At 65.0% G+C, this 55,779-nt stretch carries 52 protein-coding genes and 1 tRNA gene (1 of these 53 only partly in view); 24 read left to right on the plus strand and 29 right to left on the minus strand.

The genetic code is table 11. The features are described 5' to 3' along the window. Positions 1-227: 227 nt before the first annotated feature. A complete protein-coding gene (locus tag ACP7BY_RS18905; RefSeq protein ID WP_126848632.1) occupies positions 228-2,582 on the minus strand; it encodes a TonB-dependent receptor in 2,355 nt (784 codons plus the stop codon). A 122-nt stretch (positions 2,583-2,704) separates the two neighbouring features. Between ACP7BY_RS18905 and ACP7BY_RS18910 the strand changes: the two genes are divergently transcribed. Further along, entirely contained in the window at positions 2,705-3,394 is a 690-nt protein-coding gene (locus ACP7BY_RS18910; RefSeq protein ID WP_249340889.1) for a TetR/AcrR family transcriptional regulator, read from the plus strand. 128 nt (positions 3,395-3,522) lie between these two features. On the opposite strand, the gene ACP7BY_RS18915 is transcribed toward ACP7BY_RS18910, so the two are convergent. The 6 genes from ACP7BY_RS18915 to ACP7BY_RS18940 all read right to left on the minus strand — a co-directional run bounded on the left by ACP7BY_RS18915 (position 3,523) and on the right by ACP7BY_RS18940 (position 7,986). Continuing rightward, positions 3,523-4,974 (minus strand): ammonium transporter, encoded by a 1,452-nt coding sequence (locus ACP7BY_RS18915; RefSeq protein WP_033967543.1) that lies wholly within the window; start codon positions 4,972-4,974, stop codon positions 3,523-3,525. Positions 4,975-4,997: 23 nt separating this feature from the next. Next, the gene (locus tag ACP7BY_RS18920) at positions 4,998-5,336 is read right to left on the minus strand and encodes a P-II family nitrogen regulator (protein ID WP_010405890.1); all 339 of its coding nucleotides are present in this window, start codon (positions 5,334-5,336) and stop codon (positions 4,998-5,000) included. Between the two features lie 139 nt (positions 5,337-5,475). Beyond that, on the minus strand, positions 5,476-5,685 hold the full coding sequence (locus tag ACP7BY_RS18925; RefSeq protein ID WP_033967542.1) for a DUF2007 domain-containing protein: 210 nt from the start codon (positions 5,683-5,685) through the stop codon (positions 5,476-5,478). Positions 5,686-5,692: 7 nt separating this feature from the next. Further along, complete coding sequence (locus ACP7BY_RS18930) at positions 5,693-6,259, minus strand: pyridoxamine 5'-phosphate oxidase family protein (protein WP_033967540.1); 567 nt, start codon at positions 6,257-6,259, stop codon at positions 5,693-5,695. Between the two features lie 44 nt (positions 6,260-6,303). Beyond that, on the minus strand, positions 6,304-7,734 hold the full coding sequence (tldD, locus tag ACP7BY_RS18935) for a metalloprotease TldD (RefSeq protein ID WP_033967538.1): 1,431 nt from the start codon (positions 7,732-7,734) through the stop codon (positions 6,304-6,306). 18 nt (positions 7,735-7,752) lie between these two features. Next, positions 7,753-7,986: a zinc-finger domain-containing protein gene (locus ACP7BY_RS18940; RefSeq protein ID WP_033967581.1), complete on the minus strand. Its 234-nt coding sequence runs from the start codon at positions 7,984-7,986 to the stop codon at positions 7,753-7,755. 92 nt (positions 7,987-8,078) lie between these two features. Here ACP7BY_RS18940 and ACP7BY_RS18945 point away from each other — a divergent pair, with 92 nt between their 5' ends. The 5 genes from ACP7BY_RS18945 to ACP7BY_RS18965 all read left to right on the plus strand — a co-directional run bounded on the left by ACP7BY_RS18945 (position 8,079) and on the right by ACP7BY_RS18965 (position 16,294). After that, a complete protein-coding gene (locus tag ACP7BY_RS18945) occupies positions 8,079-9,005 on the plus strand; it encodes an ABC transporter ATP-binding protein (RefSeq protein ID WP_033967537.1) in 927 nt (308 codons plus the stop codon). 96 nt (positions 9,006-9,101) lie between these two features. Beyond that, a complete protein-coding gene (nadB, locus tag ACP7BY_RS18950) occupies positions 9,102-10,700 on the plus strand; it encodes an L-aspartate oxidase (RefSeq protein WP_033967535.1) in 1,599 nt (532 codons plus the stop codon). Positions 10,701-10,911: 211 nt separating this feature from the next. Then, positions 10,912-11,970 carry a class A beta-lactamase gene (bla, locus tag ACP7BY_RS18955; RefSeq protein WP_137903146.1) on the plus strand — a complete coding sequence of 353 codons (1,059 nt, stop codon included), beginning with the start codon at positions 10,912-10,914 and terminating at the stop codon, positions 11,968-11,970. Positions 11,971-12,023: 53 nt separating this feature from the next. Then, positions 12,024-14,777, plus strand: coding sequence for a DNA polymerase I (polA, locus tag ACP7BY_RS18960; RefSeq protein ID WP_033967534.1), 2,754 nt, complete (start codon positions 12,024-12,026; stop codon positions 14,775-14,777). After that, the gene (locus ACP7BY_RS18965; RefSeq protein WP_081988883.1) at positions 14,774-16,294 is read left to right on the plus strand and encodes a lipopolysaccharide biosynthesis protein; all 1,521 of its coding nucleotides are present in this window, start codon (positions 14,774-14,776) and stop codon (positions 16,292-16,294) included. The genes polA and ACP7BY_RS18965 overlap by 4 nt, the downstream gene beginning before the upstream one ends. Before the next feature lie 22 nt (positions 16,295-16,316). On the opposite strand, the gene purH is transcribed toward ACP7BY_RS18965, so the two are convergent. The 4 genes from purH to ACP7BY_RS18985 all read right to left on the minus strand — a co-directional run bounded on the left by purH (position 16,317) and on the right by ACP7BY_RS18985 (position 21,694). Beyond that, on the minus strand, positions 16,317-17,882 hold the full coding sequence (gene purH, locus ACP7BY_RS18970) for a bifunctional phosphoribosylaminoimidazolecarboxamide formyltransferase/IMP cyclohydrolase (RefSeq protein WP_033967533.1): 1,566 nt from the start codon (positions 17,880-17,882) through the stop codon (positions 16,317-16,319). A 67-nt stretch (positions 17,883-17,949) separates the two neighbouring features. After that, a complete protein-coding gene (locus ACP7BY_RS18975; protein WP_171010589.1) occupies positions 17,950-19,710 on the minus strand; it encodes a heparinase II/III family protein in 1,761 nt (586 codons plus the stop codon). Then, complete coding sequence (gene rpe, locus ACP7BY_RS18980) at positions 19,711-20,373, minus strand: ribulose-phosphate 3-epimerase (RefSeq protein WP_033967531.1); 663 nt, start codon at positions 20,371-20,373, stop codon at positions 19,711-19,713. Between the two features lie 46 nt (positions 20,374-20,419). Next, positions 20,420-21,694 carry an RsmB/NOP family class I SAM-dependent RNA methyltransferase gene (locus ACP7BY_RS18985; RefSeq protein WP_137903152.1) on the minus strand — a complete coding sequence of 425 codons (1,275 nt, stop codon included), beginning with the start codon at positions 21,692-21,694 and terminating at the stop codon, positions 20,420-20,422. 127 nt (positions 21,695-21,821) lie between these two features. Here ACP7BY_RS18985 and ACP7BY_RS18990 point away from each other — a divergent pair, with 127 nt between their 5' ends. After that, on the plus strand, positions 21,822-22,001 hold the full coding sequence (locus ACP7BY_RS18990) for a DUF1674 domain-containing protein (RefSeq protein ID WP_033967577.1): 180 nt from the start codon (positions 21,822-21,824) through the stop codon (positions 21,999-22,001). A gap of 6 nt (positions 22,002-22,007) precedes the next feature. Here the strand turns inward: ACP7BY_RS18990 and ACP7BY_RS18995 are convergent, their stop codons facing one another. Both ACP7BY_RS18995 and tsaD read right to left on the minus strand, forming a co-directional pair. Continuing rightward, positions 22,008-22,979 carry an NAD(P)H-dependent glycerol-3-phosphate dehydrogenase gene (locus tag ACP7BY_RS18995; RefSeq protein WP_033967529.1) on the minus strand — a complete coding sequence of 324 codons (972 nt, stop codon included), beginning with the start codon at positions 22,977-22,979 and terminating at the stop codon, positions 22,008-22,010. Beyond that, positions 22,976-24,007 (minus strand): tRNA (adenosine(37)-N6)-threonylcarbamoyltransferase complex transferase subunit TsaD, encoded by a 1,032-nt coding sequence (tsaD, locus tag ACP7BY_RS19000; protein ID WP_137903145.1) that lies wholly within the window; start codon positions 24,005-24,007, stop codon positions 22,976-22,978. Before tsaD ends, ACP7BY_RS18995 begins: the two co-directional genes overlap by 4 nt. A gap of 84 nt (positions 24,008-24,091) precedes the next feature. Between tsaD and hemC the strand changes: the two genes are divergently transcribed. The 3 genes from hemC to ACP7BY_RS19015 are packed head-to-tail and all read left to right on the plus strand — an operon-like array spanning position 24,092 to position 26,770. Next, positions 24,092-25,012 (plus strand): hydroxymethylbilane synthase, encoded by a 921-nt coding sequence (hemC, locus tag ACP7BY_RS19005; protein WP_137903144.1) that lies wholly within the window; start codon positions 24,092-24,094, stop codon positions 25,010-25,012. Beyond that, positions 25,009-25,692 carry a uroporphyrinogen-III synthase gene (locus ACP7BY_RS19010; protein WP_033967528.1) on the plus strand — a complete coding sequence of 228 codons (684 nt, stop codon included), beginning with the start codon at positions 25,009-25,011 and terminating at the stop codon, positions 25,690-25,692. Before hemC ends, ACP7BY_RS19010 begins: the two co-directional genes overlap by 4 nt. Before the next feature lie 31 nt (positions 25,693-25,723). Next, complete coding sequence (locus ACP7BY_RS19015) at positions 25,724-26,770, plus strand: hypothetical protein (protein ID WP_249340888.1); 1,047 nt, start codon at positions 25,724-25,726, stop codon at positions 26,768-26,770. Here the strand turns inward: ACP7BY_RS19015 and ACP7BY_RS19020 are convergent. Continuing rightward, the gene (locus ACP7BY_RS19020; RefSeq protein ID WP_137903143.1) at positions 26,767-27,564 is read right to left on the minus strand and encodes a DUF72 domain-containing protein; all 798 of its coding nucleotides are present in this window, start codon (positions 27,562-27,564) and stop codon (positions 26,767-26,769) included. The two genes, ACP7BY_RS19015 and ACP7BY_RS19020, sit on opposite strands and share 4 nt — an antisense overlap. Positions 27,565-27,720: 156 nt before the next feature. Next, positions 27,721-28,557, minus strand: coding sequence for a helix-turn-helix transcriptional regulator (locus tag ACP7BY_RS19025; RefSeq protein WP_033967527.1), 837 nt, complete (start codon positions 28,555-28,557; stop codon positions 27,721-27,723). Positions 28,558-28,653: 96 nt separating this feature from the next. Between ACP7BY_RS19025 and ACP7BY_RS19030 the strand changes: the two genes are divergently transcribed. Further along, positions 28,654-29,550, plus strand: a complete 897-nt coding sequence (locus ACP7BY_RS19030; RefSeq protein WP_137903142.1) for an SDR family oxidoreductase — start codon at positions 28,654-28,656, stop codon at positions 29,548-29,550. 123 nt (positions 29,551-29,673) lie between these two features. Here ACP7BY_RS19030 and ACP7BY_RS19035 read toward each other — a convergent pair whose 3' ends face one another. Together ACP7BY_RS19035 and ACP7BY_RS19040 are read right to left on the minus strand one after the other, a co-directional pair. Next, complete coding sequence (locus ACP7BY_RS19035) at positions 29,674-31,995, minus strand: GH92 family glycosyl hydrolase (RefSeq protein ID WP_033967526.1); 2,322 nt, start codon at positions 31,993-31,995, stop codon at positions 29,674-29,676. Positions 31,996-32,283: 288 nt separating this feature from the next. Further along, positions 32,284-32,358: transfer RNA gene (locus ACP7BY_RS19040), tRNA-Gly, on the minus strand. Between the two features lie 200 nt (positions 32,359-32,558). On the opposite strand from ACP7BY_RS19040, the gene ACP7BY_RS19045 reads away from it, so the two are divergent. From ACP7BY_RS19045 to ACP7BY_RS19055, 3 genes are read left to right on the plus strand one after another with little or no spacing between them, the layout of a single operon-like run. After that, complete coding sequence (locus tag ACP7BY_RS19045) at positions 32,559-33,455, plus strand: tetratricopeptide repeat protein (RefSeq protein ID WP_033967525.1); 897 nt, start codon at positions 32,559-32,561, stop codon at positions 33,453-33,455. Then, a complete protein-coding gene (locus ACP7BY_RS19050) occupies positions 33,452-34,090 on the plus strand; it encodes an LON peptidase substrate-binding domain-containing protein (protein ID WP_033967523.1) in 639 nt (212 codons plus the stop codon). The genes ACP7BY_RS19045 and ACP7BY_RS19050 overlap by 4 nt, the downstream gene beginning before the upstream one ends. 11 nt (positions 34,091-34,101) lie before the next feature. After that, positions 34,102-34,299, plus strand: a complete 198-nt coding sequence (locus ACP7BY_RS19055) for a hypothetical protein (RefSeq protein ID WP_033967521.1) — start codon at positions 34,102-34,104, stop codon at positions 34,297-34,299. A gap of 70 nt (positions 34,300-34,369) precedes the next feature. Here ACP7BY_RS19055 and ACP7BY_RS19060 read toward each other — a convergent pair whose 3' ends face one another. Further along, positions 34,370-35,587 carry a UbiH/UbiF/VisC/COQ6 family ubiquinone biosynthesis hydroxylase gene (locus tag ACP7BY_RS19060; protein ID WP_033967519.1) on the minus strand — a complete coding sequence of 406 codons (1,218 nt, stop codon included), beginning with the start codon at positions 35,585-35,587 and terminating at the stop codon, positions 34,370-34,372. A 126-nt stretch (positions 35,588-35,713) separates the two neighbouring features. Between ACP7BY_RS19060 and ACP7BY_RS19065 the strand changes: the two genes are divergently transcribed. From ACP7BY_RS19065 to ribA, 4 genes are all read left to right on the plus strand, one after another. After that, positions 35,714-38,017 (plus strand): FtsK/SpoIIIE family DNA translocase, encoded by a 2,304-nt coding sequence (locus ACP7BY_RS19065; RefSeq protein WP_137903141.1) that lies wholly within the window; start codon positions 35,714-35,716, stop codon positions 38,015-38,017. Between the two features lie 62 nt (positions 38,018-38,079). Then, on the plus strand, positions 38,080-38,691 hold the full coding sequence (locus ACP7BY_RS19070; RefSeq protein ID WP_033967518.1) for a LolA family protein: 612 nt from the start codon (positions 38,080-38,082) through the stop codon (positions 38,689-38,691). Between the two features lie 211 nt (positions 38,692-38,902). Next, positions 38,903-39,697, plus strand: a complete 795-nt coding sequence (locus tag ACP7BY_RS19075; protein ID WP_033967575.1) for an exodeoxyribonuclease III — start codon at positions 38,903-38,905, stop codon at positions 39,695-39,697. Beyond that, positions 39,694-40,755 (plus strand): GTP cyclohydrolase II, encoded by a 1,062-nt coding sequence (gene ribA / locus ACP7BY_RS19080; RefSeq protein ID WP_033967517.1) that lies wholly within the window; start codon positions 39,694-39,696, stop codon positions 40,753-40,755. Before ACP7BY_RS19075 ends, ribA begins: the two co-directional genes overlap by 4 nt. On the opposite strand, the gene ACP7BY_RS19085 is transcribed toward ribA, so the two are convergent. Next, entirely contained in the window at positions 40,752-41,414 is a 663-nt protein-coding gene (locus ACP7BY_RS19085) for an HAD family hydrolase (RefSeq protein WP_033967516.1), read from the minus strand. The two genes, ribA and ACP7BY_RS19085, sit on opposite strands and share 4 nt — an antisense overlap. Further along, a complete protein-coding gene (locus tag ACP7BY_RS19090; protein ID WP_137903140.1) occupies positions 41,411-42,091 on the minus strand; it encodes a YggS family pyridoxal phosphate-dependent enzyme in 681 nt (226 codons plus the stop codon). Before ACP7BY_RS19090 ends, ACP7BY_RS19085 begins: the two co-directional genes overlap by 4 nt. A 22-nt stretch (positions 42,092-42,113) precedes the next feature. On the opposite strand from ACP7BY_RS19090, the gene ACP7BY_RS19095 reads away from it, so the two are divergent. Continuing rightward, complete coding sequence (locus tag ACP7BY_RS19095) at positions 42,114-42,629, plus strand: thiamine phosphate synthase (protein ID WP_033967515.1); 516 nt, start codon at positions 42,114-42,116, stop codon at positions 42,627-42,629. On the opposite strand, the gene ACP7BY_RS19100 is transcribed toward ACP7BY_RS19095, so the two are convergent. After that, positions 42,626-43,051: a porin gene (locus ACP7BY_RS19100; RefSeq protein ID WP_310065918.1), complete on the minus strand. Its 426-nt coding sequence runs from the start codon at positions 43,049-43,051 to the stop codon at positions 42,626-42,628. The two genes, ACP7BY_RS19095 and ACP7BY_RS19100, sit on opposite strands and share 4 nt — an antisense overlap. A gap of 531 nt (positions 43,052-43,582) precedes the next feature. Here ACP7BY_RS19100 and ACP7BY_RS19105 point away from each other — a divergent pair. From ACP7BY_RS19105 to ACP7BY_RS19120, 4 genes are read left to right on the plus strand one after another with little or no spacing between them, the layout of a single operon-like run. Further along, a complete protein-coding gene (locus tag ACP7BY_RS19105; protein ID WP_010405938.1) occupies positions 43,583-44,032 on the plus strand; it encodes a DUF3576 domain-containing protein in 450 nt (149 codons plus the stop codon). 13 nt (positions 44,033-44,045) lie between these two features. Then, entirely contained in the window at positions 44,046-46,601 is a 2,556-nt protein-coding gene (gene leuS, locus ACP7BY_RS19110; protein ID WP_033967513.1) for a leucine--tRNA ligase, read from the plus strand. Then, positions 46,598-47,095 carry an LPS assembly lipoprotein LptE gene (gene lptE, locus ACP7BY_RS19115; RefSeq protein ID WP_033967511.1) on the plus strand — a complete coding sequence of 166 codons (498 nt, stop codon included), beginning with the start codon at positions 46,598-46,600 and terminating at the stop codon, positions 47,093-47,095. Before leuS ends, lptE begins: the two co-directional genes overlap by 4 nt. A gap of 21 nt (positions 47,096-47,116) precedes the next feature. Next, positions 47,117-48,139, plus strand: coding sequence for a DNA polymerase III subunit delta (locus ACP7BY_RS19120; protein ID WP_137903139.1), 1,023 nt, complete (start codon positions 47,117-47,119; stop codon positions 48,137-48,139). A 10-nt stretch (positions 48,140-48,149) separates the two neighbouring features. Here the strand turns inward: ACP7BY_RS19120 and ACP7BY_RS19125 are convergent, their stop codons facing one another. From ACP7BY_RS19125 to ACP7BY_RS19150, 6 genes are all read right to left on the minus strand, one after another. Further along, a complete protein-coding gene (locus tag ACP7BY_RS19125) occupies positions 48,150-49,061 on the minus strand; it encodes a ParB/RepB/Spo0J family partition protein (protein ID WP_033967507.1) in 912 nt (303 codons plus the stop codon). Continuing rightward, positions 49,058-49,849 carry a ParA family protein gene (locus ACP7BY_RS19130; protein WP_033967503.1) on the minus strand — a complete coding sequence of 264 codons (792 nt, stop codon included), beginning with the start codon at positions 49,847-49,849 and terminating at the stop codon, positions 49,058-49,060. Before ACP7BY_RS19130 ends, ACP7BY_RS19125 begins: the two co-directional genes overlap by 4 nt. Next, positions 49,846-50,463, minus strand: coding sequence for a 16S rRNA (guanine(527)-N(7))-methyltransferase RsmG (gene rsmG, locus ACP7BY_RS19135; RefSeq protein ID WP_126849188.1), 618 nt, complete (start codon positions 50,461-50,463; stop codon positions 49,846-49,848). The genes ACP7BY_RS19130 and rsmG overlap by 4 nt, the downstream gene beginning before the upstream one ends. Continuing rightward, positions 50,460-52,304, minus strand: a complete 1,845-nt coding sequence (gene mnmG, locus ACP7BY_RS19140; protein ID WP_033967502.1) for a tRNA uridine-5-carboxymethylaminomethyl(34) synthesis enzyme MnmG — start codon at positions 52,302-52,304, stop codon at positions 50,460-50,462. The genes rsmG and mnmG overlap by 4 nt, the downstream gene beginning before the upstream one ends. Positions 52,305-52,374: 70 nt before the next feature. Next, positions 52,375-53,658: a tRNA uridine-5-carboxymethylaminomethyl(34) synthesis GTPase MnmE gene (mnmE, locus tag ACP7BY_RS19145; protein WP_171010588.1), complete on the minus strand. Its 1,284-nt coding sequence runs from the start codon at positions 53,656-53,658 to the stop codon at positions 52,375-52,377. A gap of 13 nt (positions 53,659-53,671) precedes the next feature. Continuing rightward, the gene (locus ACP7BY_RS19150) at positions 53,672-53,896 is read right to left on the minus strand and encodes a DUF6489 family protein (RefSeq protein WP_033967574.1); all 225 of its coding nucleotides are present in this window, start codon (positions 53,894-53,896) and stop codon (positions 53,672-53,674) included. A 48-nt stretch (positions 53,897-53,944) separates the two neighbouring features. Between ACP7BY_RS19150 and ACP7BY_RS19155 the strand changes: the two genes are divergently transcribed. Beyond that, complete coding sequence (locus tag ACP7BY_RS19155; protein WP_033967501.1) at positions 53,945-54,427, plus strand: methylated-DNA--[protein]-cysteine S-methyltransferase; 483 nt, start codon at positions 53,945-53,947, stop codon at positions 54,425-54,427. Here ACP7BY_RS19155 and ACP7BY_RS19160 read toward each other — a convergent pair. Both ACP7BY_RS19160 and rho read right to left on the minus strand, forming a co-directional pair. Further along, positions 54,424-55,053, minus strand: coding sequence for a YjbE family putative metal transport protein (locus tag ACP7BY_RS19160; protein ID WP_033967500.1), 630 nt, complete (start codon positions 55,051-55,053; stop codon positions 54,424-54,426). The two genes, ACP7BY_RS19155 and ACP7BY_RS19160, sit on opposite strands and share 4 nt — an antisense overlap. 109 nt (positions 55,054-55,162) lie before the next feature. Then, positions 55,163-55,779, minus strand: the end of a protein-coding gene (rho, locus tag ACP7BY_RS19165) for a transcription termination factor Rho (RefSeq protein ID WP_010405952.1). It continues 640 nt past the right edge of the window; the window shows 617 of its 1,257 coding nt (coding positions 641-1,257); its start codon lies beyond the right edge, outside the window; it ends in the stop codon at positions 55,163-55,165.

Below are 55,779 nucleotides of genomic sequence, written 5' to 3' on the forward strand. Positions count from 1 at the left end.
TTGGGCCCTCGGCGCTGACGGAGGCCATGGGCATGCTCAACCACCATTTCGCAGCAGCCGCCTGATCGGCGCAGAGCGACAGCCTACCTCTGACTGCCGCCAATCTTTGCAACAGAGCCGTTTGCCGGGCGGGGGGTGTCGGTGGTCATGTTGCCTGCCCTCAATCGTAAAAAGGGCCGGGCACCCCGCGTCGAGTGCCCGGCCCACCTGTTTGTAACCGCCGCGATTCAGAATTTCGCGGTAATCGTACCGAACACCTGGCGCGGATTGCCGTAAAAGGCGGTGGCGATGCCTTCCTTGCCCAGCGTCGGAACATAAGGGCCATTCGGAACCGGCACGTTCGCGAGATTGATCGGATTCCCAGCCAGATCGGTGCGGATATATTGATAGCCCGAGGTCTTATAGTGCTTGTCGGTGATGTTCTTGGCATGGACGCCGATCGAATAGCGCCCCTTGCCAAAGGTATAGGTCAAATGCGCGTCCCACAGCGCATAGCCCGGCTGGTCGAGGAACGGGCTGGCGGTTTCGAACTGATGCGTCAGGCTGCGATACGACACCGTGGTGGAGGCGTTAACCTTGCCCGGCCCGGCCGGAACCGTGGCACCGAGCGTACCCGATAGCGTCCAGTCCGGCGTGTTCTGGAACACGCGAACATTGGCGACGTCGGTCCCGGTCGGCCCGATGAAGGTTTTGTACTTGGCATCGATATAACCCAGCGTCCCGGCAAGCGTCACGTTCGACCCCGCCCCTGCGAAATCCCGCGCGAGAATCGCGTTCGATTCGAGTTCGACGCCCTTGATCGTCGCCTTGGCGGCGTTGGTGGTGATGCCGCAGAAGGACTGCACGCCACCGATGATGCAGCCGACCGACCCCGGCACCTGCACGTTGCTGTAATCCGAATAGAAGCCGTCGAGCGCGAAGGTCAGGCGCTTTTCGAACAGTGCGCCCTTCCAGCCGATTTCATAGCTCTTCACCACTTCGGGCTTGAACAACAGATAGTTGTAGATTTCCTGATAGCTGCGCACGCCATCCTGATTGACGTCTGGTGCCGAGGTACCAGAACCGCGCGGATCGAAACCGCCGCCTTTGAAGCCTTCCGAGTAAGACGCATACAGCAGATGGTCGGCGGTCGGCTTGAAGCTCAGCGAAGCGCGCGGGGTGAAGCGCTTGAAGTTGGCGGTGCCACGGAAGTCCGTCGATGGTGCGCCGACCAGCGTCGGGCTGCCGCCAAATTCCGAGGTCACGCCGAAATAGCTGGCCTTGAAGACATAGGACTGGCGCTGGTCCCAGGTGTAGCGCCCGCCCAGCGACAGGCTCCATTGCGGCGTGAAATCATAGGTGAAATCGCCGAAGATCGAGCTGGTTTCGGTCCGCACGTCGCCAGCGGTATAGGCGTCAAAATTGGGGAGCGTCGTCGACAGCAGCACGTCGAAACCGGTCGAAGCCTTGGCCCCCAGATAATAGAAGCCGACCAGGCCGTTGAGCTTGTCGCTCTTGTAAGCGAGTTGAAATTCCTGGCTGGTCTGTTCGTTGCGATACACGGCGGGCACATCGACATCGACCGCGGGCAGCGCGTCAAAGTCGATCGGTGTAAAGGAACGATCCTTGCGGAACGCACTGATGCTCTTCAGCGTCAGATGGTCGGTCAGTTCGCCCGTCGCGACCAGCGAAAGCCCGCCCGCCTGGATGTTCTGGCGCGGGTTGTTGAGCCCGGCGCGGGTGTCGAAGGGGTTGGATTGCACCGGCGTCGCGGTCAGCAAGCTGGTGATCAGTCGCGATCCGTTGCGAGCGTTCGATTTATCCTCGGTGTAATCGCCGGTCAGCCGCAGCGACATCCGCCCGTCGGGCGACGCAAACTCGATCGTGCCGCGCCCGGCCCAGACGTTCTTGTTGTAATTGTCGATGTTGAGGTTGGTGTTGCGCCCGAAGCCGTCACGCGTCAGCCGCGCGCCCGACACGCCAATCTTGAACAGCGATCCGACCGGCGTCGACAGGCTGACGATGCCGTCGGCCTGGTTGAACGACCCATAGCTCGCCTTGAAACTCGCCTCGGGCACATCGGCCAGGCGCTTGGTAACGTATTTGACCGCGCCGCCAATGGTGTTGCGGCCATAGAGCGTACCCTGCGGCCCGCGCAGCACTTCGATTCGATCGACTTCGTACACATCCAGAACCGCCGCCTGCGGCCGGTTGAGATAGACATCGTCGAGATAGATGCCGATCCCCGCCTCGAAGCCGGGGACCGGATCCTGCTGGCCAACGCCGCGGATGAAGGCGGCGAGCGTGGAATTGGTGCCGCGCGCATCCTTCAGCGTGGTGTTGGGGGTAACGTTCTGGATATCGGTCAGATCGACCACACCCGTCTTTTCGAGTCGGTCGGCGCTGAAGGCGGTCACCGCGATCGGCACATCCAGCAAGGTCTCCGCGCGGCGGCGCGCGGTGACGACGATGTCGCTGTTCTCGGCGACCGCTTCCGGTTCTGCTGGCGTCGGGGTGGTCTGGGCCATGGCAGGCGCGGCGACCATGGCAGCAAGCGCGACGCTGGCATTGAGCAACAGGCGCACGGAATTCAGGCGTGTCATCGGTTTTCCCCTCCTGCGGCGCATCCACATGGCCCGATATGCATCCGGGTTGTGCGCCTGTGCTTCTCGCTTTACTGAAACATGAACCAGGTTTCAACTTGGGATTTGGGGAGGACCATACGATGGCAGCCAAACGTGGCGTGGTGGCAACAGCCGACGCGGCGCAAGCGGGCGATCTGGCCGCGCGCGGCGACGCTGTGCGCCTCGACGACTCGGCAAGCGCCGGCAAGGCACCGCGCACCGAGCGCGGGCGCAAGACGTTGCGCGCCATCCTCGATGCGGCGGCGATCGAATTCGGCGAGCGTGGGTTCCACGAAGCCTCGGTCAGCGGCATCACGCGTCGGGCCGGTGTCGCGCTGGGCAGTTTCTACACCTATTTCGATTCGAAGGACGCCGTATTCCGCGCGCTGGTGCGCGACATGTCGGATCAGGTCCGCGACCGCGTCGCCCCGGCGATTCGCGCAGCACCCGACCAGATCGCGGCGGAACGTGCCGGGCTGCTCGAATTCATCGCCTTTGTGCGCGGGCACAAGGAAATTTACCGCATCATCGACGAAGCCGAATTCGTCGATCCCGAATCCTTCCACCTGCATTATGCGACGACCGCCGAGCGTATCGCGGCACGGCTGAAGGCAGCGGCGGCGCGCGGCGAGATCCGTAGCGACGTGTCCGAAGTCCACGCCTGGGCGGTGATGGGTATGAACGTGTTCCTGGGGTTGCGCTACGGCGTGTGGACCGATGACCTCGCCCCCGAGGCGGTCGCCGACGTGATTGCCGATATGCTGGTCAACGGCCTGGCCGCGCAGCCTTAGCCACCTTCGCCCCTGTCCGGGCCTTCACAAAGAAAAAGGGCCGGTGCGTTGCCGCACCGGCCTTAGGTCGTCCGCAGGAGGAACATGGTTTGGCTGCCGGGCTCCCCCGAACCCGGCAGCCAATCTCTTCAATAGTGGTAAGCGCGTTCGCCATGTTCGGCGATGTCGAGGCCTTCCTGCTCGACATCGGCGCTGACACGCATGCCCCAGGTCTTGTCGATCAGGACGAACAGCACCGCTGCACCGACGCCCGACCAGACCAGCGTCAGACCGACGGCCCAGCATTGGGTGATGACTTGGCCGAGCATGTCATAGCTGCCAGCGACCATGGTGCCGGGCTTGGTCGCGTAGTCGGCGATGCCCTGGCCACCGAGTTTGGGCGAAACCAGGATCCCGGTCGCGATCGCGCCGGTGATGCCGCCGACACAGTGCACGCCGAACACGTCGAGCGAGTCGTCATATTTGAACCACGACTTCACCTTGGCGACGAAGAAGAAGCAGAGCGGCGAGACGATCAGGCCGAGCACGACCGACCCCATCGGCCCGGCATAACCCGAGGCCGGGGTGACCGCGACGAGCCCCGCCACGACACCCGAGGCAGCCCCCAGCAGCGACGGCTTGCCGCGCACGATCTGTTCGACCAGCAGCCAGGACAGGCCAGCAGCGGCGGTGGCGACGAAGGTGTTGATGAAGGCAACCGAGGTGACGCCATTGGCTTCGAGGTTGGAACCGGCGTTGAACCCGAACCAGCCGACCCACAGCAAGCTGGCACCGATCATGGTCATGGTCAGCGAGTGCGGCGGCATCGGCTCCTTGGGGTACCCCAGACGCTTGCCGAGCAGGATGCACATCACCAGACCGGTGATACCGGCGTTGATGTGGACGACGGTGCCGCCAGCGAAATCGAGCGCGCCCCACTGGAACAGCTTGCCCGCATCGGCATTCTGCGCGGTCAGTGCGGCTGCGCCCTTAAGCGCCGCCGAAGCAATCGCGTCCGGCCCGCCCCAATACCACACCATGTGTGCGATCGGGAAATAGACCAGCGTCACCCACAAAGCGGTGAACAGCATCAGCGGCGAGAATTTCACCCGCTCCGCCACGCTGCCAATGAACAAGGCCGGCGTGATGCAGGCAAAGGTCATCTGGAAGCAGATATAGGCATATTCAGGGACATAGACCCCGTTGGAGAAGGTCGCTGCCTGGCTGTTCGCGTCGACGCCCATCAGGAACGCCTTGGAGAAGCCGCCGAAATAAGCGCTGCCGCCGGTAAAGGTGACCGAATAGCCGTAGGTGACCCAGATCACTGCGACCATGCACACGATCATCAGCACCTGCGTGAGGACGCTGAGCATGTTCTTGGTGCGCACCAGGCCGCCATAGAACAAGGCAAGGCCGGGCACCGACATCATCAGCACCAGTAGCGAGGAAACCAGCAACCAGGCGGTATCGCCCTTGTCGACGGTGGCCTTTGGAATCGGCGAGACGGCCGCCGCCGCCGTGGTCTGCGCCCAGGCCGGGAGCGCGGCGAAGACGGCAGCCCCCGCGAGCGCCGCCAACCCCAATTTGGTCGATGCTTTCATCTTTACCCCCTTAACAGCCCCGCTCACAGCGCGGTCTCATCGGTTTCGCCGGTGCGGATGCGGACCGCCTGCCCGACATCGAGCACGAAAATCTTGCCGTCGCCGATCGCGCCGGTATTGGCCGACGCCTGGATCGCCTCGACGACCTTGTCGGCAAGATCCGCGCCGCAGACGATCTCGATCTTGATCTTGGGCACCATGTTGGTGCTGTATTCCGCACCGCGATAGATTTCGGTCTGGCCCTTCTGGCGGCCGAATCCCTTGACCTCGGTAACGGTCATCCCGGCAACGCCGATTTCGGTGAGCGCTTCGCGCACCTCATCAAGCTTGAAGGGTTTGATGATGGCTATGACGAGCTTCATGCGACAACCGCCCCTGGTTATGGACCCCGAGGGCTTCTACGCAATGACCGTGCCAGAGTTAGAAAGACGCGTTTCCGCGCACAAACGCGTCAGGAAAGATTACCGATGGGTAAATTTTTGTGCAGTCGCGAAGGTCTGCCTAAGAATCGGGCAGCGCTGCGATGATCTGCCGCGCGGCCTCGATATCGTCCGCATCGACCATCACGCGCACGGGGATGAAGAACTGGCTCCCATCCGCAATGCTGGCATTGCCGTCGAGCGCGAACGCCGGAATCCCCTCGGACTCGAGTAGTCCGATCACGATATGCGCTTCGTTGCGCGCAAAGCGGCCCAGCTCCGCCAGACTCATGGGTGAATCACGCGACAGGCAGGTCGAAGGTCGGCAACACCGCCTGCACGCGCACGGGCAGGCCGTCGATGCTCGTCGTGCGATCCGCGATCTTGGCGAGGCGCGCCTCCGGATCTTGCTGGGCGTGATATTTGACCAGCGTGTCGCGCGGACGATCGAGCGTCATATGCGGCACGCCCCATCCGCAACTGGTCTGCACGCTGTCCACCGCGATGTCGAACACCTGCCGCGCACCGGGCAAGCGCGGAAAATGCTGGGCGAGCGCGTCGAACTCCGGCTCCCCCGCAATCACGAAACGCCCGGTGCCATACAGCCGCAAAATCAACGCCGGATTGTCGAACGCGCAGAACATGATGGTGATGCGCCCATCGGCGGCGAGATGCGCCTGCGTTTCGTTGCCCGATCCGCCAAGGTCGAGATAGGCAACGCGATTGGGCCCGAGCACGCGAAAGCTGTCCATGCCCTTGGGGCTGAGGTTGATGCGCGCGCCCTCCGCCGCCGTCGCCACGAAAAACACCGGCTGCCGCGCAATGAAGGCGCGGTGCTTGTCGTCAAGGGCGCGAAAGAACTCCATCGCAACCGCTTAACATAAGCGCATCCCTTTGGCGATGTGCGGGCTTAGACCGCCGTTCCGCCGACCGTCAGCCCCGCGACCAGCAAGGTCGGCTGCCCGACGCCTGCGGGAACGCTCTGACCGCCTTTGCCGCACATGCCGACGCCCTCGTCGAGCGCGAAATCGTTGCCGATCCCTTCGACGCGCGTCAGGCAGGACGGGCCATCGCCGATCAGCGTCGCGCCCTTGATCGGCGCGCCGAGCTTGCCATTCTCGACCAGATACGCCTCGGTGCAACTGAACACGAATTTGCCCGAGACGATATCGACCTGACCGCCGCCGAAGGATTTGGCGAAGATGCCGGTCTTCATGCGGCTGAGCAATTCGGCCGGATCGTCGTTGCCGCCGCGCATAAAAGTGTTGGTCATGCGCGGCATCGGCGCATGGGCGAAGCTTTCGCGGCGGCCATTGCCGGTCGGGGCCACGCCCATCAGGCGCGCGTTGAGGCGGTCCTGGATATAGCCCTTGAGGATACCGTCCTCGATCAGCACATTTTCCTGCGTCGGCGTGCCTTCGTCGTCGATCGACAGCGAGCCGCGCCGGTCGGCGATCGATCCGTCGTCGACCACCGTCACGCCCGGGGCCGCGACGCGCTCGCCGATGCGGCCGGAAAAGGCGCTGGTGCCCTTGCGGTTGAAATCCCCCTCCAGCCCATGGCCGATCGCTTCGTGCAGCAGGATGCCGGGCCAGCCCGGTCCGAGCAGCACGGTCATCTCGCCCGCCGGGGCCGCGACCGCATCGAGATTGACCAGCGCCTGCGACAGTGCCTGATCGATCGCGCGGTTCCACGTCGCCGGTTCCATCAGCTCGGTATAGAGATAGCGACCGCCCATGCCGAAAGTACCGGTTTCGCGGCGGCCATTCTGCTCGACGACGATCGACACGTTCAAGCGCACCAGCGGGCGCACGTCGGTCGCGACGAAGCCGTCGGCGCGGACGATCTCGATGACGTTCCAATTGCCCAAGAGCGACACCGACACCTGCGCCACACGCGGATCGCGCGCGCGCGCGGCGGCGTCGATCGTCTGGCAGAGGTTCACCTTGTCGGCGAATGGGATCAGGTCGAGCGGGTCGGCGGCTGTATAGAGATGCCGGTTCGTGCTGCGCGGCGGCCCCGCTTTGGGCGCGGACGATGGATCGATCAGCGCCATCGTTTCGCTCGCGCGCCGGATCGCGGCGGCGCTCAGCTCATTGGCATGGGCGAAGGCGGTCATCTCGCCCGACACCGCGCGCAAGCCGAAGCCCGAATGCGTGTCGTAGCTGGCTGTTTTCAACCGCCCGTCATCGAAGCCGAACGCCTCGGACTTGCGATATTGCAGGTAAAGCTCGCCATCATCGGCCTTGCCGAGCGCAGCGACAGTCAGCGCCTGCGCCTCCGCCGGATCGAGCTGGCCATCATGATAGAGAAAGGCGCGGGGGTCTGTCGGACTGGTCATTCCGACAATATAGGCGGCTTACAGGCCTGCGCCATCCCCGTGATCGCGCAAGGTCGACGGATCGACACCATCGGCGGGGCCACCGATCAGGACGAAACGCCGGTCGCAATAGCCGCAATCGACATAGCCGCTCTCATCGATTTCGAGGAAAACGCGCGGATGGCCGAGGCTGGCACCGCCGGGAATATCCGACGCGCCATCGCAATGATTGCGGGTGTGGGTGACACGGACGATTTCGGGCGGAGCGATCATGGCGACGCGCATAGCAGCGGTGTCGCGCGTGAACAATCCTCCCCGGCACGGGGAGGATTGAGCTTGGCGCGTGGCGCGCGTAGGGCGAAGCCATGACCGAGGCCGCTATCTCCATCGCGAACCTGTGCAAGACCTATAAGGGCGGCAAGCGCGCGCTCGACGGGGTCTCGTTCGATGTACCGCGTGGGACAATCTTCGGCCTGCTCGGCCCCAATGGTGCGGGCAAATCGACGCTCATCAACATCCTGGCCGGCCTCGTTAACAAGACCAGCGGCAGCGCCTCGATCTGGGGCTTCGATATCGACCAACACCCGCGCAACGCCAAGGTTTCGATCGGCATCGTCAACCAGGAAATCCTGTTCGACCCGTTCTTCTCGCCGTTCGAGACGCTGGAGATCCAGGCCGGGCTGTACGGCGTGCCCAAGGCGAAGCGGCGCTCGATGGAATTGCTGCGCGCGGTGCATCTCGAGGACAAGGCCAATGCCTATGCGCGCACGCTGTCGGGCGGGATGAAACGGCGGCTGATGGTCGCCAAGGCCATGGTCCACAGCCCGCCCGTGCTGGTGCTGGACGAGCCGACGGCCGGCGTCGATATCGAATTGCGCCAGCAGCTCTGGGCCTATGTCCGCTCGCTCAACGATGCGGGGATCACGGTGGTGCTGACGACGCATTATCTCGAGGAAGCCGAACAATTGTGCGACCGCATCGCCATCATCAACCATGGCAAGGTCATCGCCAACGAGCCGACGCGCGAATTGCTGGCAAAGGCGACCGAGAAGCTGGTCGAGGTGACCGTCGACCGCGACGTTGCCGCACTGCCAACGGCGGCATGTTTCCAGAAGATCGCACTCAAGGGCACGCGCACGCTCGCCATCACCTATGCCAAGGACCAGGTGAATGCGGGCCAGGTGCTCGCTGCGGTGCAGGCCGATGGTTACGGCATCGTCGATGTCTCGACGCGCGAAGCCGATCTGGAGGACGTGTTCCTAAACCTTACGCGGGCATCGAACGCCGCCTAATATCCTTGTCTTCCCGTTCGGTTCGAGCGTAGTCGAGAACCCTGCGGGCCACCGCGACAGGTGTCTCGACTGCGCTCGACACGAACGGATCCGCTTTTGCCCCAGACCAACACCTCGGACGTGCTCATCATCGGCTCGGGTGCAGCCGGGCTCACCGCAGCGCTCAACCTCGCCGATCGTTTCAAGGTTACTGTACTCGCCAAGGGGCGGCTCGACGAAGGCTCGACCGCCTGGGCGCAAGGCGGCATCGCGGCCGTGCTGGAAGAAGGCGACACCTTCGAAAGCCATATCGAAGACACGATGATCGCGGGTGCCGGGCTGAACAACCGTGCGACCGTCGAAATGGTGGTCGAACGCGCGCCCGCTGCGATCGCGCGGCTACGCGAACTCGGCGTGCCCTTTGCGACCGAAAGCGAAGAGAATGGCGGGGCGCTGCATTTGACGCGCGAGGGCGGCCATTCGCACCGCCGCATCGTCCATGTCGCCGATGCGACCGGCTGGGCGGTGCAGGAAGCGCTGCAACGCGCCGCGACCGACCATCCCAACATCACGCTCGTCCCCGACATGGTCGCGATCGACCTTGCCACCAGTCGGCATGAGGAACGCTATTCGGGCGCGGGGCATGTGTGGGGCGTCTATGCCGTCAACCGCGCGACCGGTCGGGTCGAGCTGTACACCGCGCGCGCAACGATCCTCGCAACGGGCGGGGCAGGGCGCACCTATCTGTTTTCGACGGCACCGCGTGGCGCAACCGGGGATGGAATCGCCATGGCATGGCGCGCGGGGTGTCGTGTTTCCAACATGGAGATGATGCAGTTCCACCCGACCTGCCTCTACAATCTCGACGTCAAGAATTTCCTGATTACCGAGGCGGTGCGCGGCGAGGGCGGGCAATTGCTCATCCCCGATACCGGCTATCGCTTCATGCCCGATTTCGATCCGCGGCTGGAACTGGCCCCACGCGACATCGTCGCGCGCGCGATCGACCATGAAATCAAGCGCTTGGGGCTCGATTACGTTCATCTCGACATCAGCCATATGGGGCCGGAGTTCATCCACGAGCATTTCCCCAACATCCAGGAAAAGCTGCTCGGCCTCGGCATCGACATGACCACCGACCCGATCCCGGTGGTGCCCGCGCAGCATTACACCTGCGGCGGGGTGGTGGTGGATCTCGACGGTCGCACCGATCTTCCCGGCCTCTATGCCGCGGGCGAATGCAGCGAGAGCGGGCTGCACGGCGCCAACCGGCTTGCCTCCAACAGCCTGCTCGAATGTTTCGTGTTCGGCGAAGCGTGCGCCCAGCATATCAGCGAGCATTGGGACGATTTGCCCCCGCCGCCGGCGATCCGCCCGTGGGACGAAAGCCGCGTCGAGGATTCGGACGAGGAAGTCGTCATCAAGCAGAACTGGACCGAAATCCGCCGCTTCATGTGGAATTATGTCGGGATCGTGCGCACCACCAAGCGGCTGGAACGCGCGCAGCACCGCATCCGCATGCTGACCGACGAGGTCAACGATTATTACGGCCACTTCCGCGTCACGCCCGACCTGATCGAGTTGCGCAACCTGCTGCAGACCGCGGAACTGATCGTGCGTTCGGCGCTGCACCGCAAGGAATCGCGCGGGCTGCATTATACGCTGGATTATCCAAATATGCTGCCCGAAGCGCTCGACACCATTTTGGTGCCCTGAAATCAACGGTCTGGCCGGTTCCCGCTAAAAGCTCGTCTCATCCTGTGGTACAGGCGATTCATCGCACGGTTGCCGCGAAAGGATTCCTCAACCCTATTGTTGCCCTATCATGGGATGTGGGGCTCGGGAGAGAGGGTCTTTCTCGGGACATTGGGGCAAGTAAACGGTGACGCGCATTCTTCCGTATCGATTCCCAAAACCGGCGGCGGCAATGGTGCTTACGGCTGCCCTGTGCGCCTGCGGTCACGATGCCAATGTCCATGTCGCGCGCCTCGCCGCCGCTCCGCCGCTCGCTCCGCTGCCGAGCTCTACGGTGACGGTCCCCATCGCGCCGCGGCCCGTCGCGCCGCCTTCCGCGCTCGTCGCCAATGTCGCGGCGCTGGTGCGGGGCTTTGACGGACGCGTTGGCGTCGCAGTGCGCAGCATCGAGGAAGGCTGGGCGGTCGACACCGGCGGCGAGCAACGCCTGCCGCAGCAAAGCGTCAGCAAATTGTGGGTCGCGATGACCGTGCTCGATTACCGCGATGCCGGGCGCTTGAAACTCGAAGATCCGATCACGCTGACCCGCGACGATCTCACCGTCTTCCATCAGCCGATCGCGGCGCTGATCAAGGGTGAGCAGGGCTATCAGACCACCGTCGGCGAATTGTTGCAACGCGCGCTGACGATGAGCGACAACACCGCCAACGACCGCTTGTTGCGCTATGTCGGCGGGCCCAATGCGGTGCGCGATTTCCTCCAGCGCAAGCGGCTGGGCGACATTCGCTTCGGCCCGGGCGAGCGCCTGCTGCAAAGCCAGACCGCCGGGTTGGTATGGAAACCCGATTTCGCCTTCGGCAACGCCTTTGCGCTCGCCCGCGCGCGTCTCCCGCGCACCGACCGCATCGCCGCCTATGAACGCTATGTTTCCGATCCGCCCGACGGTGCGGCCCCCCGCGCCATTGCGGAGGCACTGGCGCGGCTGAAGCGCGGGGACCTGTTGTCGCGCAGCTCGACCGAGTATCTTCTGGCCACGATGGAATCCTCGCATACCGGCAAGCAGCGCCTGCGCGGCGCGGTGCCAGCCGGGTGGACCTTCGGCCACAAGACCGGCACGGGCCAGGATCTCGCCGGACGCACTGCCGGCTATAACGATGTCGGCCTGCTGATCGCCCCCGATGGCCGCAGCTACGCGATCGCAGTGATGATCGGCGATACGCCCAAGCCGATTCCCGCCCGCCAGGCGCTGATGCAGGCGGTGGTGGCGAGCGTCGTGGCGAATCACGGATAGCCGACACGAAAGCGGGGCTTTGTCCTTGCGAAAGCTTGGGCTATCCACCCGCAATGCCGCATCTCTATCTTGTCGATGGCTCGGGGTATATCTTCCGCGCCTATCACCGCCTCCCGCCGCTCACCAACATTCATGGCGAGCCGGTCGGTGCCGTTTACGGCTATACCACGATGCTGTGGAAACTGGCCGATGAACTGCACAAGGCCGATGGGCCGACGCACATGGCGGTCATCCTCGACAAGTCGAGCAAGACCTTCCGCAACGATCTGTACGATCAATATAAGGCGCACCGCCCGCCCGCGCCCGAGGATCTGGTCCCGCAATTCCCGATGATTCGCGATGCCACGCGCGCTTTCTCGCTGCCGTGTATCGAGACCGAGGGGCTGGAGGCCGACGATATCATCGCCTGCTACGCCAAAGCCGCGCTGGCGCAGGGCTGGGCGGTGACGATCGTCTCCGCCGACAAGGATCTGATGCAGTTGATCGAGCCTGGACTCGATCTGTACGACACGATGAACAACCGCCGCCTTGGCGCGGAGCATGTCCGCGAGAAGTTCGGCGTCGAACCCGCGCAATTGGGCGACGTGCTCGCGCTTATGGGCGACAGCGTCGACAACGTCCCCGGCGTCACCGGCGTAGGCCCCAAGACCGCGTCCAAGCTGATCGCCGAACATGGCGATCTCGAGGGCGTGCTCGCCGCCGCGCCGACGATGAAGGCCGGCAAATTGCGCGACAATCTGATCGCGCAGGCCGATAATGCGCGGCTGTCCAAGGTGCTGGTCACGCTCAAATGCGACGAACCGCTGCCGCAGCCGCTCGACGAGCTCGAATTGCAGGGCATTCCCGATGCGCCGTTGCGCGCGTTCCTGGAGCATCACGGCTTCAAGTCGCTCATCGCCAAATTGTCGGCCGTCGCCGATGCGCCGATTCCGGACCCCAAGGCGGTGCCGACCGAGCAGGACCCACCCTGCGATCATGATTCGTATGAGACCGTGGTCGACGAAACCGCGCTGGAGCGCTGGATCACCATCGCGCGCCACCAGGGCTGGATCGCGATCGACACCGAAACCACCGGAATCGATGCCACGCGCGCCGAACTGGTCGGAATCAGCATGGCGCTGCATCCCAATCTCGCTTGCTACGTACCTCTGGCACATGGCGGAAGCGGGCTCTTTGCGGAAAAACCGGTGCAGTTGAGCGCAGAGGTCGCGCTCGCCAAGTTGAAGCCGCTGTTCGAGGATCCGGGCGTGCTCAAGATCGGGCACAATCTGAAATACGATATGATCGTGCTCGGGCGGTTGGGCGTGAACGTCGCGCCCTTTGACGATACGATCCTGATGAGCTTCGATCTCGATGCCGGGCTGCACGGCCATAGCATGGACGAACTCGCCGCGACGCATCTCTCGCATAGCTGCATCGCCTTCAAGGACGTGGTCGGCGTCGGCAAGTCGCAACGCACCTTCAACGAGATCGATCTCGACGCAGCCACGCGCTACGCCGCCGAGGACGCCGATGTCACGCTCAGGCTGTGGCGGCGCTTCAAACCGCGCTTGCCCGCCGAGGGCGCAACGCGTGTCTATGAAATGGTCGACCGGCCGCTCGTCCCCGTCATCGCGCAGATGGAACGCCACGGCATCAAGGTCGATCGCGAGCGCCTCGCGCATTTGTCGGGCGAGTTTTCCGGACAGATCGGCGCGCTCGAAGTCGAGATCCATGCGCTCGCCGGTGGCCCGTTCACGATCGGCAGCCCAAAGCAATTGGGCGACGTGCTGTTCGAACGCATGGGCATCAAGGGTGGCCGCAAGGGCAAGTCGGGCGTCTATTCGACCGATGTCACCGAACTGGAACGCATCGCTGCCGACCGCGATTCCCCCGGCAAGGACATCGCCACCAAGGTGCTCGAATGGCGGCAATTGTCGAAGCTCAAATCGACCTATACCGATGCCCTGCAAGCGCAGATCAACCCGGCGACGGGGCGCGTGCATACGTCTTACAGCCTGACCGGCGCGCAGACCGGGCGCTTGTCCTCGACCGATCCCAATTTGCAGAACATCCCGATCCGCACCGAAATCGGCCGCCAGATCCGCGATGCCTTTGTGGCGGAACCGGGCAATGTCCTGCTCGCCGCCGATTATTCACAGATCGAGCTGCGGCTTGCCGCGCACATGGCCGATGTGCCCGCATTGCGCGAAGCCTTCGCCAGCGGGGCCGACATCCACAGCATGACCGCGCAGGAATTGTTCGGCGAGGTCAATCGCGACACGCGCGGCCGCGCCAAGACGATCAACTTCGCGATCCTTTACGGCATCAGCCGCTGGGGCCTGGCCGGTCGGCTGGATGTGACGGCGGACGAAGCACAGGCGATGATCGACCGCTATTTCGACCGCTTCCCCGGCATCCGCAACTATATCGCGCAGACCACCGAGAGCGTGCGCGAAACCGGCTACACCACCACCCTGTTCGGGCGGAAAACGCATTTCCCGCGCATCGCCTCCAAGGTGCAGCATGAGCGCCAGGGGGCCGAACGCGCCGCGATCAACGCCCCGATCCAAGGCACCTGCGCCGACATCATCAAGCGCGCGATGGTGCGGATGGGCCCGGCCTTACTCGAAGCTGGCCTGCCCGACGTGCAGATGCTGCTGCAGGTGCATGACGAACTGGTCTTCGAACTGCCCGAAGGCGATGTCGCCGCCGCCAAGCCGGTAATCGAACGCGTGATGGCAACCGCCGCCGAGCCCGCGGTGACGCTCAGCGTTCCGCTGGGCATCGAGATCGGCACCGGGCTCAGCTGGGGGGCCGCGCATTGAGCGCTCTCGCAGGCGTGACCGGCGGGCAAAGCACGGAAGAAATCGACGCGCTGGCCAAAGGTGGCCGCACCAACATCATCGGCTTCATGATGCGGCTGGTCGCGCGGCTGCCGTTCCTGTTCATCGCCGGCCGACTCTACGGCCCGGATACGCTCGGCACCTTTGCGCGTGCGGTGTTGTTCGTCGAGGTCGCGGCCTTGCTCGCTACCTTCGGGCTTAAGCGCGGGCTGGCGCAAGCGATCGCGGAGGCGGACGAGCGACCGCATGTCCAGATCGTATGGGATTGCCTGGTGGTCGCCGCAATCGCGTCGGGCCTCGCCAGCGCCGCGCTGATGCTGGTGCCCGAGCTGATGTATCACGGTAGCAGCCCGACTCTGCTCGAACGCCTGCTACCCTGCATCATCGTCGCCAGCGCGTGGTCCGACATCATGCTTGCCGGCCTCGCCTATCGCCGCAACGTTCAGGCGACGGTGACTGCGCGCGCGGTGATCGAACCGTGGACGATCTCGATCGCGGCGGGCGTGCTGTATCCAATCGCGCGGCATGACGGGCTGGTCATCGCCTATATGCTGTCGATGATCGCCGCGCTGGCGGCATCCGCCGTTCCGTTCGTGCGCAGTTACGGGCGACCGCATGGCTGGCGGCTGCACCCGGCACGCACCATCGCGCTGATCCGTCGCAATGCCCCGCTCGCCGGGGCCGATGCGCTGGAATGGGGTACGCGCAATGTCGATCGCTCGATCCTGTTCCTGATGTTCGAACCGCGCATCGTCGGCATTTACTGGATGGCGCAGCAGGTCGCCTCGATTCCGGGGAAGCTGAAGACCAGTTTCGACCCGATCCTGGGCCCGGTCATCACCACCAGTCTCGCGCGCGGCGACAATGCCGGCGTGGCCAGCCAGGTGCGGCAAGTCGGCTTCTGGATTCTGGCGGCGCAGACCGGCCTCGCGATGATGGGCTCCATTCCGGGCGAGGCGGTGATGGGGACGGTGGGCCCGCAATTCGTCGCGGGGACGGCGGCGCTCGCGTTCCTGCTGTTCGCGGAAGCGGCGGCCTCGACCGGGGCGGTGTGCGAATCCGCGCTCGTCTATATCGCGCGGCTGCAGAACATGGCGATTTCGATCGGGATGCTGCTGTTCCAGGTGGGCCTTAGCTTCGCGCTGATCTTCGGGATGCAATGGCTCGGCTGGCCGCTCGAATATCAGGCGGCGGGTCCGGCGATCGCGCTGTTCCTGTCGGTCGTGCTGACGTCGATTATCAAATCCAACTATCTGGCACATTTGCTCAAGGCGCGCGTCGCGGGCTGGCGCTGGCCGATGGCGTGGGCGGTGCTGGCGGCGGGGCTGGTCGGCGGAGCGTTCACCCTGCTGCCGCACCGTTTCGAATGGGCGGAGCTGCTGATCGGCGAACCCGCCATCGCCGGTGTCTATCTGTTCGTGCTATATCGCTTTGCGTTCGGTCCAGAGGACCGCGCCTTGTTCCGGCGGATGCCGGGGGCGGAAGCGGTCGCCGCCTGAACGGCGACCGCTTGATGCCGCCTCAGTGGCGGAAGTGGCGAACGCCGGTGAACACCATCGCGAGGCCCGCTGCATCGGCCGCTGCGATCACTTCATCGTCGCGGATCGATCCGCCCGGCTGAATCACGGCGGTCGCGCCCGCCTCGACTGCTGCCAGGAGACCGTCGGCAAACGGGAAGAAGGCATCCGATGCTACCGCCGAACCGATCGTGCGCGGAGTTGCCCAACCCGCCTTCTCGGCGGCGTCCTTCGCCTTCCATGCGGCGATGCGCGCGGATTCGAGGCGGTTCATTTGCCCCGCACCAATGCCCGCGGTGCTGCCGCCCTTGGCGTAGACGATGGCGTTGGACTTGACGTGCTTGGCGATGGTCCAGGCGAAACGGCAATCGGCCAGTTCCTCGGCGGTCGGCTGGCGCTTGGTCACGACCTGCAGCTCGGGGTTGCTCGCGCCATCGCGCGTCTGCACCAGCCAGCCGCCGGTGATCGCCTTGGCGAGCAGACCGGGCCGCGCCGGGTTGGGCAGGTCGCCGGTCAGCAGCAACCGCAAATTCTTCTTGGCGGCGAAGATCGCCAGCGCCTCTTCATCGGCATCGGGCGCGACCACCACTTCGGTGAAGATCCCCGAAATCGCGCGCGCCGTCGCCCCGTCCAGCGCCCGGTTAAGCGCGATGATTCCGCCAAAAGCCGAAACCGTGTCGCACGCGAAGGCGGCGGCATAGGCCTGTTCGAGCGTGGTGCCGGTAGCGACGCCACAGGGGTTGGCGTGCTTGACGATGACGCAGGTCGGCGCAGCCTCGCGGAATTCGCTGACCAGATCGAGCGCGGCATCGGCGTCGTTGAGGTTGTTGTAGCTGAGTTCCTTGCCCTGCACCTGGCGCGCCTGGCCGATGCCGCGCGCGTGCGGGCCGCTGGCGGTGTAGAACGCCGCCGACTGGTGCGGGTTCTCGCCATAGCGCAAGGCCTGCCCGCGCTTGAGCGTCAGGGGCAGCGTTTCGGGGAAGCGTTCGCCCTGGTCGGCAAAGGCGAACCACTGCGCGATCATCCCGTCATAGGCGGCGGTCGCGGCATAAGCTTTGGCGGCGAAGCGACGGCGATCGGCAAGCGTGGTGCTGCCTTGCGCGACCACCGCATAATCCGCCGGATCGGTGACGATCGCGACAAAGGCATGGTTCTTCGCGGCCGAACGCACCATCGACGGCCCGCCAATATCGATATTCTCGATGATCTCGTCGCGCTCGGCACCCTTGGCGACGGTCGCCTCGAACGGATAGAGATTGACCACGACGAGATCGATCGCGCCGATGCCATGCTCCTCCATCGACGCGACATGCGCGGCATCGTCGCGCACCGCGAGCAGCCCGCCATGCACCACCGGGTGCAGCGTCTTGACCCGGCCGTCCATCATTTCGGGGAAACCGGTCAGGTCCGAAATGTCCCGTACGGTGAGACCCGCTTCGCGCAGCGCCTTGGCGGTGCCACCGGTCGAAACGAGTTCGACGCCTGTCTCGGCGAGCGAACGGGCGAGATCAACGATACCGGTCTTGTCGGACACCGACAGCAGCGCGCGGCGAATGGAGATGGTGGTCATGGGGTGCTCCAGGGGATGGCTTTGCGCGTCCCTGCCCGCTCGCCTGCGAAGATTCAACCGGTGCGGTTTATCCCGCGCGCTTGAACGCCCAGCTTACACTCGCCCCACCCGCAGGCGATTCGCCGCTGATAACGAGCTGCATGGTCGCATGCGGGCGGCCATCGGCATCGATCCACACGCTTTCCTCGACCGCCAGTGTGCCGCCGCGACAGCGGAACTGCCACAATCCGCCACCGGGCAACCGTAACAGCGCGGCAAGTCCGTCGGCAGTCGGCGAAACCTGCGCGCCCACGCCCAGGTGAAAACGGACGGCGAAGCCGGTTGCCGCCAACTTGCGGCGCTTGGTCGCGGGGAGGAGCATGTCCTCGCCACGCAGCTCGCGCCCGTCGCTCGCCAGAATGAGCTGGCGGCGATGGAGAAACCCGAAGCGGCGGGCATAGCCATCATGGCTTGCCTCGACGCGGCTCAACCCCTCGCTCTCCTGCCGAGCGAGCTCGACCTCGGATACACCGCGCCCGAGCGTGCCATCGGCGTGGATTGCGGTCGAATTGCTGTCGCCAACGATCAGCGTCGAATGCGCCGCTGTAGTCCGCAACCCTTCGGCCAGCGCCGCCGGAAGCTGCACGACGCCCGCGCGCGCCCCGCCGCAATTGACGACGAGCCGATGCGGGCCATCGGACATTTCGAAGGCCAGCGTCGATGCACACCCGCCCTCGACCAAACGCGCGATCGGCGGGGGTGCACCGTCGAGAATGACGACGGTGGATCCGGCCGCCAAACGCTGATAGCCCCACTCGCGCGCTTGCCGCAGCGGACGCGTGCGTACGCCCGTTGCCGCGATGATCTGGTCGAGCGCCGCCGCCCCAACCGGCGCGCCCCCTTGCCAACTGCTGACATCGCGGTCGCCGTGGCAGACGCCGAGCAAGGCGGGAACCAGCGCCGCGATCGCGTTGGTGACACTCGTCGGCGCTTCAAGCCGTCGCGCGGCATAGACTTCGCGGAGTGCGGTCAACAGCATCAGCAGATCGACCTGTGCGGCGGGCGCGCGGGCGACATTGCCGCCATCTTCGAAAATCGATGCGGCCAGCGCCTTGGCAAGCGCGGCTTCGGTGGCACTGCGCCGCACATCGCCGCCCGGGATCAACAACCCGGCTGCGACCACGCCGCACATCGCCGCAACGCGCGGCGCGCCCGGCGCGGCCTTTTCCGCCCCGCGGTCGATATGCCGTGCTCCACGCGCCAGCGTATTGAGAACACGGCTGCGGTAGACGAGATCGGTCGATGACAGGATAAGCGGTGCGTGCGCGGTCCACAGCAGGATCCGCCGCCCCCACAGATCGGCGCGCCACGCCGGTTCGCTGACCGTGTCGGCATGGGCATCGAGCCAACGCCGCATCAGCGCCTCGGCAATGGGGATTCCCTGCGCGCGCGTGGCAACGGTCGAGAGATCGCGCAGCCAGGAAAAACCGTGCAGATACTCGGCAAAAGCCTTGGAAAAATCCGGCTTGGCCAAATCGAGCGCCGCGATCGCGCGCGATTCGCCACGAAAGCTCAGTCGACCGTCGAGCAACGCGTTGCCGCGCCGGGCATCGCCCAAAAAGGGATCGTCCGGCACGGCGATCAGCTTCAGCGGATGGCGGCCCTTCAACCGCATCCCGTGAATGGGCGTGCGCCAGGTCAGCCGATGAAAGCGTTCGGCCAGACGTTCGGCCAGCGACAACCCTTTGTCTCCCCCTTGGCGGATTAGCCGCTTGCCTTCGTCGATGCTGTCGCCCTGCACATTGGGGCCGGACTCGATCGGGGCTCCAAGGGGGGACAGCTCAACCATCTAGCCGCGCAGGCCCGCGATATTGGCGGCGTAGGCCGCGGGGCCGCCGCGGAAGGTCGCCGTCCCCGCGACCAGCGCATCGGCCCCGGCAGCAATCGCCCGGGGCGCGGTGACAAGATCGATGCCGCCATCGACCTCCAGATCGACAGCATAGCCGCCCTTGTCGATCATCTTGCGCACCGCCTCGATCTTGCGCAGCGAACTTTCGATGAACGCCTGCCCGCCAAAGCCGGGATTGACGCTCATGATGAGGACAAGGTCGACCTCTTCCAGCAGATAATCGAGCGCCTTGGCCGGGGTCTGCGGGGTCAGTACCACGCCGGGGCGCTTGCCCAGGCTGCGGATGTGCTGGAGGCTGCGATGCGTGTGCGGCCCCGCTTCGACATGGATGCTGATCGTATCCGCGCCCGCCTCGGCAAAGGCGTCCAGATAGGGATCGACCGGCGCAATCATCAAATGCACGTCGAGCGGCTTGGCGGTGTGCGGGCGGATCGCCTTCACCACCGCCGGACCGATCGAGATATTGGGCACGAAATGCCCGTCCATCACATCGACATGGATCCAGTCCGCGCCGGCAAGGTCGATCGCGCGGACTTCCTCGCCCAATTTGGCGAAATCGGCGGACAGGATCGACGGCGCGATACGGACAGGACGGTATGTCATAAGCCTTCAGCCTCTAGCATGGCCACGACGCCGGGCAAGCAAGGGATTATCCGGCGCGGCGCAGCCGTGCGATGAAAAAGCCGTCATTGCCGCCGGGATCGACCATGCCGGGAAGCGTGCGCACCCAACCGCCGGGATTGGGCACGATGCCAACCGGAAGCGCGTCCTGCGCAACGGGCTCGATCGCATAATCGCTGCGTGCGGCCAGAAAACGCTTCAACTGCGCCTCTCCCTCGGCCGGTTCAAGCGAACAGGTCGCGAAAACAAGCGTCCCGCCCGGCTTTACCCAATCGGCGGCACGGGCAAGCAATTTTGCCTGCAACGCGGCCAATTCGGTGATTTGCGAGGGACGGATGCGGTGCAGCACGTCCGGATGACGGCGAAAGATCCCCGTCGCGCTGCAGGGTGCGTCGAGCAGCACGGCATCTGCGGGAGCCGATGGCGACCACAAGAGCAGATCGGCCGCGATCACCTCTGCCGTCAGATGCGTGCGCTCCAGATTTTCGCGAAGTCGCGCCAGACGACTTTCCGAAGAATCAACCGAGGTGACGCTCCAGCCTGCGCTCGCGAGTTGCATCGTCTTGCCGCCGGGGGCGGCGCACAGGTCCAGCGCAACGCCGGGGCCACGCCCGAGCAAGCGCGCGGGCAGCGAAGCGGCGATATCCTGTACCCACCAACTTCCGTCCTCGAATCCCGGCAATTCGGGCACATGCGCCGAGGGCAGGCGCATATGGCCGGGCAGCAGCGACACGCCGCCCAGCGCCTCCGCCATCGCAGCCGTAGTGGCCGGATCGGCCAGCGTCAGGTCGAGCGGTGGCGGGGCTGCCATTGCGCGCTCGGCCGCCTCAATCCCGTCATCGCCCCAGGCGGCGTGCCACCGGATCGCCACCGGATCGGGCAGGGTCGGCTGTTCGGGAAGCTGGTCGCCACCGCGCATCAACGTGCCGAACACGCCGTGGACGAGCTTGCGCGGGCCGCCATCGACCAGCGGCAGCACGGTCGAGATCGCGGCGTGCGGCGGCGTGCCGAGCGACAAGGCCTGGACGAGCGCAATGCGCAGCGCAAAGCGCGCCTTGGCATCATCGGGCAGCCGCGTCTTGGTCGCCGAATCGATCAACGCGTCGAGATCGGGCAAGCGGCGCAGTACTTCGGCGGCGATGGCATGGGCCAGCGCCCGGTCGTCGGCACGCTCGATTCCCGCCGTTGCGCGCCCGATCGCCACCTCCAGCGGCAGGCCCTGGCGTAATACGGCATCGAGCAGGCGCAGTGCCGCGCGCCGCGCGGGAACACCCGGCGGATCGACCGGTTCGGGCTTGGGCATATAGCGGCGGGGCGGCGGAAGGGTCAAAAGCGGGGTCTCACAATCTTGCAGGCGCTGGGTTGAATTGGGCGGAAAGACCGCCGATGTCACGCGGGATACGGCATCATGCCGCCCCAAGGACACCTCCATGGCCCGCCGCCCGCCGCATGTGAAGCCACCTGCCTATCTCAGCGCGAACCCGCCGCTGCCGCAGCCCGAGCCGAAACCGGCGGCGATGGCCGGGCAAAGTGCGAAGGGCGACCCCGATGGCCTTGATCCCACCCGCTATGGCGATTGGGAGTCAAAGGGTATCGCGATCGACTTTTAGTAGCGGCTATTCCGGGCGTAGCGGGCGCGCGAGCAGCGCGCCCACCACGGCATGGACTTCGCGCCCGTCAAGCAGCGCGCACACCGCCTCCACCACCGGCATGTCGACGCCCGCTGCCGCCGCCGCATCGCGCAGCACTGGCGCGGTGAACGCGCCCTCTGCGACGGTCAGGCGATCGGCAAGCAGGTCCGCCGCGCACTTGCCCTGGCCCAATCCCATGCCGAGCGAGAAATTGCGCGAACTGGTCGACGAACAGGTCAGCACCAGATCGCCCAACCCCGACAGGCCGCTGAGCGTTTCCGCCCGCGCACCGCGCGCCAGGCCAAAGCGCGTCATCTCTGCAAAGCCGCGCGCGATCAGCGCGGCGCGTGCATTCTGGCCGAGCCCCGCGCCCTCGACCACGCCGCACGCGATCGCGAGCACATTCTTGACCGCCCCGCCAATCTCGGCACCGATCACATCGGTCGAGGCATAGGGGCGGAAGCTGGGACTAGCGAGCCGATCGGCCAGCGCCGCGCCGAGCGCAGCGTCGGCACAGGCCAGCGTGACTGCGGTCGGCTGCCCCGCCGCTACTTCATGCGCAAAGGTCGGGCCGGACAGCACTGCAATCGGCGCTTCAGGATGGAGCTGTTGCGCCACTTCGCCGACCAGAAACTGCGTCCCCGCCTCAATCCCCTTGGCGCACAGCACCAGCGGCGTCGTGCCGACCGGGGTTTCGGCCAACACCGCGCGGACGTGCTGCGCGGGCGCGACGACCAGCAACGCATCGCACGCCGCGAGATCCCCAAGCGCGCCGGTCGCCCGGATCGAGGGCGGCAGCGCAATGCCTGCGAGAAAGCGGCTATTCTCGTGCGTCTGGTTGATCGAAGCGACCACGTCGGGCTCGCGCGCCCATAGCAAGACAGGATCACCGCCGCGCGCGGCAACCTGTGCCAACGCGGTGCCCCAGGCCCCGCCGCCAATGACGCCGATCTTCATGCCTTCACCCCCGCGCCGCGCACCGCTTCGGCCCCCGGATCGAGCGGCCAGCGCGGCCGCGCGGCAATGTCGAGCGGGTCGGTCAAACCTTTGGCAAAGCGCTCCGCCCCGGCCCAGCCGATCATCGCGGCATTGTCGGTACACAGCCACAAAGGCGGCGCGACGAAGCGCAGGCCGTTGGTGTCCGCCAGCCCGCTGAGTGCCGCCCGCACCGCGCCATTCGCCGCAACCCCGCCCGCGACCACCAGCGCCGTCGCCCCCGCGGCACGATCAAGCGCGCGCGCGGTGCGATCGAGCAGGCAATCGATCACCGCTGCCTGGAACGAGGCGGCCAAATCCTCGACGCTCCATGTCTTGGCGTCGTGTGCGCGCACCACCGCACTTTTCAGGCCCGCGAAGGAGAAATGCGGCTCGGCGGAGCCCTTCAGCGGGCGTGGCAATGGCACGATCGGCCGCCCCAAAGCCGCTGCGGCCTCGACCGCCGGGCCACCGGGAAAGCCCAGCCCCAACACCTTGGCGGTCTTGTCGAACGCTTCCCCAGCCGCATCGTCGATCGTGGTGGCGAGGCGGCGATAGCGCGCAACGCCTTCGACCAGCAGCAACTGGCAATGCCCGCCCGACACCAACAGCAAGAGATAGGGGAAAGCGAGATCGGGATCGGCCAGGCGCGGTGACAGGGCGTGGCCTTCGAGATGGTTGACCGCGATCAGCGGCTTGCCCGCCGCATGCGCCAGCGCCTTGCCCGTGACCAGCCCGACCATCACCCCACCGATCAGGCCCGGCCCGGCGGTTGCCGCAATCGCATCGACATCGGCCAGCGTTACCCCGGCATCGGCCAATGCGGCTTCGACCAGCGGGGCCAGCACTTCGACATGCGCGCGCGCCGCGATTTCGGGCACCACCCCGCCAAACGGCCGGTGCGCTGCCTCCTGTCCCGCCAGGCGGTGAGCGAGGACGCGCCGGTCAGACGAGATCACCGCGGCGGCGGTTTCGTCACAGCTCGATTCAAGACCAAGGATCAGTGCCATGCCCCGCCCCCTAGCGTGTTGCGCGGCGCTTGTCGAAATCGGGTGGTTTCGCCAAGAGGGGTATCACGAAACCAGAGGACCCGCGTGACCCATCCGCAATTCAGACTCGGCACGCGCGGATCGCCGCTTGCGCTCGTCCAGGCCAATATGGTGCGCGACACGCTGGCCCGGGCGCATGGCTGGACCGCCGATGCGATCGAGATCGTTCCGATCAAGACCACGGGCGACCGCGTGCAGAATGTCGCGCTCGCCGAAATCGGCGGCAAGGCACTGTGGACCAAGGAACTCGACCGCGCATTGCTGTCGGGTGAGATCGATTGCGCGGTGCATTCGATGAAGGATGTCGAGACGATCCGCCCCGCCGACATTGCCATCGCGGCGATGCTGCCGCGTGCCGATGTCCGCGACCGGCTGATCGGGGCCGAAAGCATCGCCGCACTGCGCCGGGGCGCGGTGATCGGCACCAGCTCGCCACGCCGAGTCGCACAATTGCGACGGATACGCCCCGATCTGGCGACCGTGCTGTTTCGCGGAAATGTCGATACGCGCCTGGCCAAGGTCGCGGCGGGTGCCGTCGATGCCTCCATGCTGGCGGCAGCAGGGCTCGACCGGCTTGGCCGCCCCGATGTCGGTGTCGCCATCGCGATTGACATCATGCTGCCCGCGCCCGCGCAAGGCGCGGTCGGGATCGAGGCGCGGGCGAGCGACACGCGGATGCTCGGCTGGCTCGCCGCAATCGATGATGCAGCGACGCACTGCTGTGTGCTGGTCGAACGCGCCTTGCTCGCCGCATTGCAGGCCGATTGCCATTCGCCGGTCGCTGCGCTGGCGACACGCGACGGCGACACCATCCGCCTGCGCGCCGAATTGTTCGCCGAGGATGGCAGCGCACACGTTTCGGGCGAAGCTTGCGCGGCCGTTGGCGATGCCACGCTCGCCGCGCGGCTGGCGGCCGATTTGCTGGCGCGGGCTCCGGCGTCGGTACGGCGGCTGTTCGCGGCGTGACCACACTGGCGGTGTTGCGGCCCGAGCCGGGCAATGCCGCCACCGTCGCCCGCGCACAGGCCGCCGGGTTCGCAACACTATCACTCCCGCTGTTCGCGGTGGGCGCGCTTCCCTGGGATGTCTCCGATCCCACACTCTACGATTCGCTCATTCTGACCAGCGCCAACGCGCTTCGGCTCGGCGGGCCCGGGCTCGAAGCGCTGCGGGAACTCCCCGTGCTGGCGGTCGGGCCGCATACGGCGGCGGCGGCACGCGCGGCGGGTTTTGACGTCATTGCGACCGGTGACGGCAACGCCGCCGACATAGCGGCCATCGCCACCGCGCACGGGCTTGCCAACGCCTTGCACCTCACCGGTCGCGATCGCACGCTGGAGCGGGGCGGAGCCGTTGCGGCGGTGGTGCCCGTCTATGAAAGCGTCACCATCCCCGTCGATGATTCAGCGCTTCGCGCGCTCGCCGGAACCACCGCGTTGTTGCATTCGGCACGCGCCGCGCGCCGACTGGCGGGGCTGCTCGAACATCTGGGGATGGATCGCGCGGCCCTGGACATCGCCGCCTTCAGCCCGGCAATCGCCACCGCCGCCGGGCGCGGTTGGCGCGCGCTCGCCATCGCGGCGACGCCGGACGATGCAGCCTTGTTCGCTGCGGTGGAGGCGCGCGGCGGCACGACGAGCCGTTGACCGCCCGCGTCATGGCCCCGATAAGGCAGCTATGGACGACACACCGCCTCCCGTCCCCGAAACCGCGCCCGCTCGTTTCGATTCGCCGCAGGTCGAGCCGGTCGCGGCGCGTACCGTGCCGCCCTTCGTGCCGCCCCCGCGGGTCGCGACGTCGGACGGCCTCGGCTGGCGGCGGGCGATCGCGCTCGGGCTGATCGCGTTCCTGATCGGGGCGAGCGCCACCGCTTTCGTCATCTTGCGCCTCGTCCGGGGCGGCGACACCAAGCCGGTCGCCACCGTCACGCTACCGGTTGGCAGCAACGGACAAGCGCCGGTCGTAATCGTGCCGAGCAAGACCAACGCCCCGGTCCCGACGATCGACCTTGCCGCCTTGTCCAGCCGCGAAGCCGAACTGGCCGACAAGATCGGCGATCTGGAAGCACGGTCGGGAACGATCGATCGCGATGCACGGCGCGCCTCTGGCTATGCGACGCGGAGCGAGGGGTTGATGGTCGCCTTCGCCGCTCGCCGTGCGCTCGACCGCGGGCTCAATCTGGGGTTTCTCGAGGATCAGTTGCGCGAACGCTTCGGTAGCGTGCAGCCTGCGGCGATCGCCACCATCGTGCAAGCCGCGCGCGAACCGGTGACGCTGGAGGATCTGCGCATCGGGCTCGACGGGGTTGCGCCCGAGCTCATGACCGGGATGGCCAGCACCGGCTGGTGGCAAAGCCTGAAACGCGAACTCAGCAATCTGGTGGTCGTGCGCAAGGCGGGAACACCTTCGCCGCTGCCGGTCGATCGCGTCGCGCGCGCGCGCCGTTTGCTGGATGCCGGGCAGGTCGAGGCGGCCCTCGCCGAAGTTTCGCGCACACCCGGTGCCCCGCGGGCGGAGCGCTGGACGAGCGCAGCACGGCGTTACATCGCAGCGCGTCGCGCACTCGACACGATCGAAAGTGCGGCGCTTTTTGCCCCGAGTGTCAATGCCGCGCCCGCTATAGCCGTCGCGCCCGCGCCAGCACCGGCGGTTCGGACCGCACAGGGCGCGGCTGCACCCGGCGGCGCAACGCCACAGCCGGAGTCGCCCCCCCAGCCGCGCTAGCCGTCGATCCGTTGGATCAGTGCCATCGCCCCGGCCGGCGCGCGCACCTTTGCGCCGTTGATGAAGAACACGAAGGTATCGCGGGGGACTTCGGGCGCGGGCTCGGCAAAACGCACCAGGGGATCGGGTGCCTCGCCCCGGGCCCAGCCGCGCGCCACATCGGCCCAGCGATCCAGCGCTGCAGGCGCATAGCCGGTGGGTTCTTCCTCCACTGCGGCTTCGAGCCGGGCATAGACAAAATCGCCGCTGACATCGGCAATCGCGGGATAGTCCGCCGAATCGGCATAGACAATCGCCACACCGGCGGCCCGCGCCAGCGCGACGAATTCGGGAACCTGGAAACTGGCGTGTCGAACCTGCACCGCGTGACGTAACGCGACCCCATCTTGGTGCTGCGGCAGCAGCTTGAGGAAGGCCCCGAAATCATCGGGATCGAACTGCTTGGTTGCCATAAACTGCCATAGGATCGGCCCCAACCGATCTCCGAGCTCGACAATCCCTTGCCCCGTGAAGCGAGCGATCGACTCGCCTGCTTCGGCCAGGACCTTGCGGTTGGTGCAATAGCGCGAGGCCTTCAGCGCGAACACAAAACCGTCCGGCACCGCCTTTGCCCAGGAAGCGAACGTCGCGGGCTTTTGCGACGAATAATAGGTCCCGTTGACCTCGATCGCGGTCAGCCGTGCCGCCGCATATTCAAGTTCGCGCTTGATCGGCCATTTATCGGGGAAAAACACCCCGCGCCACGGCTCATAGGTCCAGCCGCCAATGCCGATTCGGATTTTGCCTGTGGTCATGGGGCCGAAGCTAAACCACACGCGCATCGCGTGCCACCGCCGCGATGCCGGTATCTACGGGACTGCGAAGGTTGGAAATCCTGGCTTTGCGGCCGCTGTCACGGCGCGGACTGGTCGGCGAGTGGACGATCTCCGTTTCGGGGCCGCCGATCTCCATCAATCGTCATGAGCGTCCAACAGCGCGCGCAGTCGATCGGCATCCGCTGGCGTGGCGGGGTTGTATATGATCATCCCGAGTTCGGGCCGCCCTTCGACCGCGAAGGACGAGAATTCCATGGCAAGCAGCCCCGCCTCTGGGTGATGGATGCGCTTTACCCCCTCGCCGTGCGCCACCACATCATTGTCTTGCCACAGGGCCTCGAACTGCGGGCTCACGCGACACAATTCACTGACCAGCCTGGTTACTGCCGCGCTGTTATTGGCACCGGCACGCGCTACGTCCGCGCGAAAGGCACCGACAACGAAGCGGGCGACGCCGTCCCAATCCGCGTTTCGGAGGCGGACCTGATCGCTCCCGAACATCAGGCGGAGGATGTTGCGGTCTTCGCGCGGCAGCTTGGCGTAATCGGTCAGCAGCAGCGCCGCCGCCCGGTTCCACCCGACAACATCCCACATTGCTGTTTTGACGATCGCGGGGCTCAGCACCATCCCGTCCAGCACGCGTTGCAGCCGGGGGGAGATCCCGTCGACGGCCTGGTAACGCGCCTCCGGCGGGCGGCCGAGGCCCAGCATGTAGAGGTGCTCGCGCTCCGGCTCGGTCAGCATCAGCCCTTTGGCAATGCGGTCCAGTACGTCGGCTGATGGCGCGCCACCGCGCCCCTGCTCCAGCCAAGTGTACCATGTCGGGCTGATGTTCGCGCGGCTGGCAACTTCCTCGCGGCGCAGCCCCGGCGTACGCCGTCGACTGCTGTCGAACCCTAATGCCACAGGGTCAAGGCGGGTGCGGCGGTCGCGAAGATAGGCTCCGAGCAGGTTGGGCGTTTCGCCGGCCATGATCGATCCTGTTACGGGTTATACCATGATAACGTCACTACTTTAACAGGTTCTCCTGGGTCGCGATATGCCGCCCCGGCACAAGGAGACTATTTTATGCGCGTGTTCCTGACCGGCGCGACCGGGTTCATCGGCTCGCACGTCATTCCCAAACTCTTGGATCGCGGCCATCAGGTGCTCGGTCTCACCCGTTCCGAGGCCGGTGCCAGGCACCTCGAAGCGGTCGGCGTCGAAGTCCACCGTGGCGACCTCGAACAGCCCGAGACGCTCGCCCGCGGCGCTGCGGCGGCCGATGCCGTGATCCATTGCGCGTTCGATCACAATTTCCAGACATTTTTCGAGAATACCAAGAAGGACCAACGCAACATCGCCGCGATGGGCGAGGCGCTGGAGGGGACGCAGAAGCCGATCCTGATTACCTCGGGCGTTGGCATCGGCACGCCGCTCAACGGCGGCCCGGCGACCGAGGACGTGCTAAACCCGCGCCACGCCAATCCGCGTATCGCGACCGAGCTTGCTGGCGCGGCGCTGATCGCGCGACGCATCGATGTCCGCACCATCCGGCTGCCGCAGGTCCACGACACTAGCAGGGCCGGACTGATCACGCCGCTGATCGCCGAGGCCCGCCGGTCCGGTGCGATCGCGTATCTGGGCGAGGGCAAGACCCGCTGGTCTGCCGCGCACGTCAGCGACGTCGCCGAGCTTTACGTCCTGGCACTGGAGAAGGGCGAGCCGGGCGCGCGCTACAATGCGTCGGTGGAGGAGGGCGTCACGGCGCGCGCCATCGCTGAAGCGATCGGGAAGGGAAGCGGGCTGCCGGTCCGCTCGATCGCGGCCGACGAAGTCGAACGCTATTTTGGCTGGATGGCCCCCTTCGCAGCGCTCGACATGGTCGCGTCGAACGCCTGGACGCGCGCGCGGCTGGGATGGGAGCCGACGGGACCCGATCTGCTCACCGACCTCGCCGCAATGGACTATTCGGCGCTCGCCTAGGCCGCATCCACCGCTGTTGCGGGCCATGCCCGTGCCACCACGACCGCCGAAAACCGCAAATATCGAACCTGAACGGACAGCGTTACCGGTGAAGCGCCCGGGCACCTCCGCGTGCCTTCGACCTTATCGTGTCTGACTGCTCGAATACGGTCGATCTGCAGGTTGAGCCGCCCACGCCGTGTTTGGCTTCGATTGCATAGTGAACCGCAACTCTCCGCCCGCCATGATCTGGTCGTGACGCAGATAGGCGCGGGTTATGGGGACACCGTTCAAGCTGACGGATCGGACAAACGGATGGCTGTCGTCGAGCCCGTCCGCCACGATGGTGAGGCGCTTACCGTTAGGCAGCGTTAAAGTCGCCCGATCGACGAACGGCCGACCAATCACATATTCGAGGCTGCCTGGCGTCACCGGGTAGAAGCCCAGCGCCGTGAAGACCAGCCATGCCGACATTTGCCCGAGGTCGTCATTGCCGGACAGACCGTCGGGGGTCGGATGATATTGGCTCTCGACGATCTGTTTCAGCCGCGCCTGGGTACGCCACGGCGCGCCAGCATAGCTGTAAAGATAGGCGACGTGATGGCTCGGCTCATTGCCGTGGATGTACTGGCCGATCAGCCCGGCGATATCCTCGGCGTGGCTGTAATCCAGCTTCGAAGTGTCGTAATCGAACATCGCATCGAGCTTGGCAATCGTCGCGCCATCGCCGCCGAGCGCGGTCGTCAACGCCGCCTGGTCCTGCGGTACGAACCAGCTATATTGCCAGGCGTTGCCTTCGGTATAATCCGATCCGTAATTGATGGCGGTCGGGTCGAACGGGGTGCGGAAGCTGCCGTCCGCCTTGCGCGCGCGAACGAAACCGGTTCTTCCATCGAAGCTGTTGCGCCAGTTGTGCGCGCGCTTCTCGAAGGTCGCGGCGACGTCGCTGCGCCCCATCGCGCGTGCCATGCGGGCGATGGTCCAATCGTCATAGGCATATTCGACGGTCTTCGAGGCGGCTTCTGGCTCGCGGTCGATCGGTACGTAGCCAAGCTTCATATAGTCGCCGAGACCGCCGTAGGGGGCATAGGTCGCACTCGCCACCATCGCGGCGAGCGCGGCGTTTGCATCGAACCCGCGAATCCCTTTCAGATAGGCATCCGCGATAACCGGAGCGGCATGATAGCCGATCATGGTCCAGGTCTCGCGTCCCTGGAACTGCCATACCGGCAGGATGCCATCGGGGCTGTTCTCGCGGCTCGCAACGAGCGAGCGCACCACGTCGTTCGTGGTGCTGGCCGGTTGCACCAATGTCAGCAGGGGGTGTTCGGCGCGGAACGTATCCCATAGCGAGAAGGTCGAGCGGAAAGTATAACCGGTTGCGCGATGCACTTGGTTGTCGGGCCCGCGATACCGGCCGTCGGCATCTCCAGCCACCGAAGGGGCTAGCAGGCTGTGATACAACGCCGTGGCAACGCTCTTCTGCATCGCGACGGGTGCTGCGATCTCGAGGACGTCGAGCGCTGCGCGCCAGGCTGCGGTGGTGCGGGCGTGCACGGCATCAAAATCGCCGGGTTCGCTGGCGAGATTGGCAACCGCACCCGCCTCATCGACCGATGAAATCGCGATCTTCACCTCGAGTGGACGCGTGAGTGCGCCGAAATCGAGCCGCGCGACGAGCGCGCGGCCCGATCGTTCCGCGACGGCGTCGGTTCTTCGCCCCGGGCCCTGGAATCCGCGGTAAGCGACGTCCTTCTCGGTGCTAATGAAGGCGTGCCCGGCGAGCGGGGTTGAGAAGTGCATCGCGAAATATAGTTTGCGGTCCGGTGCCCATCCGCGCGTCTCCCGCGCGCCGACCAGCGTCCCGTCCGGCATCAGCCGAAGCGAGGCCCACAAGACCTTGCCCGGATAATTGTAGAGCGATGACCGCAGATCCAGCACCAGATGCGCGGCCTTGCCCGGGGCGAAGGTGTACCGATGCACCCCGATCCGCGTGCCCGCGGTCATCTCGGCTCGCACGGCTGGATCGGTCAGGGTCACGGCGTAATAGCCCGGGGTGGCCACCTCGCTTGCATGATTGAAACGCGATCGATAGCCCGACCCCGGCTTGGCCACGTCGCCGGGCTCGAGCGGGACAGCATCGCCCGACGTCGGCATCACCAGGAAATCGCCGAGATCGGAATGCCCTGCGCCCGAGAAATGGGTCGCTGAAAAGCCTTCGATGGTCGGGTCGGAATAGCGATATCCCGCCGCCCATTTATAGCTGTCGCGGATGACATGGCCGGTATCGGTATCGGGGCTCAGCTGCACCATGCCAAACGGTGCCGCAGCCCCGGGGAAGGTATGCCCTTCACCACCCGTCCCGATCATCGGATCGACGTGGTCGAAGGTGGATTGTGCGCCAAGCGGCGCGGCGGCGAGCGCAGCGATCAAAATCAGCGGCAGGTGTATACGGGCAATCCTCATAGCACGCTTAGAGCATTGCTGCGCGTTCGGCGGAAGGCCGCGCATCGGACCGTATCAACGGATGTCGCTTCCGGGAGCGTCAAAAATGGCGGCAGGCAAAAAGCAGGTAGCTCAACCTTGGGCCCGGCTGGGTCGATCGGAAGATCGAACGCCGCACACCGCCAGACTTCAAATTCGCGTCAGCCCCCGTCGGGACATAGGAGAAGGCCCGCGATCGGTGCGACTCCAAGGGGATTTCAGGTTTTGGTGCCGGAGCAATTCACGCTGTGAACTGCCGATTCGGAAGACTGGAGCGGGCGAAGGGATTCGAACCCTCGACCCCAACCTTGGCAAGGTTGTGCTCTACCCCTGAGCTACGCCCGCTCTGGCGTTACGGCCCAATCAGTCGCTGACTGGGCGGGTAAGGCGGCGGGCTCTAACAGCGACATGCGGACTCGGCAACCCCCTTATCGCAGCAAAGTGCATTCCCTGCCCCAATCATGCGAAAAGGGTTGGCTTCGCGGCCTGAGCAACCACATAAGGCCGGGCACACTGGATTGGAGCGACACTTGGCTACCCTGGGTATGAGCAGCGCCGAACGCGAAGCGGTGGAAAGCTTCCGCCGCGACGTCGTCGAACCGTCGATGACCAAATTGGTGATCATCGATTTCTGGGCGGAATGGTGCGGGCCGTGCAAGGCGCTGACGCCGCTGCTCGAAAAGGTTGCTGCCGCTTATGCCGACAAGGGTGTGGTGCTGGCCAAGATCGACACCGACAAGAATCAGTTCATCGCCGCGCAATTCCAGATCAAGTCGATCCCGACCGTCTATGCCATGTTCCAGGGGCAATTGGTCGCGGACCTGACACCCGCGCGCAGCGAGACGCAGTTGCGCACCATGCTCGACCAGATCTTGAAGCAGCTGCCGATCGAAAGCACCGAGGCAAGCCTGGAAGCCGAACTCGAACCGCTGATCGCGATGGGCGAGCAGGTATTGGTCGAGGGCGATGCCGCGCGTGCCGTCAGCGTATTCACACAGCTCGCCGAAATGGCCCCCGAGCATCCGGCCGTTCTTTCGGGAATGGTGCGCGCGCTGGTTGCCGACAAGCAGACCGATGCCGCCGAAGCGGCGATCGCGGCGTTGCCCGAAGAGATAGCCAAGCTGCCCGAGATTGAGCGCGCGCGCAGTGCGCTGGCGCTGGCCCGCGAGGCCAAGCCGGTCGATGATCTGGCTGGGCTTGCCGCCGAAGTCGCTGCCAATCCGCAGGATTTCGACAAGCGTTTTGCCCTGGCCGGTGGCCAGATGGCAGCGGGTGACCGCGACGGGGCTGCGGCCACGCTGCTGGCGATGATCGCCGATGACCGCAGCTGGAACGAGGGTGCCGCGCGGACGCAGTTGCTCAAGCTGTTCGAGGTGGTCGGACTCGAAGATCCGTGGGTGTCGGCGCAGCGGCGCAAGCTGTCGGCAATCCTGTTCGGGTGACGACGACGCGGCTCTCGATCTTCCCGCTGGCAGGGGCATTGCTCTTCCCGAGGATGCATTTGCCGTTGCACATCTTCGAGCCGCGCTATCGCGCGATGATTTCCGACGCCATGGCGCGCGACCGGCGAATCGGCATGGTGCAGCCGCGACCCACCCTCCCCGCGAACGCCGCCAATCGCGTCGAACGGCCCGCGCTGTTCGACATTGGCTGCGTCGGCAAGATCGCCGAGTTCGAGGCAAGCGAGGACGGACGCTACAACCTCATCCTCGAAGGGCTGTCGCTGTTCCGGATCGTGCGCGAGCTGGATGTGGCCACGGCTTTCCGCCAGGTCGAGGCCGAACTGATCGCTGGCCCTGCCAGCCCCGAAATGCTTTCGCTGTCGCGCCGCTCCGCGCTGGAAAGCGAATCGCGCACCTTTGCCGATGCGCAGGGCTATGCGGTCGATTGGGACGCGGTAGCGCGGCTCGACGACGAATCGCTGGTCAACGGGATCGCGCAGATCGCCCCGTTCGACGTCGCGGCAAAGCAGGCGTTGCTGGAAGCCGGCGGTATCGAGAACCGCGCCGAACTGATCATCCAGCTCATGCAGTTCTTCGGGCGGCATGACGGCGAGGATTCGGTGACGCTGCAATAGAGGCAAGCGCAATGAGCAAGGCCAAGCGCAAGGGCCGCCTCGGCGGCGCGGCGATGATGATCGGGATGTTCTTCGCCACGCTGTTCGACCCGAAAAAGGCGGCAGCGGTGGAACATGTCGCTACGCAGCGACGGATTGGCAACGAGGACGCGCGTATCGCAGCGACAGCCAGTGCGCCGCCTGCCGCCGGGGAAAATGTGCGCAACTGACCACGGCTCTGCGGGCTACCGGTGGACGCGCGACCCCAATCAACGCAGCGACCTGCGCCGCCGCTCGCGGCTAAACCGTCATTCCCTGCAGCAGCTTGGGTACGTCGCCGCTCTCGCCGCGCGCTTCGGCGATGAAGCGGCGCTTTAGCGGGGGCATGTGCTGCACGGCCGACAAGCCGAAACGCCGCACCGCGTTGGCGGTCTTGCCCGGCACGCCGAACAGCCGCGTGAGCCCATCGGTTGCCGCCGCCACCATGAAGGTGTCGAGGCTGCGCCAACGATCATAGCGTGCGAGCAACTGCGGATCGCCGAGGTCGAGCCCGGTGCGCTTGCCCTCGACCAGCACTTCGACCAGCGTCGCCACGTCGCGGAAACCGACATTGACACCCTGGCCCGCGATCGGGTGGATGCCGTGCGCCGCGTCACCGACCAGCGCCAGCCGGTTCGACACGATCTTCGCGGCATGGTGAAAGCCGAGCGGATAGCTCATCCGTTTGCCAAGCGGCCCGAGCGCGCCGAGAAACCCGCCGATACGCTTGTCCGCCTCGGCCAGCCAACCGCGGTCGGACAGCTTCATCATCCCCGGGGCCTGATCGCGCGTCACCGACCAGACGATGCACGAGCGGTGGCCCTGTTCATCATCGTTGAGTGGCAGGATTGCGAACGGACCATCGGGATAGAAGATCTCGAAGGCGATGTTCTCATGGGGGTGTTCATGGTGCAGCGACGTGACGATCGCAGCATTGTCATACGTCCAGCGTGCGACACGCAGGCCCGCCGCCTCGCGCGTCGGTGAATTGCGACCTTCTGCCGCGATCAGCAGCGGCGCGGTGATGACCGCGCCCGAATCGAGCGTGACGGTAACGCCGTGTTCGCCGCGATCGACCGCGACTGCCCGAGTCTTCATCCGTACGTCCACCCTGGGCGCGGCCGATGCCGCTTCGAACAACGCCGCGCGCAGCCGTCGATTCTCGACCATATGCCCAAGCGCATCCTCGCCCGCATCCGGCTCGAAATCGAGCGCACCGGGCTCCAGCCCATCGCTGACGCGAATCCCCTGGATCGGGCAGGCAAAAGCAGCAAGACGATCGGCCACACCGATCGCACCGAGCATCCGCCACGGCGCACCGGCAATCGCCGAAGCGCGGCCGTCAAAGCCGGCGGCAAGGATCACCTCCGGATCGGCGATGTCGATGATGATGGCGCTGAGCCCGTGCCGATCGAGCGCCACGGCGAGCGCGCTGCCGACGAGCCCGCCGCCGAGAATGATGACGTCTGCTTGGTTCATAGCCCGCTGTAGCGCTTCGGCGGGGGCGTGCCAACGGCTTCGCCCCACCGCTCCAGCCTTGACGCAAGCCCGCGCGCGCGCGATGATTCCTGGGGACAGACAGCGAACATTTGGGATTTGGAAAGCATGGCGAGCCGCGCGCAGCCACCGTTGTGGCGTGAAACCGTCCGGGCCGGCGCGGTGCGCAGCGGCGCGTTGATCGCTGCGATCGCGCTGGTGACGTTGGTGGTGGTGATCGTGATTGCGCTGGCGAGCTATCATGCCAGCGATCCGTCGCTCAATACGGCTTCGGCCGGCCCGGCGCGCAACTGGTTGGGGCGCGGCGGGGCTTTGGTCGCCGACGGAGCCTTCTGGTTGCTGGGTCCGGGAATCGCGCTGTTGCTACCGACGCTGCTGCTGATTGCTTTGCGGCTGTGGCGCGACGTGCCCGTTGGGCGTTGGCGGCGGATATTGCTCACCGCAGCGGGCGGCATCGCGTTGCTCGGCTCCGCATTCGCGCTGGTGTCCGGCGCGGCGGTGGGGTGGTTGCCGGCCGGGTGGGGCGGGATCCTCGGCCTTGCCGTGTCGGACCTGCTCCGCGCCGCGATTGCGCTGATCGGGAATAGCGAGGCGGTGCTGTGGACGACGCGCGGTGCGGCCGCGATTGTCGGCCTCTGCGGGCTGGCGCTATGGGCCTATAGCTTCACCATCGACATGGCCGAACGACCGGCCCGCGCGCCACGCGAGCCGAAGCGACTGACCGACCGGCGCGGCGCAGCGGAGATCGAACCCGAGCGATTCGTGCCCGAATCGCCGCGCAAATTGTCGATGCCGCGTGCGGTGGCGACCCCCGATGTCCGACCGGGTCCGGTCATTTCCGAACGGCAAATGACGCCGGTCACCACCGCCAAGCCGCGCGAAAAGCAGACGTCGATGGACTTCGGCGACAAGTCGCATTTGCCTTCGGTCGATCTGCTCAAGCCGACTCCACCCTCGGTCGGTGGCCCGATCGACAAGGTTGCGCTCGACCGCAATGCGCGATTGCTGGAGACGGTGCTGAGCGATTTCCACGTCAAGGGATCGATCATCAATGTGCGACCGGGCCCAGTGGTGACGATGTACGAACTGGAACCGGCGGCCGGCATCAAGGCGAGCCGCGTCATTCAGCTCGCCGACGATATCGCGCGCAACATGTCGGCGGTGTCGGCACGCGTGGCTACCATTCCCGGGCGCACCGTAATCGGTATCGAGTTGCCCAATGCGCGGCGCGAGACGGTGGGCCTGCGCGAACTCATCGATTCGCTCGACGATCAGCCGGGCGCGCTGTCGCTGGTGCTGGGCAAGAATATCGCGGGCGATCCCGTCATCGCCGATCTCGCCCCGATGCCGCATTTGCTCGTTGCGGGTACGACGGGTTCGGGCAAGTCGGTCGGGCTCAACTGCATGATCCTGTCGCTGCTCTATCGGCTCAAGCCGGAAGAGTGCCGGATGATCATGATCGATCCCAAGATGCTCGAACTGAGCATGTATGAGGACATTCCGCACCTCTACGCACCCGTCGTGACCGACCCGGCCAAGGCGGTGCGCGCGCTCAAATGGACGGTCGAGCAGATGGAGGACCGCTATCGGCAAATGTCCTCGCTCGGCGTGCGCAGCCTCGCCAGCTTCAACGACAAGGTGCGCGCGGCCAAGGCCAAGGGCCAGCCGCTCGGGCGCAAGGTGCAGACCGGCTATGAACCCGTCACCGGCGCGCCGATCTATGAAGAGGAAACGCTCGATTATCAGGTGCTGCCGCAGATCGTGGTGATTGTCGACGAACTGGCCGACCTGATGATGACCGCGGGCAAAGAGGTCGAATTTCTGATCCAGCGCCTGGCGCAAAAGGCGCGCGCGGCCGGCATTCACCTCATCATGGCAACGCAGCGCCCGTCGGTCGACGTCATCACCGGTGTGATCAAGGCAAATCTGCCGACGCGAATCAGCTTCCACGTCACCTCCAAAATCGATTCGCGCACCATTTTGGGCGAGCAGGGGGCCGAACAGCTGCTCGGCAAGGGCGACATGCTGTATATGCCCGGCGGAAAAGGCATCGTGCGCGTGCACGGGCCCTTCGTATCCGATGACGAAGTGCGCGCGGTAGCCGATCACTGGCGCGCGCAAGGGCGGCCCGACTATAACACGGCGGTGACCGAAGAGCCGGAGGACGGCTTCGCGCTCGACGGCGCGCCGATCGGCGAAGATTCGGCCGAGGACCAGCAATATCGCGCGGCGGTGCAGTTGGTGGTGGAGAGCCAAAAAGCCTCGACCTCGTGGCTGCAACGCCAGTTACGCGTTGGCTATAACAGCGCCGCGCGGCTGATCGAGCGGATGGAGAAGGACAATATCGTCGGTCGCCCCGATCATGTCGGCCGCCGCGAAGTGCTGCGCGACCGCGACGGTCATCCCGTCTAAGGCTGCGGTTCAGAGCGGGTTCAAGCCGGTGGCGCTGTATAGCGGCCGATCAGGAGATATGTGTGTTCAACCAGTTCAAACCTGCTTTCGCTTTGCTCGCAGTCCCCGCGCTGGTGGCGGCCGCCCGGGTCGGCGACCTGGCACAAGTGCAAAATCATCTACGCGCAGTCGAAAGCATGACGGCGACCTTCACCCAGACGGACCGATCGGGGAAGGTGCTGACTGGCGTGCTGACGCTGAAGAAGCCCGGCAAGATCCGCTTTCAATATGAAAAAGGCGTGCCGATCCTGATCGTCAGCGACGGAAAATCCTTGTGGTTCCTCGATTATTCGGTCGCCCAAAAGCAACGCTGGCCGATCGCCGGTTCCCCGCTTGGCATCCTGCTCGATCCCTCGCGCGATATGAGCAAGATCGCTTCCGTGGTCACGACGGACAATCCCAATGTGATCGCCGTGGACGCAGCCGACCCCAAGCATCCGGAATATGGCCGGATCAGCCTGGTGTTCGCGCGCAATCCGACTGCGCCGGGCGGATTGATGTTGCAGGGCTGGGTCGCGCTCGATTCGCAGAACAATCGTACGACCATCCGGCTGTCGAACCAGCGGTTCAACGCGCCCGTCGCCGACAATGCCTTTCAGTGGCGCGATCCTGTGCGCCCGACCGGGAAAAAATAGTTTCATTCATATTGGCGACAGGTTGCCGCGCATAAAGACGGTTTCGCGGATGAGGACGTTCGGGATTTCCCCCTGTTACCCGAACCTTCGCTTCCCGCCTGCGTGACGAACGCTAGGTCGGCCCTCGCTCCATGCCCCCGGAGCGAGGGCCTTTCCATGTCCGGGGCGGCCACCGCTGGCGTGGCAGGCATGGCCTCGCTAGAGCAGGATGATGACCGCTTTGCTCAAGATCGCATCCTGGAACATCAACTCGGTACGGTTCCGCATCGAGATTGTTGAGAAATTCCTGCGCGAATCCGCGCCCGATATCCTGTGCCTGCAGGAAACCAAGGTGATCGACCAGGACTTCCCGACCGCTTCGTTCCGCGCGCTCGGCTATCGTCATATCGTGCTGCATGGGCAGCGGATGCACCACGGCGTCGCCATTCTGTCCAAGGTGCCGCTGGTCGAGGATGACCGGTTCGACTGGCAAGCCAACCGCGAGGCGCGTCATGTCGGGGTACGGCTCGAATCGGGCATGCGGATCGAGAATGTCTATGTCCCGGCCGGCGGCGACGTGCCCGATCGCGAAGTGAACCCCAAATTCGGCCAAAAGCTCGATTTTCTGGAGCGGATGACACTTTGGTCCGAATCGCTTGCCGTGCCGACGCTGCTGGTTGGGGATCTCAACATCGCGCCACTGGAATCCGACGTGTGGAGCCACAAGCAATTGCTGAACGTCGTCAGCCATACACCGATCGAGGTCGCCGCGCTTGACCGGCTCAAGGCGTCCAACAGCTGGGTCGATCTCGGGCGGCATTTTTTCCCGGCACCTGCGCGCCTTCATACCTGGTGGAGCTATCGTTCGGCCGATTGGACGGTCAACGATCGCGGTCGGCGGCTGGACCATATGTGGGCGACGGCAGATGTTGCCGCGACCGCGCGGCGTCACCATGTCTTCGAAGAATGCCGTAGCTGGCTGAAACCTTCCGACCACGTCCCCATCATGACCGAGTTCGACGTTTGAGCGATCCCCACAAGACAGCGCTTGCCATTGATGCCTTACGCCGTGGCTGGCCGATAGCCCTTGCCGGGGCCGACGGCACGTTGGCGCTGCTGCCGATCGAAACCGCCGACCCTGCGCGGCTCGCCGCGTTCGATCCGGGCGGGGTGGCGAGCATCTTGCTCTCCGCCGGACGCGCGGCGACCCTGACGCTCGCCAATCAGCGCGAGGCAGCCGCCCCCGATTCGCCCGTGCTGATCGAACGCGCGCCATGGCTCGATTTCGCGACCGCAACCGCGCTGGCGGACCCGCAATTTGACCTGCAAGTCCCTATGAAGGGACCGTTTCGCGCGCACTGTCTGGTCGAACGCGATGCGGGCGCGGCGGCGCTGCGCCTCGCGCGCATTGCAGGGATGCTACCGGCCTTCTTCGTGTTGCCGGGCGAATCGGCAGCGCTGGTGCTTACGCCGGGCGACATCGACGCCCATGAAAATGCCGCGCGCCTGACGATCGCGACGCGCGCGCATTTGCCCGTAGTCGGCGCGGAGGATGCCGAGATCGTCGCCTTTCGGACGCCCGAAATGCCGGGCGAACATATCGCGCTGCTGATTGGCAAACCCGATGGTCGCCCCCCGCTCGTGCGGCTGCACAGCGAATGCCTGACCGGCGACATGCTCGGCAGCCTGAAATGCGATTGCGGGCCGCAGCTCCATGCCGCGATCGATGCTGTCGCGGCGAGTGGCTGGGGCATGATCCTTTATCTGCGCCAGGAAGGGCGCGGCATCGGCCTGATCAACAAATTGCGGGCTTATGCGCTGCAGGATCAGGGGTTCGATACCGTCGATGCCAATACGCGGCTGGGCTTTGCTGTCGATTCGCGCAATTTCGCGGTGGCGGCGCGAATGCTCGACTTGCTGGGCCATCGGTCAGTGCGGCTGCTGACCAACAACCCGCAAAAGGTCGCGCAACTCGAAGCGGCCGGAATCGCGGTGGTCGAGCGCGTGCCGCACATCCTGCCCGCCAACCCGCATAACGAACGGTATCTGGCGACCAAGCGCGACCGCACCGGCCACCAATTTTAGGCGATCAGCGCGGCAATGTCGTCGAAGGTCTCGGCCACGTCATGGACGCCGATCGAGCGCAATTTGGCGGCATGATCGGGGCCGCAATGCGTCGCACCGACAAACCCGATGACATGCGCGCCCGAAGCGACGGCGCCGGTGGCACCGACGGGCGAATCCTCGACGATCACCGCCCGCGCAATGTCGATGCCGAGCGCCGTGGCGGCGTGGAGATAGATATCGGGCGCGGGCTTGCCACGGATGACATGCTCCTTGCCCGAGAAGATCCGGTCGCCAAACACGTCGCGCAGACCAATATGCTCAAGGTGCCGCGTGATCCACGCGGTCGTGCTCGACGAGGCGATCGCCTTGGGCAAGGCGTCGGGCAGGCCAAGCACGAACTTGACCGCACCTTCGACCGCATCGACGCCCTCATGCATCGCGCGTTGATCCTCGATTCGGCGCGCGGCGTGAAAGTCTTCCGGCAGCGACCGGCCGATCCAGTTCTCGACCGCGCCGATGAACGACGCCCCCGACAATCCCATGAAATTGGCGAAGGAATCCGCAGGCGTCGTAGGATGGCCGATGCTCGTCAGATAGGCCGCGATCTGGCGATTGCCGACCGCTTCGCTTTCGATCAGGACGCCGTCGAAATCAAAAATGATGCCATCGAAGGTCATGCACGCGCTCCAAACAAGGCGCTGCCAATGCGAACATGCGTCGCCCCCAGCATCACCGCCGTCTCATAATCCCCCGACATGCCCATGCTGAGACCGTCGAGGTCGTGATCGCGCGCGAGCTTGGCAAGCAACGCGAAATAGGGCGCAGCCTCGGTGTCGGCCGGCGGCACCGCCATCAGGCCGCCGATCGGCAAATCCACCGCGCGCGCCGCCTCGAGCACGGCGGGGAGCTCGTCAATCGCGCAACCACCCTTTTGCGCTTCGTCCCCGATATTGACCTGGAGAAAGCAGGTCGGGCGGCGACTCTGCCGCTCCATCGCGCGGGCGAGTGCGGTGATGAGGGAAGGGCGGTCGACCGAATGGATCGCGTCGAACAGCGCGACTGCATCCTCGGCCTTGTTCGATTGCAATTGCCCAACCAGATGCAGCGTAATATCCGGGAATGACTCGCGTAGCGCGGGCCATTTGTCCTGCGCTTCCTGTACGCGATTCTCGCCAAAAACGCGCTGTCCCGCCGCCAGCAAAGGCGCGATTTCGGCGGCGGATTTGGTCTTCGAAATCGCGATCAGCGTCACGCCCTCGGGATTACGGTCGGCAAGCGCGGCGGCGCGGGCGATCGTCGCCTGGACACTGGCTAGCGCGGAAGCGGGTGTGGTGGTGGGGTCGTCGTTGGCCATTGGCGGCGCTATAGGCGGCGACATGGCTGTTCGTCACCCCATAAGCGCTCGCGCACTCCCCACACTGTGGCTGATGACCGACGAACGGATGGGCGAGGGCTTATGGGCGGCGCTGGCGGCGCTGCCCCGCGGGAGCGGGGTTGTCTTTCGCCACTTCGCGACACCGGAGGCAGCGCGGATCGCCACGTTCAACCGCATCGCAAAACTCGCACGGCGACGCGGCCTGGTGTTGGTGAAGCCTGGAGGGGACCGGCAGCCGGTCCGGCTGGGTGCTGCCCATTCGGTGCGGGAAGGAATGGCGGCGCGGCGCGCCGGAGCCGATGCTGTTCTGGTGTCGCCCGTCTATCCGACGCGAACCCATCCGGGAGCCCGCGCCCTGGGGCCAATACGCGCGGCGCAGATTGCGCGCGCTGTCGGCCTTCCCGCAATTGCGCTTGGCGGCGTGACGGCACACCGATTCCGTCTTCTGAAAAGACTCGGTTTCGCGGGTTGGGCGGCTATTGACGGGCTGACTCCCCGCAGTGCCGCCACCGATTAGAAGCGGAAGGCGGTTCCGATATACACCGCCTGGCTGTCGCGGCGGCCGGTATCGGTGTTCGGCTGGGTGATCAAACGCTCGCGCTCGTCTTTATAGCGCACGCCTGCCGTCACATCGAGGCGACGCGTCAGCGAATAGGAACCGCCGACGTCGATCGAGTAAGCCGGTGCGTCTTCGATCAGCTTGGGCGCGCCCGCGAGCGGACGATCGGCACCCGCCTTCACGCGACCGGTGAAGCGATTGCCCGTGTAGCTGACCCCGACTTCGGCTGCTTCGCGACCACCCGGCAGCCCCGCCAAATCGACCTTGGACACATCGCCCGACAGTGCAAAGCGCTTCCACCCGACCGCGACGCCGAGATTATAAGCGATCGGCGTAAGGTTGACCGTCGCAGCGGGAACAGGCGCGCTGCGATCGACCACCGTGGTTCCACGCGCCGACCGTGCACGAATTGCGATCGTTACCGCATGCGAGCCGTCTCGTCGGCCATCCGATGGTGTGAAACGAAAACCGCTCGTATCGAGACCGCCGCGCGCGAACAAAGCCGCGAGCCTAGGATCCGCTGAAGCCGGCGTGAAAGAGCCGATTCCCCGCACCGCAAGTGCGTTGCGCTTGGGCGCAGGTCGCGTGCCAGGCATGTCGCTAGCGCCAACTGCCGGAGCCACAGCGATGCCGAGGGCGACTAGCGCTCCCGCAGCAATCCCGGACATCCAACGAGCAGAAAACACGCAAAGCCCCTTATCAGTACCTTATTGGTACCGTCATGTGTCATTGCGCCTATCACGATTCAATTCCGCACCGCCACTATCTTGACTCATTTTCTCAAGACAGTGTCTCGAAGGACACACACGGCGCACGCACCCGGAGGCGCTGGATGTGTCGCTTGCGGCATGCGCGAGACATTCTATAGATACCGACGTCCCCCAACACCCAGTTTTGTTCAGGAACCGCCGATGACCCGCCGCCCACGCACCGCGATCGTGGTTTCGTTCGCTCTTGCCGCCTCTTTGTCGCTGGGGGCCTGCGCCCATAAGCGTGCCCGGCCGCAAAGCGCCGATCTCGCCGCTTCGAAAGTGACCACGATCGGCGTCAACGCCTATCTGTGGCGTGCCAGCCTCGACACGCTGAGCTTCATGCCGCTGCTGCAGACCGATTCCAACGGTGGGGTGATCGTGACCGACTGGTATATCAACCCGGCAGCCCCCGCCGAGCGGATCAAGGTTACGGTAACGATCCTCGACCAGGACCTTCGCGCCGATGGCCTTCGCGTCGCCGCGCTGCGCCAGGTCAATCAAGGTGGCCAGTGGGTCGCGGCCCCGGTCGAAGCCTCCACGGTGCAGAAGCTGGAAGATATCATCCTGACCAAAGCGCGTGACCTGCGCCGCGCTGCCGTAGCCCAGTAGGATCCCCGTTCTCATGGCGTCACGCTTCAACGCGCTGAAAGCGGACGCGGCATGGCAGAAGGTGTGGGACGACGCCCGCACCTTCGCCGCACGCGACGATTCGCCCAAGCCGCGCTCCTATGTTCTTGAAATGTTTCCGTATCCTTCGGGGCGGATCCATATGGGCCACGTCCGCAACTATACGATGGGCGACGTGCTGGCGCGCTACCGCCGGATGACGGGGATGGAAGTGCTCCACCCGATGGGGTGGGACGCCTTCGGCATGCCGGCCGAGAACGCCGCGATGGAAAAGGGCGTTCACCCGGGCGGCTGGACGCGCGACAATATCGCCACGATGAAGGCACAGCTCAAACGGCTTGGCTTCGCGCTCGACTGGACCCGCGAGCTGGCGACCTGCGAGCCGGACTATTACGGCCACGAACAAGCGCTGTTCCTCGACCTGTTCGCGCACGGGCTGGTCTATCGCAAAGAAAGCTCGGTCAACTGGGATCCGGTCGACATGACCGTGCTCGCCAACGAGCAAGTGATTGACGGGCGCGGCTGGCGATCCGGCGCGTTGGTCGAGCGGCGCAAGCTGTCGCAATGGTTCCTGAAGATCACCGATTTTGCCGACGAGCTGCTCGAGGGCCTGGGATCGCTCGAGCATTGGCCCGACAAGGTCAAGCTGATGCAGGAAAACTGGATCGGCCGCAGCCAGGGGCTGCAATTCCGTTTTGCACTGTCCGATGGCGGTGCGGTCGAGGTCTTCACCACACGCCCCGACACGATTTTCGGGGCAAGCTTCGTCGCGGTCGCCGCCGACCATCCGATTGCGCAAGTGCTGGCCGAGCGGAACCCGGCAGCCGCCGACTTCATCGCCTTGTGCAAACGCGGCGGCACAACTGCGGCGGAGCTCGAAACGCAGGAAAAGCTCGGCTTCGATACCGAGCTGACCGCAGCGCACCCGTTCGACCCGACGATCCAACTGCCCGTCTACATCGCCAATTTCGTGTTGATGGACTATGGGACGGGGGCCGTGTTCGGCGTTCCCGCGCACGATCAGCGCGACATGGACTTCGCGCGGAAATACCATTTGCCGGTCCGCCGCGTCGTGTCCGATGGCGAGGAAACCGATCCGGTCTTCGTCGGCGACAGCGCGTATACCGGGCCCGGCACGCTGGTAAATTCGCACTTTCTTGATGGCATGGACATTGAGGAAGCCAAACGCGCGGTGATCCAGCGCGCCGAAGGAGAGGGCTGGGGGACCGGCTCGACCGTGTTCCGCCTGCGCGACTGGGGTGTCAGCCGCCAGCGCTATTGGGGCACACCGATCCCGATCATTCACTGCGATGCCTGTGGCGCGGTGCCGGTGCCCAAGGATCAGTTGCCGGTGATCCTGCCCGAAGACGTGACATTCGACATTCCCGGCAATCCGCTCGATCGCCACCCGACATGGAAGCACGTGGCTTGCCCATCGTGCGGCGCGGCCGCACGGCGCGAAACCGACACGCTCGACACCTTCGTCGATTCGTCTTGGTATTTCATCCGCTTCGCCAGTCAGCCCAAGGATAAGCCGTTCGATCGCGCCGTCGCCGAGCAATGGCTGCCCGTCGCGCAATATATTGGCGGCGTCGAGCATGCGATCCTGCATCTGCTCTATGCCCGCTTCTGGACGCGCGCGCTGCGCCATATCGGCATGCTCGACATTGCCGAGCCCTTTGCCGGGCTGTTCACCCAGGGCATGGTGACGCACGAAACCTATAGCCGCCAGATCACCGAGCTCGGCAGCGACGGCGTGGATTCGATCACCAAGTCGCGCTGGCTTTCGCTGGACGAGATCGAGAAGCACGGCGACGGCTATATCGAGCGCCTGACCGGCGAAACCGTAACGGTCGGCCGCGTCGAGAAGATGTCGAAGTCGAAGAAGAACACCGTCGACCCGACCGGCATCGTCGATCAATATGGGGCGGACGCCACGCGCTGGTTCATGCTGTCGGATTCGCCGCCAGAGCGGGATTTGCCGTGGAGCGAATCCGGGATCGAAGGATCGTGGCGCTTTATCCAGCGGCTGTGGCGGCTGTTCGACGGCGAGCGCAGCGGGCTCGAGACCGGTACCGACAATATCGCGCTCGAGCGCAAGCTGCATCAGACCATCGCGGGCATTGCCATCGATATCGAAGCGCTCGCGTTCAACAAGGCCGTCGCCAAGCTGTATGAACTGGTCAATGCGATCGAACGCGCCGAAGCGTCGGCGTCGCGCGATACCGCGATCGATACGCTCATGCGCCTGATCGCGCCAATGGCCCCGCATCTGGCCGAGGAAGCATGGTCCGCCGCAGGCAAGCCCGGCCTCATCGCCGACGCCCCCTGGCCGACCGTAGACGCCGCGCTATTGATCGAAGACGAAGTCACGGTCGCGGTACAAATCAATGGTAAGCTGCGCGATACGCTCGTGCTGGCCAAGGGCTTGGCACGCGAAGAGATTGAGGCAGCAGCGCTGTCTTCGGAAAAGATCGTCCGCATCCTTGACGGCAAACCGCCGCGAAAGGTGATCGTCGTGCCAGACCGCCTTGTGAACATCGTCGCATGAGGCTTGCCCTCGCCCTTGTAACCGCCGGTTTCGCTCTGTCGGGATGTGGGTTGCACCCGCTCTATTCGGGTGGAAGCTCCGGCACGGTTGCGATCACGCTGGCACAGGTCGATGTCGCGCCGATCGAGGGCAAAGCTGGATGGCTCATGGCCAACGCCTTGCGCGATCGTCTGCACTCGGCCGCTACCCCGCACTATCGGCTCGAGGTCAAACTGGACGACAAGATCGTTGGGCTTGGCGTTCGCCGCGACGACAGCATTTCGCGCGAACGCCGCACCTTGCGCGCGCGCTATCAACTTATCGATCTAAGCAATGGTGCGGTGCTGCTGGATGCGGCGTCCGGCTCGGATGCCGGAATCGACGTGGTCAATTCCGAATATGCCACGATCGCGGCGGAGAACACCGCGCTGGAGCGGCTTTCCGGCATCGTTGCGGATCAAATCATCGCGCGCGTCGCCACCTATGTGCAGCGAACCTCGCCTGAAAAGCCCTGATCCGATGGATAGGGCCCGCATATGAAGGCCAATCTCAACCAATTGACTCGCGCCATCGATGCGGTGGCGGCCAATCCCGATATCCGCCTGTACCTGCTGCACGGCCCTGACGAAGCCGGAGCACGCGACGTGGCGGCCCGCCTTGGTCGGATCATGGGGCCCGATGCCGAGCGGGTGGATCTTGAACCGGGGATGCTAAAGACCAATCCCGGTCGACTGGCCGACGAAGCCGCGTCCATGTCCCTTTTCGGAACCGCGCGGTACATCCGCGTCGCTGGGGCAGGGGAAGACTGCGTTGAGGCATGCACCCTGTTGCTGTCCGCCGAACGGGCGGGCAATCCCGTCGTCATGATCGCCCCCACAGTGAAGGGGTCGTCCGCCCTGGTGAAACTTGCGACCGCCAGTCCACGCGCGATGGCCTGCGTCTTTTATGTCCCGGAGGCGGGGGAGGCCGACAAGATTGCCGCTAGCATTGCGCGCGAGCAGGGGCTGCGGACGACGGGCGGAACCGCCGCCCGCATCGCGCTCGCGGCCGGGGGGGACCGCGCGGTGATGACGCGCGAGCTTGAAAAAATCGCTCTATATCTGGATGCCGCACCGGAACGCCCTCGCGAAATCGACGATGCTACACTCGATGCGATCGGTGCCGATCTAGGGGATTCGGAAATTTCGCGCGCCATCGACGCCGCGATCGATGGGGGGCCGGATCGCCTGGCGGACGAACTCGGCCGCTTGAGGGTTGCCGGGGTTTCGCCGATTCCGCTCCTCCGCCAATTGGCACGACGCCTGATGACACTTGCCGAGCTGCGCGCCGAGATCGACGGCGGGGCGAGCGTCAACGCCGTCATCGAGCGCGTATTCTTTCGCGAACGCGCCACCACCGCGCGCGCTCTGCACATCTGGTCTGCACCGAAGATCAGCGAAGCGATCGATCGAGTCCGCCGCGCCGAACGCGCGACGATGGCGACGGCAAATGCAGGTGCGGTCCTAGCCGATTCGGCGATGGTCGCCGTCGCACGGATGGCTGCGCGCCAGCGCGGGTAAGCGGCGGGCGTTAAATCCGCTCGCCCGTGAGCCGCTGGCACACCATATCGAGCTGATCGAGCGTCGAGTAGGACAGCACCAGCGTGCCGCCTTTCGCACCATAGGTCACGCGTACCGAGAGGCCGAGCAGATCGGCAAGCTGATGCTCCAGCGCTGCAAGATCCGGATCGCGTCCACCGCTTTCGGTGCTCTGGCTTCGCGGTGCAGGCTTCGCCGCCCGTGCCAGTCGCTCGGTGTCGCGTACCGACAGACCGCGCGCGACGACCTGATCGGCCAGTGCCTCGACATCGGCCGCCCCGATGAGGGCGCGGGCGTGGCCCATCGTCAGCGTACCGGTGACAACGCGTTCCTGGATCGGCGTCGGCAGTTCTAACAATCGCAGCAAATTGGCAATATGGCTACGCGACTTGTTGACCAGCTTGCCCAGCGCTTCCTGGGTGTGACCAAAGTCTTCGATCAGCCGATGATAAGCCTCGGCCTCCTCGATCGCGTTGAGGTCCTGCCGCTGAATATTTTCGACCAGCGCAACTTCGAGCGTCTCGGTATCGTCGAATGCCCGAACGATCACGGGCACTTCGTGCAACCGCGCCCGCTGCGCCGCGCGCCAGCGGCGCTCACCCGCGACAATCTGGTATCCCGTCCCGTGCGGTCGCACGACGATGGGCTGCAGCACCCCGCGTTGCGCAATCGACTGCGCCAATTCCTCAAGCGCAGCTTCATCGAAATGCCGGCGCGGCTGGCCCGGATGCGGCGTCAATGACCCCACCGGAAGCGAACGGATACCGGGCGATGTTTCCTTATTCCCGCCAACCGGCTCCTCGCGGGCCAGATCGCCCATCAATGCGTTGAGACCGCGGCCAAGGCCGGAGCGCGGCTTCGGGCGAGCCTGCGGAGCGTTCTGCGGCACGGTCGAGTCGGTCATGCGGCCCTTGCAGGTTGGGGTTCGATATTGGGAAGTCGTGCAATCAATTCACGGGCAAGCGCGATATAGGCTTCCGAACCGGGGCAGCGATAATCGTAAATCAAGGCTGGCAAGCCGTGGCTCGGAGCTTCCGACAAGCGAACGTTGCGCGGGATAACGGTTTCAAACACCACCCCGCCGAGCACCGCACGAACATCGTTGGAGACTTGATCGGTCAACCGATTACGCCGGTCATGCATGGTCAGCGCTACCCCCATGATCGACAGGCCGGGATTGAACCGCTCGCGAATACGCTCCACTGTGCTCAGCAACTGGCTGAGCCCCTCAAGGGCGAAAAACTCGCACTGCAGCGGGACCAGGAGCGAATTGGCGGCTACCATCGCGTTAAGGGTCAGCAACCCAAGCGATGGCGGGCAATCGATCAGGACGACGTCCCAACGGTGATCGGAACGGGCGAGCGCGCGGGAGAGACGATGCGTCCGCTCCTCATATTCGACAAGTTCGATTTCCGCGCCAGACAGATCGACCGTGGCGGGGACGATATCGAGCTTGGGGACAATCGTCGGTAGCGCTGCCGCTTCGATTGTCGTTTCCCCCAGCAAGATATCGTAAGTGGAATGGTGGCGGTCGGCGCGCGCGATGCCAAGGCCGGTCGAAGCATTTCCCTGAGGATCGAGGTCGAGCAACAGCACGCGCAATCCGGTCGCCGCCAGTGCGGTACCGAGATTGATAGCGGTGGTGGTCTTGCCCACGCCGCCCTTTTGGTTCGCTACGGCAATGACGTTCATCGGCGTGACACCTCTGATGCGAGAACGATCAACGAATCCGGATCGGTAAGACTATGTTCCACGTGAAACACACCATGCCATTCCCGTTCGGCGGTGGCCACCTCTTCGCGAGCGGACCGGCCCTTGGGCAAGATCCACCGCGTATCGGGGGTCGAACAATCCCTCGCCCACCCGAACAACTCGGTCAAGGGCCCAACTGCGCGGGCCGAAATTATCCCCGCAGTCTGGCGCATATTTTCGATTCGGCCGCACACGACATGCGTTCGATCGCCAATTCCGAGCGTCGCGGCAGTCTCTGCGAGGAAGGCCGCGCGCCGTTTTCGTGGCTCTACCAGCCACACCTCCCGCTCCGTTAAAGCGGCAACCACCAACCCGGGAAAACCCGCTCCGCTGCCGATATCGATCCATCGATTGTCCTTCTCGTCGCCCGCAAAGCCGATCAGCTGCGCGGAATCGACGATGTGACGGCTCCAAATCGCATCAATCGTAGACGGTGCGATCAGATTTTGCTGCCGCGTTTCCCCCAGCACGATTGCCGCAAATGCGGCCATCGCGGCAACGCCGCCCAGTCCAAAGCGCTCCTCAATCCACGCTTTTGCCTCGTCCTCGGTCATGCGGCCTTCCTGCGAAGGTGCAGCAGGATCGCCGTCAAAGCGGCGGGCGTTATTCCGCGGATACGGCTTGCGGAGCCCAATGTCTCGGGCTGCGCAAGCGCCAGGCGCTCGATCATCTCCGTCGAGAGACCCGGGATCGCAGCGAAATCAACCGAAGCAGGGATTGCAATCTCATCCTGCGCGCGCAGGCTGGCGATCTCGGTTTCCTGGCGCAACAGGTAAGGGGCATAGCGCGCATCCTCGGCGATCTCGGCCAACAGGGCAGCCTCCACGCTGCCCATCAGCTCGGGAATCAGCATCCCAATTTCCACGCCGGCCACCCGGAGCCATTGCTCTCCCGTGCGCGCCTGTGGATCGGGAGCCAAAGGCGCGCCTCCCGCAACCCAAACATCCTGCGTCACAGATTGCGCGAGCCGGGTTTCGACCGCCACGCGCTGCTCGGCGCGCCGCTCGAGACGGCCCAGGCGTTCCGGCCCGAGGCACCCAATGCGCGCCGCAAGCGGGCCAAGGCGGGTCTCGGCATTGTCGGCGCGCAGCCGCAAACGGTATTCCGCGCGTGCAGTGAGCATACGATACGGCTCCGTGATGCCCTGGAGCACCAAGTCATCGATCATCACCCCTAAATAGCTCGATCCCCGGTCGAGTATGATCGGGGCAGCGCCCAGCGCATGTGCCGCTGCATTGAGGCCCGCGATCAGGCCCTGTCCGGCCGCCTCCTCATACCCCGTCGTACCGTTGATCTGGCCGCAGCAGAACAGACCTGCCATCGCACGCACTTCCAGCGTCGCCGACAAGGCGCGGGGATCGATATGATCATATTCGACGGCATAGCCCGGCGCGACAATGCGCGCATGCTCAAGCCCCGGGATCGAGGCGATCATCGCTGCCTGAATATCAACCGGGAGCGACGTCGAAATCCCGTTGGGATATACGGTCGCGTCGTCCAGACCTTCCGGCTCCAGGAAGATTTGATGGCCGTCCCGGTCGCCGAAGCGGTGGATCTTGTCCTCGATCGACGGGCAGTAACGCGGCCCTTGACCAGCGATCGCGCCACCAAATAGCGGCGAACGGTCCAGTCCGCTGCGGATGATCGCATGCGTTTCCTGGGTCGTTCGGGTTATCGCGCAATGCAATTGGGGCAGGGGACGGGACGGCGATAGCGGTGACATCGTCCATGGGTCTGCGTCGCTCGGCTGCTGCGCAAGGCGGGCCCAGTCGATCGTCCGCCCGTCCAGACGCGGGGGAGTTCCGGTCTTGAGCCTCGCCATTGGTAGACGCGCAGCCCGCAGTTGCTCAGCGAGTTCCGAGGCTGCAGCTTCGCCAACCCGGCCCCCTACGAAACGCTCCTCGCCGCGAAACATCCGGCCGCCGAGGAAAGTCCCGGTGGCGAGGACCACCGCGCGGGCCGTCAGGCTTTGGCCGCTTGCGAGCCGAACCCCCTTCACCACCCCGTCCGCGTCGCGTAGCAGGGCTGCGACTTCACCGCCGACGATATCCAAGCCATCCTGGGCGCGAAGCATAGCCTGGATCGCAGCCGCATAGCGCCGACGATCTGCCTGGACTCGGGGCCCCTGCACCGCAGCCCCTTTGCTGCGATTAAGCATGCGGTAATGGATCCCCGCAGCATCGGCAGCGCGACCAATCAGGCCATCGAAGGCGTCGACCTCACGGACGAGATGCCCTTTGCCAAGCCCGCCAATCGCGGGATTGCAGGACATCGCTCCGATCTTTACCGGATCAAAACTGATCAGGGCGACGCGCGCGCCGCACCGCGCAGCCGCAGCCGCAGCTTCGGTGCCGGCGTGTCCGCCACCAACGACGATCACATCGAATTCGCTCATACGCTGTCGCTAGGTCGTAGGCGTCGCGCTGTCAAAGGGGAGGGTGGTATGTTCCACGTGGAACGTCGCTTCATTTGCCGATGCAAAAGCGCGAAAAAATCGCATCCAGTACATTCTCTATTCCGCTTCGGCCGGCAACCGCGTCAAGCGCCTTAAGCGCTCCACGCACCTCTTCGGCGACAATCAAAAAATCGCTGCCGGTCGCGGCTTGGAGGTGTTCGAGACAGGCTGACAGCAGTCCCCGCTGTCGACGGTTTGTCGTTAGTACGTCCTCTTGCGGCAACAAAGCACGAGCTCTTTGCGCGATGACTTCCCAAAGCCCATCAAGACCCTCGCCTGTTTTGGCCGACAGGGCGAGAACGCGATCCGAGGGGAGGGCGTCGCGTCCCGGAAGATCGGCGCGCGCGTGAACCCGCAGATGGGCTGGATCGCTTGGGGCGTCGTCGCCCAGCCACACAACGATATCCGCGCTCGCGATCGCGTCGGCCGCGCGCTCGATCCCGATCCGTTCGATCTCATCTCCCGGAAAATCGGTAAGCCCCGCGGTATCGGTGAGAAGATAGGCGATACCACCGCGCTCCACCGGCACTTCGATCCGGTCGCGTGTGGTTCCTGATATCGCTGAGACAATCGCAACCTCGCGCCCTGCCAGCGCATTCAACAATGTGGACTTCCCACTATTGGGCGGCCCTGCGAGCACAAGGCGAACGCCGTCGTACAAGCGCTCCACCGGGGGGGCGGAGAGCAAGCGAGCGATCTCCGCCGCCGTAGCTGCGATGGCGGCCACGATCTCGTCGCTGTTTTCGGACGTCACATCGTCCTCGTCGGAAAAGTCCAACTGCGCTTCGATTCTGGCCGCGATGTCGATCAGGCGATCGGTCCAACGGTCGACCTGCGCTCGCAATCCGCCTTCGGCAACGCGCAAGGCCGCGCGGCGCTGTGTCTCGGTTTGCGCGGACAGTAAGTCCCCCAAACCCTCTGCTTCCGTCAGATCGATGACCCCATTCTCAAGCGCGCGGCGGGTAAATTCGCCAGCTTCGGCATGGCGGGCACCAGGCTGTGCGGCGAGGCACGCTTCCACCGCGAGCACCACTGCGCGGCCCCCATGGACCTGAAACTCTACGAGATCTTCGCCGGTCGCAGTGCGTGGGCCGGGGAACACAAGGACGAGCGCTCGGTCAAGCACACTCCCGTCGCGCGGGTCATGCAACGCGCGCAACGCGGCACGGCGCGGCACGGGTAAATCGCCGACCAATCCCCTCGCGATCGTAAAGGCGCCCGGTCCACTCAGCCGAACAATGGCAATCGCGGCGGGCGGTGCGCCGCTCGATGTGGCGAAAATGGTCTCGCGCATGGTCACCGCTGGACTACTTGGTCGTGCTCTCGAACATTTTGCGCCACATCCCCATGCCGGCATCGCTCATCGGCATCCAGCTCCGCACCATATTATCGAGGAGGTCGGGGGCCACCACACCGTCCATGGTATCGGTGAGCATCGCGACATATTTCTCGTGGACGGGGGCAAGGTCGGGCAGGCCCATGAAGCGCCGCGCTTCTTCCGGGGTGCAATCGACTTCGACATTGATCTTCATCGCGCTTCTCCGCTTGAGCGGGCCTGCGCCGCGCTGCATACTCTGGCCATGTATGCGCGCGATATGGCCCGGATCGCAACGCCTGTCGGTGTTGTCACGATTTATGGCGACGATGCCGCGATCGCCTCGATCCAAATCGACGCCGTTGCGGGCCCTCCAATATCGGGCGCTTCGCTGCCGGTACGTGCCGCCGCCGATCAAATCCAGGCATGGTTCGCAGGCGAGCGCACCAACTTCGATCTGCCGCTCACCGCCGCTCGAACCATCCGGGGGCAAGTGTTACGCGATGCAATGGTGGCGATCGGCTATGGCGAAGTGCTGAGCTATGGCGCGCTTGCTGCCACGATCGGATCAAGCGCGCGCGCAATCGGGCAAGCCTGCGCACGCAATCCTTTTCCGATCATCGTGCCATGCCACCGCGTCAGCAATGCCGACGGTTCGCTTGGGGCTTATTCGGCGGGAGAGGGGCCGGCGACCAAGCGCTGGTTGCTCGATTTCGAACGGCGCGACCGCCGCGATCGCCTGCTTTAGAAAAGCAGGCGCAGCACGCCGATTTCGTGATCGACGATGCCATCATAAATCATGCGGCCGGCAACGAAGAGAATCACGGCCAAGCCGATATAGGCGATCCAAGGATGCCGCCCGATAAGGCGCGCGATGAAGTTCGCGGCAACCGCCATCAGCGTGACCGACAAAGCGAGCCCGAAAAATAGCACCGCTGGATGTTCGCGGGCCGCACCCGCCACGGCCAGAACATTGTCGAGGCTGAGCGATAAATTGGTAATGGCCACCTGGATGGCCGCCTGTGCGAACGTTTTGGGCTGTTTCGCCGTGGCATGACCACCGCTCGTCGCGTCCGCCGCGCCACCGATCTCGCGATAGAGTTTCCACGATACCCACAGCAGCAATATGCCTCCGGCCAGCAGCAAGCCGACGACATGCAAGAGTTGCGTCGCGATCAGCGCGAAGCCGATCAGGCATACCATTGCCATCATCACGCCGAGCGCAAGAACCTGCTTGCGCTGTTTGGAGGGTAGCCCGGCGGCGAGCGTGCCGAGCACCATGGCATTGTCGCCGGAGAAGATCAGATCGATCAGGATTACCTGACCGAGCGTCGCCAGCCCGGCCGTCGTGAATACGTCTGCGATGTTGAACATGGGCAGGCCTTAACAAGAGGCATGGCAAACCCCCACGCCGTCTGCCGCTTAGCCCGTCGGTCGAGGCGATGCGAGTCCGTCGGCACCCCGCCGACGGACCCAGCCCCGATTACTGGTTCATGCTGTCGAAGAAATCTTCGTTGGTCTTGGAATTCTTCATCTTGTCGAGCAGGAATTCCATCGAATCGATCGTGCCCATCTGCATGAGGATGCGGCGCAGCACCCACATCTTGGAGAGCTTGCTCTGATCGACCAGCAGCTCTTCCTTGCGCGTGCCGGACTTGCCGACGTCGAGCGCCGGGAAGATGCGCTTGTCGGCAACCTTGCGGTCGAGCACGATTTCAGAGTTACCCGTGCCCTTGAATTCTTCGAAGATCACTTCGTCCATGCGGCTGCCGGTATCGATCAGCGCCGTCGCGATGATCGAAAGCGAGCCACCTTCCTCGATATTGCGCGCGGCACCGAAGAAGCGCTTCGGGCGCTGCAGCGCATTGGCGTCGACACCGCCGGTCAACACCTTGCCCGACGAGGGAACGACGGTGTTGTAGGCGCGGCCAAGGCGGGTGATCGAGTCGAGCAGGATTACCACGTCCTTCTTGTGCTCGACCAGGCGCTTGGCCTTTTCGATCACCATTTCAGCGACCTGCACGTGGCGCGTGGCGGGTTCGTCGAAGGTCGAGCTGACCACCTCACCCTTGACCGAGCGCTGCATGTCGGTGACTTCCT

Origin of the sequence: Sphingomonas sp. PSPC2-2 (assembly GCF_049897725.1) — a bacterium.
Taxonomy (GTDB): domain Bacteria; phylum Pseudomonadota; class Alphaproteobacteria; order Sphingomonadales; family Sphingomonadaceae; genus Sphingomonas.

Excerpts from the sequence above, each read along its gene's own strand:
- tldD (WP_033967538.1), bottom strand. The coding sequence starts at position 7,734 with ATGACCAGTCCGACAGACCCCCGCGCCTTTCTCTATCATGATGGCCAG.
- rpe (WP_033967531.1), bottom strand. The coding sequence starts at position 20,373 with ATGACATACCGTCCTGTCCGTATCGCGCCGTCGATCCTGTCCGCCGAT.
- ACP7BY_RS18905 (WP_126848632.1), bottom strand. The coding sequence starts at position 2,582 with ATGACACGCCTGAATTCCGTGCGCCTGTTGCTCAATGCCAGCGTCGCG.
- bla (WP_137903146.1), top strand. The coding sequence starts at position 10,912 with ATGGTGCTTACGGCTGCCCTGTGCGCCTGCGGTCACGATGCCAATGTC.
- ACP7BY_RS19030 (WP_137903142.1), top strand. The coding sequence starts at position 28,654 with ATGCGCGTGTTCCTGACCGGCGCGACCGGGTTCATCGGCTCGCACGTC.
- ACP7BY_RS19095 (WP_033967515.1), top strand. The coding sequence starts at position 42,114 with ATGGCTGTTCGTCACCCCATAAGCGCTCGCGCACTCCCCACACTGTGG.
- ACP7BY_RS18920 (WP_010405890.1), bottom strand. The coding sequence starts at position 5,336 with ATGAAGCTCGTCATAGCCATCATCAAACCCTTCAAGCTTGATGAGGTG.
- ACP7BY_RS18930 (WP_033967540.1), bottom strand. The coding sequence starts at position 6,259 with ATGGAGTTCTTTCGCGCCCTTGACGACAAGCACCGCGCCTTCATTGCG.
- ACP7BY_RS18910 (WP_249340889.1), top strand. The coding sequence starts at position 2,705 with ATGGCAGCCAAACGTGGCGTGGTGGCAACAGCCGACGCGGCGCAAGCG.
- ACP7BY_RS18985 (WP_137903152.1), bottom strand. The coding sequence starts at position 21,694 with ATGCCCAAGCCCGAACCGGTCGATCCGCCGGGTGTTCCCGCGCGGCGC.
- ACP7BY_RS19160 (WP_033967500.1), bottom strand. The coding sequence starts at position 55,053 with ATGTTCAACATCGCAGACGTATTCACGACGGCCGGGCTGGCGACGCTC.
- ACP7BY_RS18995 (WP_033967529.1), bottom strand. The coding sequence starts at position 22,979 with ATGAAGATCGGCGTCATTGGCGGCGGGGCCTGGGGCACCGCGTTGGCA.
- ACP7BY_RS19090 (WP_137903140.1), bottom strand. The coding sequence starts at position 42,091 with ATGGCCAACGACGACCCCACCACCACACCCGCTTCCGCGCTAGCCAGT.
- ACP7BY_RS19045 (WP_033967525.1), top strand. The coding sequence starts at position 32,559 with ATGAGCAGCGCCGAACGCGAAGCGGTGGAAAGCTTCCGCCGCGACGTC.
- ACP7BY_RS18940 (WP_033967581.1), bottom strand. The coding sequence starts at position 7,986 with ATGATCGCTCCGCCCGAAATCGTCCGTGTCACCCACACCCGCAATCAT.
- mnmG (WP_033967502.1), bottom strand. The coding sequence starts at position 52,304 with ATGAGCGAATTCGATGTGATCGTCGTTGGTGGCGGACACGCCGGCACC.
- ACP7BY_RS18990 (WP_033967577.1), top strand. The coding sequence starts at position 21,822 with ATGGCCCGCCGCCCGCCGCATGTGAAGCCACCTGCCTATCTCAGCGCG.
- rsmG (WP_126849188.1), bottom strand. The coding sequence starts at position 50,463 with ATGACCGAGGACGAGGCAAAAGCGTGGATTGAGGAGCGCTTTGGACTG.
- ACP7BY_RS19155 (WP_033967501.1), top strand. The coding sequence starts at position 53,945 with ATGTATGCGCGCGATATGGCCCGGATCGCAACGCCTGTCGGTGTTGTC.
- ACP7BY_RS19130 (WP_033967503.1), bottom strand. The coding sequence starts at position 49,849 with ATGAACGTCATTGCCGTAGCGAACCAAAAGGGCGGCGTGGGCAAGACC.
- purH (WP_033967533.1), bottom strand. The coding sequence starts at position 17,882 with ATGACCACCATCTCCATTCGCCGCGCGCTGCTGTCGGTGTCCGACAAG.
- mnmE (WP_171010588.1), bottom strand. The coding sequence starts at position 53,658 with ATGCGCGAGACCATTTTCGCCACATCGAGCGGCGCACCGCCCGCCGCG.
- ACP7BY_RS19020 (WP_137903143.1), bottom strand. The coding sequence starts at position 27,564 with ATGACCACAGGCAAAATCCGAATCGGCATTGGCGGCTGGACCTATGAG.
- tsaD (WP_137903145.1), bottom strand. The coding sequence starts at position 24,007 with ATGGCACTGATCCTTGGTCTTGAATCGAGCTGTGACGAAACCGCCGCC.
- leuS (WP_033967513.1), top strand. The coding sequence starts at position 44,046 with ATGGCGTCACGCTTCAACGCGCTGAAAGCGGACGCGGCATGGCAGAAG.
- ACP7BY_RS18915 (WP_033967543.1), bottom strand. The coding sequence starts at position 4,974 with ATGAAAGCATCGACCAAATTGGGGTTGGCGGCGCTCGCGGGGGCTGCC.
- ACP7BY_RS18925 (WP_033967542.1), bottom strand. The coding sequence starts at position 5,685 with ATGAGTCTGGCGGAGCTGGGCCGCTTTGCGCGCAACGAAGCGCATATC.
- polA (WP_033967534.1), top strand. The coding sequence starts at position 12,024 with ATGCCGCATCTCTATCTTGTCGATGGCTCGGGGTATATCTTCCGCGCC.
- ACP7BY_RS19075 (WP_033967575.1), top strand. The coding sequence starts at position 38,903 with ATGACCGCTTTGCTCAAGATCGCATCCTGGAACATCAACTCGGTACGG.
- ACP7BY_RS19085 (WP_033967516.1), bottom strand. The coding sequence starts at position 41,414 with ATGACCTTCGATGGCATCATTTTTGATTTCGACGGCGTCCTGATCGAA.
- ACP7BY_RS18945 (WP_033967537.1), top strand. The coding sequence starts at position 8,079 with ATGACCGAGGCCGCTATCTCCATCGCGAACCTGTGCAAGACCTATAAG.
- ACP7BY_RS19015 (WP_249340888.1), top strand. The coding sequence starts at position 25,724 with ATGGACGACACACCGCCTCCCGTCCCCGAAACCGCGCCCGCTCGTTTC.
- ACP7BY_RS19065 (WP_137903141.1), top strand. The coding sequence starts at position 35,714 with ATGGCGAGCCGCGCGCAGCCACCGTTGTGGCGTGAAACCGTCCGGGCC.
- ACP7BY_RS19025 (WP_033967527.1), bottom strand. The coding sequence starts at position 28,557 with ATGGCCGGCGAAACGCCCAACCTGCTCGGAGCCTATCTTCGCGACCGC.
- ACP7BY_RS19055 (WP_033967521.1), top strand. The coding sequence starts at position 34,102 with ATGAGCAAGGCCAAGCGCAAGGGCCGCCTCGGCGGCGCGGCGATGATG.
- ACP7BY_RS19105 (WP_010405938.1), top strand. The coding sequence starts at position 43,583 with ATGACCCGCCGCCCACGCACCGCGATCGTGGTTTCGTTCGCTCTTGCC.
- ACP7BY_RS19125 (WP_033967507.1), bottom strand. The coding sequence starts at position 49,061 with ATGACCGACTCGACCGTGCCGCAGAACGCTCCGCAGGCTCGCCCGAAG.
- ACP7BY_RS19035 (WP_033967526.1), bottom strand. The coding sequence starts at position 31,995 with ATGAGGATTGCCCGTATACACCTGCCGCTGATTTTGATCGCTGCGCTC.
- ACP7BY_RS19060 (WP_033967519.1), bottom strand. The coding sequence starts at position 35,587 with ATGAACCAAGCAGACGTCATCATTCTCGGCGGCGGGCTCGTCGGCAGC.
- ACP7BY_RS18975 (WP_171010589.1), bottom strand. The coding sequence starts at position 19,710 with ATGGTTGAGCTGTCCCCCCTTGGAGCCCCGATCGAGTCCGGCCCCAAT.
- lptE (WP_033967511.1), top strand. The coding sequence starts at position 46,598 with ATGAGGCTTGCCCTCGCCCTTGTAACCGCCGGTTTCGCTCTGTCGGGA.
- ACP7BY_RS19120 (WP_137903139.1), top strand. The coding sequence starts at position 47,117 with ATGAAGGCCAATCTCAACCAATTGACTCGCGCCATCGATGCGGTGGCG.
- ACP7BY_RS19150 (WP_033967574.1), bottom strand. The coding sequence starts at position 53,896 with ATGAAGATCAATGTCGAAGTCGATTGCACCCCGGAAGAAGCGCGGCGC.